This window comes from Chloracidobacterium sp. (genome assembly GCA_025057975.1).
Taxonomy (GTDB): Bacteria; Acidobacteriota; Blastocatellia; order Chloracidobacteriales; family Chloracidobacteriaceae; genus Chloracidobacterium.
Window position 1 is genome coordinate 1 of the sequence record JANWUV010000005.1, and the last position, 57,671, is coordinate 57,671.

Consider the following 57,671-nt stretch of genomic DNA (forward strand, 5'->3'; position numbering starts at 1 on the left):
CATAGTGCCGCGCCGCCGTCTCGTACTCCACATGCGCCGTGTTGATCGTAATCCCACGCGCCTTCTCCTCCGGCGCCGCGTCAATCTGATCGTAGCTCTTCTTCTGCACCCGCGGATTCTTCTTCGCCAACACCGACGTAATCGCCGCCGTCAACGTCGTCTTCCCGTGATCCACATGCCCTATCGTCCCAATGTTGACATGCGGCTTGCTCCGGTCAAACTTCTCCTTCGACATGTCAAAACCTCAATAAATGCCGCGCGTTGCCGCGAAAAATAGTGCATCGCCCACCTTCGAGGGCGATGCGAAATTACAAGAGCCCATAACCGGACTTGAACCGGTGACCTCTTCCTTACCAAGGAAGTGCTCTACCGACTGAGCTATATGGGCGTGAATGGAGCGGGAGACGAGATTCGAACTCGCGACCAACGGCTTGGAAGGCCGTGACTCTACCACTGAGTTACTCCCGCCCAAACCCAAGCTGGTGCAGGGGACAGGATTCGAACCTGTGAACTCACTGAGGAGGGCAGATTTACAGTCTGCTGCCATTGACCGCTCGGCCACCCCTGCACGTTGCCAAATTGTGAAGAGCCGGCGAGGGGACTCGAACCCGTGACCTACTGATTACAAGTCAGTTGCTCTACCAACTGAGCTACGCCGGCGGATAAACCTCCTTGGTGGTGTACACCATGCTTTCCTCGAAAAATCGCTATGTTAGCACAGCGGCCGCCAATTGCAACAGCTTTCTTCCCGTTGTTAGTTGCGCCGACTTGGCCGGTTACGGAACACGTGTAATAATGCGCACACTTTCGCCGAATCCAATCGGCGGTGGATGCGCCGGAGGCGGCGCGCTGCCGCCGTCCCACTTCCGACCCGTCACACGGTCAAACCCATGGGAGGCTATCGGTATGTCCCCTTTACGGATTGGATTGCTTGTTGCCGCCATTTTGCTGGCCATCGTGGGCGCGTGGCTTTACATGAGTCAGACATCCTCGACAGAAACCTACAAGTTTTGGATCGCCATCGTATGTTTTGTGGCCGCTGGCGGTTCGGCTCTTGGCTTTTTCCTCACCAAACCAGAAGAGCGCGCAGAAGACATCAGCATTACGAAGTTTTAGTCGCGTGGCGGACATTGACCGCCGCTTCACCGTCAACTTGTCCAGCGGATGCGGCCGCTCAGGAACGGGTTTACAGCTAACTCACGCGCTACGGTTGTAGACGGCCCATGACCGGGATGGATCTGGTAGTGCTCGCCCAAGGCCACAATGCGCTCTTCGATGGATCTGATAAGCGTCGGGCCGTCGCCGCCCGGCAGGTCCACTCGCCCAACTGATGAGGCGAACAAACAATCACCCACCCAGGCGTCCGTTTCACTGTGGAGCATCACGTGTCCGGGTGAATGTCCGGGCACGTGGCGCACCTTGACTTGTTCCCGCCCAAACGTCAGTACGTCGCCGTCTTTCAGGTACACATCCACCGGCGGCGCTTCCTCTAGCGTGAAGCCAAACCACGCCCCCTGCTCCGGCAACTGCCGGTACAGAAATTCGTCCGCCGGATGCAGATAAATCGGCGCGCCCGTCATTGCCTTGAGCGCCCCAGCGCTCCAAAAATGGTCGAGATGGGCGTGCGAAACAACGATGTGCGTCACTTTCAGCCGCTCCCTACGGATGGCGTCCGCGATGGCGTCAAACTCTTCACCGGGATCAATGACCAAGGTCTGTTGGGTTTGTTCACAAATCAAGAAGTAGGTGTGCGCCTGAAATGCGCCGGTGGTCACTCGAAAGAATCTCACTTGAGTTCCTCCTGTTCAGACTCAATCCGCTCATATGCCGCCAGTAGCCAGCGCGCAAACAGCTCCAAGCCCGGCTGCGTGATCATTTGGAAAGCATACCCGACAGCGTCCCGGTAGGCCGACTGTTCCTCGGCGATCGGGATCAGTGGTGGCAGCCCGGCGCGCAGCGTGTAAAAACTCGCCAGCAGGCGCGTCAGCGTTGCGCTGTGCGCGGCGAAAGGCTGTAAGTCCAGCATTCGCAGATGGAACAACCCAGCCTGCTCAACCGGATGGAGCTCGGCAAACGCATCCGTCGTAAACCAGTCGAGTGTCATGTCCAGCAACATCGGCAGCACCGTCGGTGACGCCGGACGGTGGGTTTCCACCTGGGGACGACCTTCATCGGTGCGCCAGACCGGATGGCTTCCCTCGTTATTGCCGATCAGCGCCCGGCAGGCCGCTTCCAGATCGGCGCGCGTCAGCGCGTCCCGATGGCCGTCGGGTTTGGCCGCCGCCCGCGCCAATAGCCACCGCGCCGCCCGTTCTAGCGCCGCCAGCGGCGGCCCGTCAGGCGGCGGCTCGTAGGCGCGCAAACCCTCGACCCATCCGGGCAACAATCGCGCCTGCGCTCTGGCGACGGCTTCGGCCGGCCGGCTTTTCTGAACGTCTTCGAGGCGTTTGGCCCAGTTCGACGATGGGCGGTAGGAATCACTGTAAATTGGCAGTTGGGCCATCCGGGTTACACCTCCTTACCGGCGTGCGCCGCTCGCTGTTCCATCCATTCGTAGAGGATGGGCAGCAACAGCAGCGTCAGCATAGTCGCCGTCACTAACCCGCCGATGACGACCGTGGCAAGTGGCCGCTGCACTTCCGCACCGGCCGAAGTCGCCGTCGCCATCGGCAGAAACCCTAGGCTGGCGACCAGCGCCGTTGTAAGCACCGGCCGGACGCGCGTCAGCGCGCCCTCCCGAACCGCCGTTTCCAGTGGAAAGCCCTGACGACGCAAGTTTCTGATGGCGGAAATCAAGACGAGCCCGTTGAGGACGGCGACGCCGAACAGCGCGATGAAGCCGACGCCCGCTGAAATCGAAAACGGCATGCCGCGCAGCATCAGCGCCGCCACGCCACCGACGGCTGCGAAGGGCACGCCGGTGAACACCAGCGCCGCCGCACGCGCTTCTCCAAACGACATGTAAAGCAGTGCGTAAATAAGCAGTAGGGCGACTGGGACGACCACCGCCAGCCGCGCCGCTGCGCGTTGCAGGTTTTCAAACTGCCCGCCAAACGTGATGCTGTAGCCGGGCGGCAAGGAAACCTCCCGCTTGAGTCGCGCCTGCGCCTCGGTCACAAAACTTCCGATGTCGCGCCCGCGAACATTGCACTCCACCACCATCCGGCGACGGCCGCGCTCACGCGACACCTGCGCCGGGCCTTCCGTTACGGCTACGTCGGCCACGGCCGCCAGCGGGACGCGCGTCCCGGTCGGCGTCGCAAGCGTCAACGCCTTGAGTGTTTCAACGCTCCGCCCGCTTGCCTCGTCCAAGCGCACCACGAGGGGAAACCGCCGCTCGCCTTCATAGACGACGCCGACCTCGCGCCCGACGACGACCGATTCCACCAGCAGGTTGACCGCCTCGACATTCAGTCCGTAGCGCGCCAGCGCCGCCCGATCCGGCGTCACTTGCACCTGCGGCATGCCCGTGATGGTTTCCAACTTGACATCCGCTGCGCCGGGAATGTGCGCCAGCGTCTGTGCAATTTGTTCAGCCCGGCGGCGCAGAATGTTGAGATCGTCGCCGAACACCTTGACGGCGATATCCGATTTCGCGCCGGAGATGAGTTCAGATACGCGCAACTCAATCGGCTGCGTGAAGCTGAATCGCGCTTCCGGGACGCGCCGCTTCAGCGCGTCGCTCATGGCGGCGATTAGGCCTTCGCGGGTGCGTGCCGTTCGCCATTCGTGCGGTGGTTTCAAGCCAACGTACATATCGCCCAGCTCGATACCCATCGGGTCGGTGGCGATTTCGGCGCTGCCGTTTTTCGTCACCACCTTTGTCACCTCGGGAAACGTCAGCAGGACGCGCTCGACTTCGGTCGCCGTACGGACGGCTTCCGCGACCGACACGCTGGGCAGTCGTTGAATCTGGATGGCGAGCGCGCCTTCTTCGAGCCGGGGGATGAACTCCGCGCCCAGTGAGAGCGCGGCTGCGCCGGCCGTCACGAGCAGCCCAAACGCTACGGCTGCGGCTTGCGCCCGTCGGCGACGAACCACGTCAAACGCCGGGGCATACCACCGTTTCGCCCAACGGATCAGCGGTGCTTCGCGTTCCGCCACCCGACCGCGCAGTACGAAGACAAGCATGGCTGGGACGTAGGTCAGCGACAAAACGCCTGCGCTGCCGAGGGCGCAGAGTACGGTCAACGCCATCGGCGCAAACATCTTGCCTTCAACGCCGCGCAATGCCAGCAGCGGCACGTAAACCAGCGCGATGATGATTTCGCCGAACATCGTCGCGCGCCGCACTTCACTGGAGGCCGCGACGACTACCTGCCGCCGCTCGATGGTCGTCAGCGCGCGTCCAAGGTCATGCCGCCGCTCGGCGACGCGCCGGATGCTGTTTTCGGTCAGAATCACTGCGCCGTCCACAATCAGCCCGAAATCAATGGCGCCAAGGCTCATTAGGTTGCCCGAAATCCCCAGCGCCTGCATGCCGACCGCTGCGCCTAGCATCGAGAGTGGAATGACAGTCGCCACAAGCAACGCAGACGGCCAGTGTCCCAACAACAAAAGCAGTACGCCGATGACGATGAGCGCGCCTTCGGTCAGGTTCCAGATCACAGTGCGGATGGTGCGGCCGACCAGCTCGGCGCGGTCGTAAAACGGCGCAATGTGGACGCCCGGCGGCAAGGTGGCGGCAATCTCTTCAAGGCGCTCGGCGACGGCCTGCGTCACGGTTCGGGCGTTCGCGCCTTTGAGCATGAGCACAATGCCGCACACCGTTTCTCCTGCGCCGTCAGCCGTCACTGCGCCCTGCCGTACCGCCGGCGGCGCGCACACGACTTCGCCCACGTCGCGGACAAACACCGGCACGCCGTCGCGGCCGGTCTTCACGACAATGCGCTTGATATCTTCCACGGACTGCGCCAAGCCGACGCCGCGCAGAAGGTACTGCTCCGGCCCGCGGACGATGGACCCGCCGCTGACGTTGGCGTTGTTGCGCGCTACGGCGTCCATCACGTCGCGGAGCGTCAGCCCGTAGGCGTGCAGCTTGGCCGGCTCGATACGGACTTGATACTGCTTGCTCAGGCCGCCGTAGCTGTTGACTTCGGCGACACCCGGCATTCCAAGCAGCTGGCGGCGGACAATCCAATCCTGGATGACGCGCAGGCTCATGGCGTCGTGACCGGCGTCGGGTGCGGCGCGCAGCTCATACTGGTACACCTCACCCAGCCCGGTGCTAATCGGGCCAAGTGACGGCGAGCCGCCGCCGGGCGGAATCTGGTCGCGGGCGGACGCCAACCGCTCGAACACCAACTGGCGGGCGCGGTAAATGTCTACGTCATCGTCAAAAACTACTGTCACGGCCGAAAGTCCAAACTTCGACAGTGACCGGATTTCCTCGACGCCGGTCAGCCCGGCCAGCGCGGTTTCAATCGGGAACGTGATCTGGCGCTCAACTTCGAGCGGCGTCAGCGCCGGGGCGGACGTGAGCACTTGCACTTGGTTGTTGGTGACATCCGGCACGGCGTCAATCGGCAGCCGCCGGAAGGCGTCCAGTCCGGCGACGACCAGCAGCAAAACGCCCAGCAGGATGAGGCTCGGATGCGTCGCCGAAAAGCGCAGGATGCGGTCAAGCATGGGCGTTACTCCTCTCTGTCCGCCAAACCGATCAGTTGCGTTTTGAGCGCCAAGCCGCCCCGGACGACCACACGCTCGCCGACGGCCAGTCCCCGGCGGATGGGGACAACATCGCCTTGTGCGTCGCCAATCTCCACCTCGCGGACGTGGAACTCATGCGGCGATGCGCCTGCGACAAACACGACCGTCCGCTCACCGAGTCGGTGGACGGCCTCGGTCGGCACGACAAGCTCCGGCGCAGCGGCCGGCGTCAGGAAATCCACGTCGGCGAACATCGCCGCCCGCAGACGTTCGCCCGGATTGGGGACCTCAATCCGCACTCGCACTGTGCGGGTGTCGGCGTTGATTTGGGCTTCAATGAAGGCGACGCGCCCGCGCAGCGCCTGTACGCCCAGTGCCGGCACATGAACTTCAACCGGCTGCCCAAGGCGAATGGCCCCAAGCTGGGCTTCAGGGACAGCCGCGATGACCCACATTGTGCGCAAATCCGCAATCGTCAGCAGCGCCGTCCCGGCTTGGACAAACGCGCCAACGTTGACCATCCGGTCGGTGACGACGCCGGACAGCGGCGCCGTGAGCGTAATTTCCGCCGTCGGGTGGTCGGCGGCAGCAGTCGGCGGCGCGCCCAAAGCCGCAAGTTGATCCTCGATGTGCTTAACCTCGACTTCGGCGACTTCAAGCGCCGCCCGCGCTTCGCGCAAGTCGCGCTCCTGGCCGACGACGCGCTGAAAATCGTACTCTGCCTTGGCTGTGGCGTAGGTCGTTTCGGCGTCCTGTAGTTCCTGCCGCGACAGAATGCCAGCTTCAAACAACTGTTTGAAGCGCTGGAAGGTGGCCTCGGCCTGCGCCAGCCGGGCGCGCGCCTGTGCCAAGGCGATCCGGCTTTCGTCACGCTCAACGCGCCGGAGGTTGCGTGCCGCAATGTCGCGGCGGGTTTCCGCGTCGTGCAGCCGGATGTGGAGGTCGGCAATTTCCGGGCTGTCCAGAACGATCAGCGGTTGACCGGCACGCACACGCGCGCCCTGTGCGACAAGCGCCCGTATAACCCGCCCGGACACCAACGGGGCGACCACCACATTCGCCTGTGGGTTAAGTTCAACCGTTCCCGCGACGCGCAGGCGAGTCGTGAGGCTTTGCATGCGCGCCGGTTCGACAATGACGCCTGCGGACGATTCAAGCTCAATGACCGACTTGCGCGCCGTCTCTCGTACAGCGGCAGGGGACGGCTTTGTTGCTGTTGTCGCCGGACGGCGCAGGTTCAGCCATAGCCCGACACCGGCCGCTAGGACGCCCAGCGCGGCCAGCGTCACCGCCCAAGCGAGCCAGCTCTGCCTGCGCGACGGCGTAGCAGGCGGCGGCACAGCCGTCGCCTCTCCAGCCGGTATGGTTTCCGGCCTGATTTCCGTTGTCATGACGATGCTCCTGACCAACTGCGTTGTTGATGGAAAGCGGCCGCGCATCCGTGTGTACGGGCACGGGCGCACGGCGACGCACAACAGCGATGGTCAGGCGAGTCGCGGCGGATGGAAGATGCTTTTGAGGAAGAGCCGGGCGTACCAGACCAGCCGAACCGTGGGGCGCGCTGCGGACGACAAGACAAAGCACTGCGGTGGCAGCGCGACGGTCGGCGCGTCAAGCAGCGACTGGGTGTTCCAGAAACAGGAATGCACGGGCAGCAATCGCTCCGCCGTCTCAAGCCCGGTAGGGACGGCCGTCCAGCCCGGCGTTGGCGCCGTTGCATCGGATGGCAGGGCGACAACGGCCGGAACGACGCAGCCAAACAGTTCGGCGGCGGCGTACTGCGGGTTCAGCATGTGGACGACGCACAGATCGAGGAACAGCCAAGCGAGGAAGAAGCAGCCGAAGCGCCGGCGCCAAACCAGCTTGCGGTGTTGGAACAGGAAAAAGCGCGCGCGGGTGTTCATGGCGTTCCTCCGGGCGAAAACGTAGTATGCGCTTACGCTAAGGTCAAGCCGGTGTTTTGCTTGACGGCATCTGCGCCTGTCCGGTCTCCGGTGTTTCCGGCCAGCTGACGCGAGGTCGCTGACAAAGCGAGCTGATAGCGTTGTCACCACCGGCGTCGAACCACGCCTTTCATTGTTGGCACACGCCAACCACCAAGCCGTCGGCGCAGCATTTTCGCGGAGAGTTAGAGGGCAGTTTGCCGGAGCATCCGCGCAAGCGCGGCGGCGGTCGGTCGGTCGGCTGGACGCTTAGCTAGCGCCGCGTTGATGGCGTTAACCAGTCCCGACGGGGCGTCCGGCCGCCAATCCCAAATTGGTGCCGGCGTCGCATGCAGGATGGCGTCCAAGACTTCGTAGTACGACTTGCCGTCGAAGGGCAGCCGGCCGGTTGTCATTTCGTACAGCACAATCCCTAGCGAAAACACGTCTCCGGCGAGGGAGGCGTGGGCGTCGTTCGCCGCCTGTTCTGGAGACATGTACGTAACTGTGCCGACTAGAACACCGGGTTCAGTGATGTCGGAGACAGCAGGCAAGTGGTCATCCGAAGCCGACATTGGCGTTCCTTCTGTTCCGACATCCAGCTTGGCGAGGCCAAAATCAATGATGTGGACATTACCCTCGGCGTCAAGTTGCAGATTGGACGGCTTGATGTCGCGGTGAACCACGCCGCCGGCATGGGCCGCCGCCAGCCCTTCGGCGGCCTGCGCCCCAATGCGGCACACGTCAGCGCAGGTAAAGCGCCCCTGTTCACGTAGACACTGCGCGATGGTTTTGCCTCGGATGTATTCCATCACCAGATAGGGTACGCCTTCGACTTCGCCAATCTCGTACAGAGTAGCGATGTTGGGGTGGTTGAGGTTGGACACCATGCGGGCTTCGCGCAGAAAGCGCCGCCGGGTTTCCGATTGGTGGGCGTAGCGGGCTTTGAGCACCTTGATAGCGACCTTGCGGCCGAGTTCGCCGTCGCGCGCCAGAAAAACATCGCCCATGCCGCCGCCGCCTAACCGCTCAATGACCTCGAACCGCCCAAAGCGCGTCGGCGTCGCCGCCCCGTTCAACTGCAGCGACTGGGTGTCATCCTGTGAGGTTGGCTGCAGCAGCGCTGGAATTTCGAGCGTCGGCGGCACGGTGACGTGTTCGCCGACGCTGCGAACCGGACGAAGCACAAGCGGCAGAAAACGCCGTGAAAACCAGCGCGGGCTCCCATCGGCTTCCAAGACGACATACCCAGCGCGCTTGAAATCCTCGAAGACATAAGTGTGTTCCCGCAGAATAGGTTGCCCCGATGCCAGCGCCTGACACACCGCCCGCTCGTCCGCCGAGAAATGCTCCCATAGATAGCGAAAGTGGCCCCGCACCTCGTCGTCAAAGGCTTCCTCCACCGCCGCAAGGTCGAGGCGGCCGCTCTCCTGAAGCTGTTCAAAGTAAATCGAACAGGCGATTTGCAGGTAAAAGGGAAAATTGCCGCTCAACCGCCGGATCTCGTCGGCGTACGGAGCAAGCGGGATGCCCGCCGCTTCGGACGGTTGCACAATCAGTTCGGTAGCTTCATCGTCGGGAAAAGCGCGTAAGTAGATGTTTGTGAAGATGTTGAAAAACGGGGAGTCGGCGATCTGCTCGGCGTGACACAGTTCCTGAAGGTCACGCCCCGACGAAGTTACATACGCTACTTCGTAGTTGTTCGCCAGCGCCCGGAGAAAGGCGAAGAAATCCGCCGAAAAGGCGCGGTTCGAGGTCAGAATGTCAAACTCGTCGAAGACGGCGATCAGCTTGCGGTGGGTCGCCCGCAGCGTATCAAGCGCCGCGTGTATGCCGTCGAAGCCGCATTTGCCGCTGGGAGGCAACGCCGCACTGCGTTCGATTTCCACCAGCCAAGCGTCCAGAAAATCATCCAGCGTAATGCGCCGCCGCTGCTGCAAATCAAAAAACACAAAGACATACTCTTCCGGCCGCGACAAATACCGCTCGCGTACGGACGGTGCGCACAGGTAGTTCAGCAATGACGACTTACCGATACGTCGGTCACCGACGACGGCGATGGACTGCGGTCGTCCGGCTCCCAGCCGCGAGAAAATCCGCGCGACTTCGCGCCGGCGACCGTAAAACTGCGCTGGGTCTCGAATGGCGACGCGGTTGAGGTAGGGATTGATCGTTTTGGTCATATTGCGCCCGCCGCAAACTCCCGCCGCAAACTTAGGAATGAGACTGCTGCGAGTCGGCGACCGACAGTTGATCGGCAGGGAGCGCTTCCGCAATCCGCTCCCGCAGCACGGCCGCCGAATGCCGCAGCGCCGCCAGTTCCGAGTCGTCCAGCGCCGGCAAGATGCTGGTTTCGAGTCCGGTTTGCCCGACGATGCTCGGCAGACTCAAGCAAACCCCCGACACCCCATACGCTCCCTGCAAACGGACGCTGACCGGCAGGACGCTGCGTTGATCGTCGAGAATGGTCCGCGCCAGCCGGGCGATGACCAAACCAATGGCAAGGTTGGTGTAGCCCTTCCGCTCGATGATGTCGTAGGCGCTGCGGCGCGTTCGCTCAAAAATGGCGTCCAGCGCCGGACGGTCATAAGGACGGCCGTTAATGACGTTGCCAATTAGGGGCAAACCGCCGATGTGGGCGTTGCTCCAGACGGGAAATTCCGTATCGCCGTGCTCGCCCAGAATGTAGGCATGCACTGAGCGTGGGTCTACGCCGTAGTGTTCCCCTAGCAAACTGCGAAACCGCGCCGTGTCGAGCATGGTCCCTGTGCCGATGATCAGCCGCGCCGGCCGTCTGGATAGCGCCTGCGCCACATAGGTCAACACGTCCACCGGATTGGTCGCAATCACGAGCAGCGCCTGCGGCGCGTGGCGATCCAGTTCAGCCAGAATGGCGCGAAAGACGGCGACGTTGCGCTCCATCAGGTCCATCCGCGTCTCACCGGGCCGCTGGCCGACTCCGGCGGCGATAATCACCAACTGCGCCTCAGCCAAGTCGGCGTAGTCCCCGACGCGCACGCGCGTCGGGCCGGCAAACGGCTGCCCATGCATCAGGTCAAGCGCTTCGCCTTCCGCACGGCGCTGATCCTTGTCAATCAGAATGAGGTCGCCGGCCGTCCGCTGCATAAACAGCGCATACGCCGCCGCGACGCCGACATTCCCCGTCCCGACAATGCCGATGGTTCGCTTCTGGATGACCATGCCTGCGCTCCTCGTCGGAAAACTTGCTGTGGGTTAAGGATACATCGCCCTTCGGTAGAATCTAAGCCGTTGCTTGGCGGTCGCCTCAGACGTAAAGCGCTGCCTTACCCCCCCCACACACACACAGACGCTGACGGAGTTGCTGCATGAAGTCATCGCCTTCCCGTTGTCTTTTACGGTGGTTTTTGAGGCCTTTGCTCTGGGGAGTGTTGGGCGCGACGGCTGCGCAAGCGCAACAGGCAATCGAACATGCCCTCGGCCGACATCACACCGAAGGGACGCCACTTCATCATGCACGAGACCCAGTGGCGACCGTAGAACCCGGGCCGCTACTGGTACGGAACGAACTTCTACTGCTACGGCATCGGTAAGAACACTGAGTTGGCGTTGACGACGTACAACAGCGGCACGCCGCAAGCGCCAATGAAAACATTGGCGTCAGGTTCAAAGCCGCCGTCCTGTTTTTCCAGAAGAAACACCCCAAGTTGGAAGTCAAGTGGACGTTTGGACAAATGCTGATCTACAACTTGCGCGGCAAGGGGTTGGGCGGCTTTACGTACTCACACGGCAGCTTGGTGCTGCCGAAGACGCACACCCGCCTCACCGCCGGCGTCAGCTTCGGGACGCGGAATCTCTTCAAAAAGACCACGGTTCACCCTATCGCCGCGTTCGAGCAGCCCATCATTAAGCACCGGCTGTATCCTGTTGGGTGAGTGGTTTTACGGCCGGCATGACTTCGGCTTCTTCACGCCGGGCGTCCTGTTTCATCCGGCCAAGATCACATGATCGTCGTCGCCTACAAGATTCCCAATCACCCGTCCAACGGTAAGAGCGGTCTGGTGATTGAGTACGGCTTCTTTTGCGGCGGCAAGGAAAACGGCGGCGGGCATCACGATCACGACGACAATCAGCACTTGCCGCCGACGCCTAAGCTGGCGCCCAAGCCCAACGCCGCCCTGCGTCCGTAGGCAGGTGAAGGCAAGAGCCGGTTTCGCGGATTTCCTTTGACAGCCGACGGTGAGACCGGTACATTCCACGACCTACTGTCGCGTCGTCGGTTTGGCGTCGGGCGGCTTGCAGTCGCGTAGCTCAGGGGTAGAGCACTACCTTGACACGGTAGGGGTCCACGGTTCAAATCCGTGCGCGACTACCACGTTGATCCCGTCCGGATGCCGAACCGACGGCGCGGCTTTGTCTGTAGGCGTGGGTATTGACCACGCAATCTTTTGGGGGCGAGGAATGTTGGGAAGTTCCTCGTGACGTGTATGGAGTCATCCGCCGCGCACTCCGCGGCCGCTGGTTTGACGGCCTTTCGTGTCCTTCAGGCGCGCGACGCCGAGTCCGCCAAACGCGCCATTGCGGCGCGGGTTAACGGCGAACTGTGCGACCTAAGCTACGTCGTGTCGGAAACCGACCTGGTAGAGCCGGTGCTTCCCGAAGACCCGGAAGCGCTGGAGATTTACCGTCACTCGACGGCGCACCTGCTGGCCGCCGCTGTTCTCGATTTGTTCCCGGACACCAAGTTGGGCGCAGGGCCGGCGCTCAAAGATGACCCCAAGGGGGGCTTTTACTACGACTTTCTTCAGGAAAAGCCCTTTACGCCCGATGATCTGGTGCGCATCGAGAAGCGCATGCGGGAAATCGTCAAGCGCAACGTTCCGTTTCAGCGCGTTGAAATGACCCGTGAAGAAGCGCTGCGGAGGTTCAGCGCCGATGAACTCAAATGCTACTTCATTAGGGAGAAGGGCGGCGAAAACCCCAGTTTTTACACCCTCGGCGACCGGTTCATTGACTTTTGTCGCGGTCCGCATGTGCCCAGCGCCGGGCGCATTAAGGCGTTCAAGCTGCTTTCGGTTGCTGGCGCGTACTGGCTAGGCGATGAAAAGAACCCGCAGATGCAGCGCATCTACGGCACATCGTTTTTCACCCAGGAGGAACTCGACGCTTGGCTTCAGCAACGGGAAGAAGCCGCCAAGCGCGACCATCGTAAGCTCGGCAGGGAACTCGACCTGTTTAGCTTTACGGAGGAGGTCGGCAGTGGACTGGCGCTGTTCCATCCGAAGGGGGCGCTGATTTTGCACCTGTTGCAAGAGTTTCTCTATGACGAGTTGCTGGCGCGCGGCTACGACTTGGTGCGCACGCCTCACATTGCGTCCAGTCGGCTGTGGGAAACGTCGGGACATACGGCTAAGTATCGCAGCGATATGTACCCCGCCATGCAGTTTGAGGACGAGCCGGTTGCATACCAACTCAAGCCGATGAACTGCCCGTTTCACATCCAGATTTACAAATCTCAGCCGCGCAGTTATCGAGAGCTTCCGCTGCGCTACGCTGAAATGGGCACGGTGTATCGCTATGAGCGGTCGGGCGTCCAGCACGGTCTGTTGCGCGTGCGCGGGTTTACGCAGGATGATGCGCACCTGTTCTGTACGCCGGAAACGCTCGAAGACGAAATTATCGGCTGCTTGGACTTTGCCCAGACGGTTTACGCCACGTTTGGTTTCGAGTACAAGATTGAGCTTTCCGTCCGTGACGCGCAGGATCACACGAAGTATCTAGGCGGCGACGAAGTGTGGACGTTGGCGGAAACAGCGCTGACGAAGGCGCTTAACAAGCTGGGGTTGTCCTACACGCGCGTCGAGGGCGAGGCCGCCTTTTACGGCCCGAAGATTGACATCAAAGTCATTGACGCCATCCGGCGGACGTGGCAGTTGGCGACGATTCAGGTGGACTTCAATCTGCCGCAGCGGTTTGGGCTGGAATACATCGGCCCCGACAATCGGCCGCATACGCCGATTATGGTTCACCGCGCCATTCTGGGATCGCTGGAACGGTTTTTCGGGTTGCTAATTGAGCACTTCGGCGGCAAGTTCCCGGTGTGGCTGTCGCCGGTACAGGTCGCCGTCCTCCCCATTGCCGACCGGTTGAACGACCATGCGGCGGCGGTCGCGCGGCGGCTACGTGCAGCCGGACTACGGGTTGAAGTGGACGCTCGCAGTGAAAAAATCGGCGCCAAGATTCGTCAGGCGCAGTTGCGCAAGATTCCCTACATGATTGTTTTGGGCGATCGTGAAGCCGAAACCGGCGACGTGGCGGTTCGGACGCGCAGCGAAGGCGACATTGGGACGCTTACTCTGGAAGCGTTTGTGGCCCGCGTCACCGACGAGACGCGGCGACGGCTGATGACGCCCTGAGTCAACGGCCGCGTGCGTTGCGCGGCTCAACGGAAACCGGCATGGTCCTCGTGACATTGCCCTAACAAAGGAGTTGTCATATCGCCATCTCACCGCATCGAAGCGCCCGCGACCGTGGCCCACAAGTGCCTATCAATGAGCGGATTCGCCACCGTGAAGTGCGGGTTATAGACGAGGAAGGTCGTCAACTCGGCATCATGCCGCCCCATGAAGCGTTGGCGATCGCTCAGGAACGAGGGCTGGACTTGGTGGAAGTCGCGCCCCAAGCTAACCCGCCGGTTTGTCGTATTATTGACTACGGCAAGTGGCAGTATGAACAAAAGAAGAAACAGCACGAGGCTAAGAAAAAGCAAACCGTCATTTCGGTCAAGGAAATCAAGCTTCGCCCGGCGATTGGGGATCACGACTATGAGTTCAAGAAGAACAACGCCATTCGCGCTCTTGAAGAAGGCGACAAGGTAAAAGCCTCTGTGCGTTTTATTGGGCGTGAGATCACCCACCGCGAACTGGGCGAGCGCCTCTTGGCTCGTCTTGAAAAAGACCTTGCGCACGTAGCGACGGTAGAAGGTCGCCCTAAGATGGAAGGCATGACGATGTTTGTGATTTTCGCGCCGAAGAGATGAGCTGGCGGATGTTATGCGGCGTCTCCCGCGCCCGCTAGTTTCAGGGCGGCCGGCGTTGATACAGATTTTTCAGAAGGAGTTGCAGCATTAGCTATGCCCAAATTGAAAACGCACAAAGGAGCCGCCAAGCGGTTCCGCTCGACAGCGAGCGGGCGCTTCAAGCGCGGACACTCTCATTGTCGTCACCTCTTGACCAAGAAATCGCCGAAGCGTCGTCGTCGTCTTGACATTGACACTTATGTGGCGCCGGCTGATGAGGCGAGGGTTCGGCGCATGCTGCCCTACGGCAACTAAACGTTTTCTGAGGAGTTCGGAAACGCTATGCCCCGCGTCAAACGTGGAAATAAACGCCTTCAGCGACGTAAGAAGATTCTCAAGCTGGCTAAAGGCTACAAGATGACCAAAAGCAAGCTTTACCGCTCGGCAAAAGAGTCGGTTGAGCGAGCGTTGAAGTTTGCTTACATTGGTCGCCGCATCAAGAAGCGCGACTATCGGTCATTGTGGATTGTCCGCATCAATGCCGCCGCACGGCGGAACGGCCTCAGCTACAGCCGGTTTATGTACGGCCTCAAAAAGGCCGGCGTTACACTCGACCGCAAAATGCTGGCCAACCTAGCAACGCTGGATGAGCAGAGCTTTGCCAGCCTAGTCTCGCAAGTGAAGCAGGCGCTTGCATGAGATAAGACGCCCGTGAGGCGCGTCGCTCCGCGAACACCTTCCTCAATCCCAGATTCTCAAGGACGGGTCTTAGTAAACCCGCCCTTCGATTGAGACTGCATCCGTTAGGTGTCTTTGCGGACACTGGCAGCCATACGGTTGGTGATGGCGACGAATTGCATCCGCAAGGATGAAAGGGTGTCCTGAAGCTGGCGTTCCTCGGCTGGCGCTAAGTTCCCTTTGGTTTTCTCCGCCAACATACCAAGGATGTCTATGTAGTGTCGCCCGCCCTCGATATCGGGCGGCATGCGCCCATACTGCGGATGCTCTATGATGCCGAGCATCACCATGGCGTTGGTGGCCAACTCAAGGACGAAATCACTAAACAATGGATCTTCCTTGGGCGTCGCCAGCTCGCTTGGCGTTTGGTTCACAGGCGGCGCTGGAGCTGCATCGTGTCTTGTCGCCGCAGCCTCTTCTTCTGAGGCGTCGCGTTCAATGTTCACGCGAAGGGTTCCGTCGGGATTGAACAACCGGCGATCACTGACTTTGAACGACGAAGGCGCTTCTTCACTCATGGGAAATGGCTCTCCATTTCAGCGATACCAGTCTCAGACTTGCAGAGCCGCTTGTGGCTTTCAACTCCATGCATGCAGTGGTGAACAGTGAACTCGTACGCCGTAGCCCGACGCGCTGACGTGTGAAGGGGACGCAATAGAGAGATGTTCGCCGCCCGCCTGCACGGATTCGGAGCAGAAGGTCGGCGCGGCCCAAAGGGCTCGCCGACCGCAACCACCACTGCGACAACCTACGATGCGTATTTGACGCTACAACCATACGGCTTGGTTCTCGGCGTAGCCACCGGCTTTCCAGCCATAGCCGCGTCAAGCGCCGCTTCAACGTAGTTGATCTTGGCTTTCTCGTTAACATCGGTGGAAGCCGAATCGTCAATCGCTCCCTGATAAATCAGGTTACCCTGCGGATCAATGACGAACATGTGCGGCGTCGTTTTTGCGCCGTATGCCTTACCGATCTTTCCATCCGTATCAATCAGGTACGCCGTCGGCGCGGCGTTGCGCTCTTTGAGTTTGGCGTTGATTTCAGCTGGCGTGAAGTATCCCTGCTTACCGACGGCGGAAGAGTTAATCGAGAGCCAAATGACGCCCTTGGCGGTGTATTTGCGCTGCAGAGCCTGCATGTTACCGCTCTTGTAGTGGCGCACCACGAAGGGGCAGTCAAAGTTGACCCATTCTAGTACAACAAACTTGCCTTTGAAATCGCTCAGGGAATGTGTTTTGCCGTTGCTGTCCACGGCTGTGAAGGGCGGTGCCGGTGTCCCAGTCGCCAGCTCGACCGCCACCGTCTCGGCTGTCTTGACGGCGGCGCAGGCCGCAACGAACAACGCCGCGACCAGCGCGCACAGCGCCGATGCGCGTTTGAGTGTCATACGCATTTTTCAAGCTCCTCGAAAAATGTTTGACGGTTGGTCGGCGGCTCATCCGAACGCCGTCGTGCGTGGACTGGGCGTAGGGCTCCGCCTCTGCGACGCCGCCCGTGTGACGCCGACGCCTTACCGTGCGGGCATTCTAGTGTGGAACGAGCGTTCTGACGATGCTTTTTGGCGGGCGGACACGTTAGCGCGACTTGAACGCCGGCTGAAACTCCGGCAACCTACTGTTTGTTATTTGCCCGTTATGTCCACCAGTGTTCACGCCAAGGCTTCCCCATCCCACGTCGCTTCCGCGACCGAGCCGGTTCGGTTTGATTTTTTCTACCGCATTGGTCTTACGTTCCACCGCATCTTCCCGGCTGTCGCCGATTTGGCCAGTAATGAGGTGTACGTTTCAGCCTCGGCAATTGCGTTCAATGCGCTGCTGGCGCTGTATCCGTTTCTGCTGCTAGTGCTCCTGATGTGCCGGGAAGTGCTCCACTGGGACGCCGGTGTTGAAACAACCTTCTTCCTGCTCAAGGCGGCGTACCTACCGGTCGCTGAAGATTTTATTGTCCGCAATCTGCGGGTGGTGCTGGAGGAACACGCCAACCGGGGTGTCGCCCTGTTTTCCGTTGCGGCGTTGATTTTTACGAGCGCCGGCATTTTCACGCCGCTAGAACTCGCCCTCAACCGTGCTTGGCGGGTCAAGCGTCCCCGCAGCGGGTGGAAGAGCCAGTTGTTGGCGATGGGGTTGGTGCTTGTATGCGGCGCTTGCTTCCTGGCAATTGTCGCCCTAACGGCCGGATTGCAGTGGCTGGCGACGCACTCCATCGGCCGCTTCGGTGGCCCGCGCATAGCGACGGTGGCTGCGCTGGTTGGGGCCAAAGTCTTGTCGCTCCCGATCACCATCGGGATGCTGTTCGGGCTGTATATGATTTTACCGAGCGAGCGTCCAGCGGCGCGGCGGGTTTTGCCGATGGCGGTGTGGGTTGGACTGCTCTGGGAAGCTGCCCACTACATTTTCGTGGCCTGTCTGCCGCTGCTGGATTTTCGGAAGACGTACGGCCCTTTCTACGTCACCGTGTCGCTGGTGATGTGGGCGTTTGTCTCATCGCTGTTACTGCTACTAGGCGCAAACCTCGCGGCGCTGGACGCTGCCGCGCCCTCACGCCACACGTGACGCGGCTACTACGGGAGGCGAAAAAACCTAGGCTATGTTGCGGTTTGTGACGGCCGGTGAATCCCATGGCCCAGCGCTGGTGACGATTGTGGAGGGCTTGCCCGCTGGGTTGACGATTGACTTGGACGCCGTCAACGCCCAGCTCCGCCGCCGCCAACTTGGTTACGGGCGCGGCGGCCGGATGAAGATCGAACAGGATGCGGCCGAAGTGCTTTCCGGTATCCGCCATGGACGGACGCTTGGCTCGCCCGTGGCGCTACTCATTCGCAACGCCGATTTTGAGAACTGGCGAACGGTCATGGCAAGCCAACCGACGCCTGACTGGGACGCCATCGCCGACGATCCGAAGAAGTCCCGGCGGCTAACGCGCCCGCGTCCGGGCCATGCTGACTTAGCGGGTGGGCTGAAGTACGCCACGTATGATCTGCGAGACATTCTGGAGCGCGCTAGTGCACGGGAAACGGCGGCGCGAGTGGCGGCCGGGGCGCTTGCGCGGCAGTTGCTAGCTGTTTTCGGTGTAGAAATTGCCAGCCATGTTGTACGGCTTGGCGGCGTCCCGGCCAATGATGCGCTACTAAATGCGCCGTGGGAACGCATTGCGGCTGTCCAGGACAGCGCTGTTCTGCGGTGCATAGACCCGGCAATTGAGGCAGAGATGGTTGCGGCTATAGACGCCGCCCGTGAGCGCGGCGATACCTTGGGCGGGACGTTTGAGGTTGTTGTGCGGGGGCTGCCGGTCGGCTTGGGGACGCATACGCAGTGGGACTTGCGGTTGGATGGGCGGCTTGCGCAGGCGATCATGTCCATTCAAGCCGTCAAGGCTGTTGAAATTGGGGACGGCGTGGCGGTGGCCTACCGCTCCGGCGCACAGTTGCACGACGAAATCCGCTATGACGGCGGAAAGTTTACCCGGCCAACAAACCACGCAGGCGGCCTTGAGGGCGGGATGACAAACGGCGAGGAGTTGCGACTGCGCGGCCATCTCAAGCCGATTTCGACGCTGCGCCGGGCGCTGCAGAGCGTGGATGTTGTGACCAAGGAAGCGCAGGCGGCGGCGTTTGAGCGGTCGGACACAACCGCTGTACCAGCGGCGGGCGTGATTGCCGAAGCGATGACGGCGTTGGTGCTGGCGCAGGCATGGTGCGAAAAATTCGGCGGCGATTCGCTGGCGGAAATGCAGCGCAACGTCGCAGGCTATCGGGCGCAGACGGCGATGTACTGACGGGTTGGTAGGCGGCCCACCGAGGCGGTGCGAACACAACGCGGCGGGAGCACGCCCCGCCCTGCGCGTCTGGGCGAACAAGGCTCGCCCAAACCTACGAGCAATGGGCAGGGCGGCTTAGTGTGTTTCAGCAACCTTTCCGAAAAACGGGGCCGTTGACGCGCCGTCGCATAGCGGGTAACCGACGCTCGCCGGCCGCCGCGCTGGGTTGCCAGCGCTGCATCTTCGTGAAAACTGCGCTGGACGCGCTAGGCTGGTTTCACAAAAACCGCCGCTTGGTTAGGGCGGCGGGCGGGGTGACTGTACCGGCGCAAGGCGAATCGCAGGAGGAATGAAGCCGCCAAATCAGTTCTCAATGACGAACGCCCCCATGCGGCAATAGCGGGCGTACCGTTGCTCGATCAGCTCCTCCGGCGACAACGTGCTTAGTTCCTTGAGGTACTTGACTAGGTAGGGACGCAGCGCCTCGGCCGCCGCCTTGTGATCAGTATGCGCGCCTTCGCCCGGTTCAGGGATGATGTCGTCAATAATGCCGGCTGCTTTGAGCGGCTCTGGCGTGATCTTCATCGCAGCGGCGGCTTTGTCCGCTTGGCTCGCATCACGCCACAGAATCGAAGCGCAACCTTCCGGCGAAATGACGGAATAAATCGTGTTTTCCAACATCAACATCCGATCACAAGCCCCGATCGCGAGCGCGCCGCCTGAGCCGCCCTCGCCGATAATGACGCCGATTGTCGGCGAAGGCAGCCGCATCATTTCAATGATGTTGCGCGCAATGGCCTCGCCCTGTCCACGCTCTTCGGCCTCAATACCCGGATACGCCCCCGGCGTATCAATGAACGAAATGATCGGACGCCGAAACTTTGCTGCCATCTGCATCAGCCGGATTGCTTTGCGATAGCCCTCCGGTTTTGGCATGCCGAAGTTGCGGTATTTGCGGTCCTCCATCTTGCGCTGTTTGTAGTTGGCCTTTTGCTGCCCAACGATGAAAACCGGTTCGCCCTCAAACCGCGCAAAGCCGCAAACAATCGCTGGGTCGTCGGCGAAACGTCGGTCGCCATGGAGTTCATGGAAATCCGTAAACAGTGCATAAATGAAGTCCAACGCATATGGACGGTCAGGATGCCGGGCAAGCCTGACGCGATCCATCGGCGTCATTTCCTTGGTGCCGCTTGCGTCACCAAGAATTGCCTCCTGCAACTCTCGCACCCGCGCCTGCAAACGGAGAATCTCCTCATCTTGCGCCGACGTGTGTGGGGCGGTGGCGAGTTGCGCCAGTTGGGCTTCCAAGGCTTTGACCTGTGCAGCTTTTTCCGTTGATGACATGCCGGAACTCATCAGAACGCGAAAAGTTGATGGGACGGGCCAAGATAGTTGACTCTAATCAGCCGCTTGTACCACGACAAGTTTTACGCGACGGTTTTATCGGCGATGGCCGTCTGATGTGGTGCGCCCTTGCAGCGCCGCGCCGACTCGTTTACGTTCGTGGCTGTTTTATGCGCCCTTTTACTGGCAACTTTCAAAAGGAGACGAATTGTATGCCCCAGGGAACCTGTCCTGAGTGCCAGGCGACCGTCCACGTAGATGAAGATGCTGACAAGGGCGAGCTCATCGAGTGTGACGAGTGCGGCGCGGTGCTGCGGTTGGTCGGTCTTGATCCGATTGAACTCGATCTTGAGTCCGACTATGACGACGAAGATGACTATGACGACGAGGATTACGACGATTATGATGATGACGACCAGGACCGGTACTACTAAGTCGCCGTTTGACCGACCACTTTGATTTCAACTGTGAGGCCCATGGGAAGTTTCGCCGTGATCGGCGCTGGAACAATGGGCAGCGGCATTGCCCAAGTTGCTGCTCGCGCCGGTTTTGACGTTGTTCTACGCGATGTCGCGCTCGAATATCTTGAACGCGGCCTGGCCGCCATCAGCGCAGGCCTTGATCGCGACGTGAAGAAAGACCGCCTAACGCCTGCTGAAAAAGAAGCGGTTCTGGCGCGCATTCGCCTAACGACTGATTTGACCGACGTGAAGGACGCCGAAGTTGTCGTCGAAGCCATTACTGAAAACTTCGACGCCAAAGCCGCGTTGTTCCGCGAACTCGATGCGCTGACGCCGCCTGAAACCATCTTGGCGACCAATACGTCCTCCCTCTCCATCACAAAAATCGCCGCCGTTACCAAGCGTCCGGCTCAGGTCATCGGCATGCATTTTATGAATCCCGTGCCGGTAATGCCGCTGGTGGAGGTCATCCGGGGCTGCGCAACAAGCGACGCGACAACAAACTACATTTTGGAGCTGGGCGCAAAACTTGGGAAAACCTGCCTGACGGTCAATGATTTTCCGGGCTTTGTGTCCAATCGCGTCCTCATGCCGATGATTAATGAGGCTATTTTTGCGCTCTACGAAGGCGTGGCGCCGCGTGAGACCATTGACGGCATCATGAAGCTCGGCATGAACCATCCGATGGGGCCGCTCGCGCTAGCTGACTTCATCGGTCTGGATGTCTGTCTGGCGATTCTGGATGTGCTGTATGAAGGGTTCGGCGATCCGAAGTATCGGGCCTGTCCGCTGCTGCGGCAGTACGTCGCCGCCGGATGGCTGGGGCGTAAGACCGGACGCGGGTTTTATGAGTACTAAGCCAGCTCGACTCGGCAATGTCGGCGTACGGCGGCCATCCGTCTGGTTAGCCGTTTTGGTTATCCTGCTCATTCGCCTTGGGAGCGTTGTCGGCGCGCAGCCGGCGGATGAACTGTCGTTGGAAGCCTACCGCGCCCGGCTGAAGGAGGCGCGGGAGTTGGTTCATCAGGCCGATGAGGCGCTCAGGACTGACGACACCGAGGAGAAGCCATGGCGGATGGACGCCGTGCTGTCGCCCGCCGCGCGCGAGACATTGCGCCGCCTGTTACCGGAGCGGTGTACGGTGACGACGCCGACCAGCATCGTCACCGTCAACAACCAGTCCATCCGAAGCGCGCTTGACGAACTGTTCGCCTCCGAAACCCCTTGGGAGATGAGTCGGCGACTTCAGGCGCTGGAAGCGCAGCTCGACATTGTTCAACGGCATGTGTCCGCAACGCCGGAAGGTGAGGCGGCGGACATCCGGGCAATTCTGGCGCGCGAGGCGTTTCAACCGATCAAAAAGACCAAAACCCCGCTGGAGTACCTTCAGGCGTGGCTCGTCGAGCTGATTGACAAAATCTTTGGGAAACTCCCCAAGGACGCGCCGAGCCTAGACGACGCCGCGAAGGACCTCTGGTCGAACCAGTGGGTGCAACTTGGGTTGTGGGTTTTCTTGACCCTGCTGCTTTGCAGAGCCGGCCTGCGGTTTGTGCGCCGATGGCGACAACAGCAGGCTATGGCGGAAGACGGTGCACGCCTCATTCTAGGCGAACCGGTGGCGTTGGAGACAAGCGCCGATGAGTTACTGGCGCAGGCGCGCGCAGCGGCGGAAGCTGGCGACTGGCGGCAAGCCGTCCGCAAGGTGTACATCGCCCTTCTGCACGACCTCGACAAACGCGAGATTGTGCCGCTCAATCGGGCTTGGACAAACCGCGAGTACCTCAACGCCGTTCGCGCTCAAGCTCTTCTCTATCCGGCCATGCGTGAACTGACCGACCGCTTCGATGTCCTGTGGTACGGGCAGCGCCACGGCGACCGGGAGGACTACGAGCAAGCGTTGCTTCGTTACCGTGAAGCGCAGGCCGCGCTGTCCGCCGCCTAGCCGTCGGCTATGAGTCGCCAGACCTTCAAAAACGGCCTCGTCGTCGCCTTGGTCGTGGCGTTGTTGTTGGGCCTCAACCTGCTGTTTTACGTCAAACCGGAACCTGCAGAAGAATCCGATGTATTCGCTGACCGCTCGACGCACTCCGGCCGCGCGTATGGAACACTAGCGGCGTATCTGTTGTTGCAAGAATCAGGCCTGCGAGTCAGTCGGTGGGAGCAGGATTACCGCGCCTTGGCCGACAACCGCGACGTACGCGCGGTCATCTTTGTCGAACCGCGTGAAAAGCCGGGACCGCGCCAACTGCGCGCCCTGCGGCGGTGGATCGTGAACGGCGGCACATTCATTGTGTTCGAGCGAGCTTGGCCGCTGGCGCTGGGCGGCCAAGAACTGTCGCCGAGCGACCGGTTGCCGCTTGAGGCGACAGGTTCGGCCTTCGGCAAAGCGCCATTGCAAAGCGTCGCGCCGTGGCAACCGGGCGGCGTCTTTCATGGCGTTAGCCGACTAGCCTGTTCGGAGACGGCCGTGACAGTCAAGCTCCATCCGCTGTCGAAACCCCATTCGTTTGAGTTGGGGAATTTCGATGAACCCCACCGGCTCAAAGGCGCCGTCCCACTGGCTGGCGTCAAGGATGCGCCCGCTGTTCTGGAAGTCGGCTACGGAGACGGGCGCATCATCTTCGTTGGCGATCCGTTTGTCATCGCCAACAACGGCATCGGCGAAGGCGACAATGCGCGCTTCGTGCTCAACTTGGCGCGCATGGCCGTTGGCGAGGGCGACGGTCGCATCGTTTTTGACGATTACCATCACGGCTATCGGATGACCAACGGCGGGCTGCTCGGCTTTCTGGGCTACTTCCGGGGGACGCCGATTCCATGGCTGGTGTGGCATACGGTCGCGTTCGGTCTACTGGTCGCTTATACGCTGGGGCGCCGCTTTGGGCGACCGTTACGATTGCCCGTCAAACCACGGACGAATGCGCTAGAGTTCGTCACCGCGATGGCCCAGATCCAGAAAGCGGCGGCGAGCCGCGACTTGGCGCTGGAGAATCTTTACCGGCGGTTTCATCGGCGGTTGTGCCGTTATACGGGGTTGCCGACCACGACGCCGCTTCGGGATTTGTGTGTGGCGGCGGGGGAGCGTTCGGGGCGACCAGGAAGCGAATGGCGGTCAGTGACGGAGCGTTGCCAAGCGATTATTGACGGCGCGCCGACGACGGACGCCGAGTTGCTCCGGCTTGCCCGGCGTTTACGCGAGTTAGAAAGCCTGCTCCCAGCGTAGTCTTGTTACCTGCATAAAATCCGCCGCGTCCCGCTTATTAGGGAAGGACATTTTCGTCCGACAGCATTGCCGGTATGTCTAGGTTGGTGGCGTGACCTAGTAGCTGATTTACGTTTCCAGACAAACCCCTGAATTGGTCATCTGTGATCAGACCTCTTCAGTTGCTAAGTAACTCTCCGAGGAAGTTATAGCGCCACACACCGCTTGGCGAGCGGGTCAAGCCCACACTGGCAGAAGCCCACACTGGCAGGCGACAGCCGACCGCTAGTGGCAGCCCTGTGAGCGAGCAACGCTGGCTTAGCGCCTTATCCACTTTGAAGCCTGCAACGTGGACGACACACCAGCCTGCCTAACGAACAGGTGGAGATCAAAACAACTCCAGCTTTTGTCTCCGTTCCCGCCGCTAGGAAGCGTGCTAGCCCGCTTTAGTGGGCTGTCTCGTCGCCGCCATTGGGTGGGGAGGAACTTATGTCGCCCGTTTGCAGAGCTGTCTTGCCCGGTGTCCATGAGCACTCCCACCACCACTGATTGGTGGATGATCACTACATTTTCTCGAAAACCGCTTCTAGTAAAACCTTTATCCAGCGTTTGGGGCATAGGCGTAGGTGGTTATGGGCACATCCGCAAAAAAAGCCCATCGGCTTTACTAAAGCCGATGGGCTAAGCTGTTGCGTGTTTCACTGGCGACGAAACATCGCGCCGCAACTAGAACCGCAACTAGAAAATGTAACGGGCAGTGAAGATCATTGACCGTCCGCCGACGTTGGTCTGACCAAGGTTGAGGAACAGCGCCGGGTTCGTGTTGGCGCTAACCGTATTAGCCGGAATCACAGTAAAGTTGCGCCGGTTGAAGACATTAAAGACTTCCCAGCGGATTTGGAGCGTCTGCTGCCGGTCGCCGCTGCCGAATGTCCGAATGTTCTTCACAAACGCAAGGTCGGTTGAAGCGATCCCACCCGTCCGCAGGATGTTCCGGCCGGCGTTCCCATTGATGCCGGAGTTCGCCGGATTGAGGACATAGAACGGGTTGGTCACGCCAGGGAAGCCGGTCGCTGTTCCGGGAACGCCGTTTGGATTGATACTGACACGCTGCGAGAGTTCAACCGTCGAGATCTGGCCAGGAAGGATGCCCAGCGCGTTGACGGCGCTGAGTACGCTGAAAGGCGTCCCTGAAGCAAACGTCGAAATGCCGCTCATAGACCAACCATTGAGTAGGCGGTCAAAAAACCAGTTGTTGATCGTGATGCGCGGCATCTCAAAGGTATAGTTCGCTACGAGGCGATGCGGTTGGTCCAGCCCCGACCGCGCTCGATCCTGCCTGAAGTTGAGAGGGTTAGCTGGCAAGGTTGCATTGACCTGACCACCCAGAATGTCGTCGCTGTCATTGATAAAGGCGCTCCACGTATAGTTCAGTTCATACTGAATGCCGTGCCGGAAGCGCTTGGCATGCGTAATCTGGAGCGAGTGATACCACGAGCTGGCCAGACCATCGCCCACCAGAATCGAGCCGCGCGATGGGTCGCGGCGGAACGCCGGTTGGCCGCCAATGGTCACCGGACGCAAGGTTGGGAGAATATTGGCGTAAAACGCCGGGTTGTTGTTGATGGCCGCTTGGAAGAAACCGATGTTTGATTCAACTTCACGCACGAGTTTCAGCCCGCGCGACCCGATGTAAAACACCTTAAGCACGTAGTCACTAAACAACTGCCGCTCAAAGCCAAGGTTGAACGACTGTTGGTAGGGCAGCGCTACGCGCTTGTTGGGGGAATAGAGTCGCACCGGCAGCAAGTTAGGATCGCCGGTGAACTGCTGGGGCGTCGGCGGTGCCGGACGGTTGGCCGGAATATAGAGCCGCTGCCCAGTGATGTTGCCCAAGGCAATGTTGACGCCGCGCGGGAAGTTGCGCGAGGTGTTGAGCAGAATGTTGAGGAAAATTTGGTCGTACGAGATGCCGTAGCCCCCGCGGATAACCGTCTTATCCCCGCCCAACATCGTCGCGATGAAGCCGTCGCCGCTTACGCGCGGATTCCACGCGAAACCAACGCGCGGCGCAAAGTTGTTGATGTCCGCCTCAGCGTTGGAGAAATAGCCAAACGGCGCCGATACATACTCATAGCGTAGCCCAAGATTGAGCGTGAGTTCTGGTGTGATGCGGAAGTCGTCCTGCACGAAGACGCCGAGTTCATTGACGCGCGCCGGAACGAGACCCGTTCCTGCATACTGCGAAAACAGCGCGTTCCGGTCGAAGAGAAACTCTTGCATTGAAGGATACTGCACCGTACCACGGAAGTTCGGTGCAAAGAATGAATCAAGATGGACTCGGTTGTACGAACCGCCAAACTTCAACGTGTGCCGCCCCACCGTAAAGGTGAAGTTGTCAGTAAATTCAATGACCTTACTGTTGCGGAACTGTGGGAAGTTAGCGTTACCCACACTGTTGAAGCCACTGATGACAAAAGCCGGCGGCAGATTCTCAGGGAAGTTGAGCGCCCGGTCCACATAGCTGAACCGGAACTCATTAACAGCGCGGGGGCTAAAGGTACGGATGTAGTTCACCGCGCCGTTGTAGTTATCTATATTTGTGCCAATTTCGTTGCCCGGAATAGCCGCCGGAGCGCCCGGATCACGCGACCGGTCCTGCAAGTAGCGGAGCGTAAAACGGTCGTTGTTGGTCAACTGAATGTCGCCACGGGCGAGAATGCGCCAGAAGGTTGTGCCGAAAGGCAACGGCGCGCCTTGCAGCGCCCGGTTGAACTGTTGCACCGGCAACGTGAGGATGATCGCGTTGTCGGATGGACGCCGAATCGTCAGCGTCCCACGTGGCGTTGGATCGTTCGCCACTGGGAAGGTGTTGAGCAAGAATTGCAGCGCGCCCGGTGCAAAGGCATCCGGCCCGGACGTGACGGTATTGGCGTAGTTTTGCAACGCCGTCACCGCCGCTGGCGCTAGCGCCAGCGTATTCGTCCCCGAGACGGTTGTGCGTTCGGTCGTGCGATCAAAACTGGTAAAGAAAAAGATTTTGTCTTTCTTGATAGGGCCGCCGAAAGTGCCGCCCCAAGTGTTGTTGACTGTTACGCTCCGCGCCCGGCGTAGGGATTCACGCTCGCTGAAGCCGGCGGCGCGGGCGGCGGCGAACGTCCGTTGCTGGGCGGTTGTCAATGCATTTAGCCCATTGCCGAACCAAGTGTAGTGGGCAATGCCACTAAACTCGTTTGTTCCCGACCGAGTGATCTGCTGCACAATCGCGCCGCCGTTGCGGCCGTATTCCGCCGAGAAGTTGTTGGTGATGATTTGGAATTCGGCCAGCGCCTCTGGCGGCAGGTTCTGCGTCGGGATGGACAGGGAGGGGTCGTTGTTCTGGGTGCCGTCAATCAGGAAGTTGTTGGAACGGGTACGTGCGCCGTTGACAGCAAAGCCCGAACCAGGACGACCGTTCTGGTTGTTGACAACGCCCGCCTGGAGCAGCGCCAAACCGTTGAGTGAGTTACGTCCCGGCAGTTCTAGAATGCGTCGGGCATCAACTTGTTTGCTAATTTGGCTGCGGGTGGTTTCGATGAGCGCTGCGTCGCCTTCAATCGTCACAACCTCTTGGGTGCTGCCCGGCTTGAGTTCAACGTCCACTGTGGCGTCGCGGGCGACTGTAACGGCGATTGGCTCACGGACAAGCGTTTCAAACGTGTCGGCTGAGATTTTGACCGAGTACCGGCCGCCGGGAAGCGCACGGAAGAGGTAAACGCCGTCGCTGCCAGTGGTTGTTTCACGGGTTTCCCCGGTGTCCATGTTACGAGCTTCAACGCGCGCGCCAGCAATGGCCGCGCCTGTCTGATCGGTGACTCGCCCGGAGAGGTTGCCGTAAATGGTCTGGGCAGCGATTGACCAGCTCAGCAGTCCCAGCGCCCCAAACAGCGTTACCATACGGACAAGCCAAGGCGTCAACTGCCTGTTGTGTGGATTCATACGTTTGAATCCCTCCTTCGTCCTAAGGTTACGTTCTAAAGCAGGCAAACTCTGTTCCAGAATTTGGCGACGTTCTGGGATCTCACCGAGCCGAACAAGGTGTGTCTCGCGCAGGTGGGTTCTTAGAACGTCATTCAAAAGGCTTTCCACCTTGGGAAGGCGAAGGGCAACGGTACGCCTTCGGTGCGAGGTCATAAAACACAACCGCCTGCTTTTGGCATATAGGATACAAAAAAACAGACATTTCCAGAAAATTGGAGTCCGTCAGATTGGCGTATCGGCGCGACACCGTGGTTGGTGAAAACACAGGCGTCAGCGCTTTTTCTTCAGCTACGCCGCCTGAGGGTAATCCACCAGCCGGATGGTCAGTTTCGGCGCACGCCACGCCGCTGGTGCAAACAAGCTCCGCAGAACCTGTCTCTTGAGCGAGACATAATCCACGTCGCCCGCCAATGCCTGGCGCATGATTGTCACGACGCCCCCATGAATCGTCGAAAGTTGCAACACCCGGTCAATAACCGACGCTCCCAACATCCCGCCACGGTAAAACTTCGGCAAACGTCGTGAGGCTTCGGTCAAATCCGCCTCAAACGACGCCCGCCACGCGCGGTCGTACGCCCGGATGTCGCCTGCCTGCAACGCCTGCGCCAGTAACTGCGCCGAATGCAGGGCGTAAAAAATGCCCTCGCCAGTGATGGGATCGACAAAGCCGGCGGCGTCGCCGATCAGCGCCCAGCCGTCGCCGACGACGCGGTTTGTCTTCCACGACGCGCGTCGCAGCATCGGTACGCGCGCCGCGTACTTCACCCGGTCGCGCGGCAGTTCGCCTTGCCGGTGCCACCGTACAAAGGCGTCCAACTCTGCCCAGAGCTTCGCCGGCGGATACTCGCCACACTGATTGATAATGCCGTAGGAAATATGATCCGGGCGTGGGAACGCCCAGACATATCCCGTAAAACGCTTTGGGAACGCCACCACGGCGCGCGTCGCGCCCGCCGCCGGGACGTAGTACCCGCAGCACAGCGCCTGATCGGCGTCCGGCAGGCGGTGTCCGATTGTCCGCCGGACGAAACTTGTACAGCCGTCCGCGCCCACCACCACGTCCGCCGGCCAGCGGTCGCGGTCGGCAGCGACAGACCACCGATTTGCCGCGCGCGTCAGACCTGTCACGCGCCGGGGGATAAAATCCGCGCCGGCTTCCGTGGCGCGTTCCAGTAGTAGGCCGTTCAAGTTGCGGCGCGAAAAAATCTGAAACGGCGCGCCGCCCAGCGGAAACACAACGCTGCGTCCCCCGGATGAAACGAGTTCAATTTCGTGGATGTCCTGACGTGGAAAACGCTGGGTTTTATCGAGGAGGAAATCAAATTGGCGGAGGGCTTTTGCGGTGACGCCGCCTCCGCACGGTTTTTCCCATGCGCCGCCCTGCAAATCGTATAACCGCACTCGCGCGCCCGCCGCAGCGAGCGCCGCTGCCAACGCCGACCCCGCCGGACCTGCCCCAACAATGGCGACATTGAAGCTCATAGCAAGAACAAGGGAAAGTGTAAGGAATAGAGAGTCAAGACGAAGAAGGAAGAATCATTCGGGTAGAGTTTGCCTTCGTGGACGATTTGCGACAGTAACGAGCGGACAAGGAAGTTCCTTGCTTTCAACTTAGATGGATTTGGATGACCAGGGTAGTCGGGTGGTAGTCGGGTGGCGGGACTCCAAGCCGGCAGTAGAGCGTTTCATTCGCCTCTTTTAGCACACATTCAAGTCAGTCTTGCTCTCGACCGACTTCGCTTTCCAGACTAGAGCAGGTTCCGAAGTGATTTAGGACCGTAACCTTGGCGCGGCGGTCAGTTATTGGCAGCCTACCGGCCTCCGGTCCGCACAAGCGGGCGACCCATCCCCAATCCCCGCTGGACAGGGCAGGGAGATAGGATAGCTTTCTGTTGTACGGGCCGCTTACCGTAAGCTGCTGCGCGTTACGCCGTTAAAACGCGCTTCCACACAATGTCCTTTTGAACCGCGTGCCGGAGCGGCTGCGGGGCGACAAGCGCCGACTGCACTCGCTCCTATTTGGTTCAGATGGAAACTGAATCCTCTTTAGGCCGCGCCGCATGCCTTGGTGACGCTTGCTACTACGGCGCTGACGAGCGCTGCTTCTTGAGAAGGGAAAACCGTACGGGGGTCAAGCAGAATACGCCCGTCGGCGGTGCGCGTAATCACTGGCGGCGACGCCTGCCGCAGTTGGGTGGTTAAGTCGTCGGTGGAGCTGTGCTTTGGTACCAATGCAACCAGCGTCGTCGGAAGCTCGATGTTCGGCGCGCAGCCGCCGCCGATAGCCGACGCGCCCGGCGCAAGTTCAATCCGGCAGACTTCCGGCGAAATGCGTCGGCGCAGTCGCCGCGCCAATTGCTGCGCCCGCCGTTTGAGCGTCAGAGGCGACGTACGCAACATGGCCAAAATCGGTATGGCTGCCCAATTGCCCGCCCGATATAGGCGCAAGACGGCCTCTAGGGCGGCGTAGGTCAACTTGTCGGCCCGGAGTACGCGCATCAGGGGTCGCCGCCGAATCTGTTCGATGAGGTCGCGCCGCCCAGCGATGACGCCCGCTTGCGGCCCGCCGAGAAGCTTGTCGGCGCTAAACGTCACCACGTCTGCGCCATCGGCGAGCGACCGCGCTGGCATGGGCTCGTCGTGCAACCCGTCCGCCGTCAGGTCAGCCAGTAGTCCACTGCCGATATCATCAAACAAAATGAGGCCATGTTGCTTAGCCAGTTCGGCTAGTTCGGCAACGGTTGGACGCGCCGTAAAGCCGGTCATGCGAAAGTTTGACTGATGGACGCGGACAATGAGGCGCGTGTCCGGCGTCAGCGCCGCTTCGTAGTCGGCTAGGCGGGTTCGGTTGGTTGTCCCGACTTCCCGCAGCGCGACGCCGCTGTACGCCATAATGTCGGGGATGCGAAACCCGCCGCCGATTTCAACCAACTCGCCGCGTGAGATGAGCGCTGCGCCGCCGCGTCCTAGCGCCTCAAGGACGAGCCAAACCGCCGCCGCGCAGTTGTTGACGACAACCGCCGCCTCGCAGCCAAGTAGTTCCCGCCAGAGCGCCTCGCCGTGGGCGTCGCGTCGTCCACGCCGGCCGGTTGTCAGGTCATATTCCAGATTGGCATAGCCGCCCGCGATTTCAGCGATGGCTTCCAGCGCCGCCTGCGGCAACGGCGCGCGTCCCAAGTTGGTGTGCAGAATGACGCCCGTCGCATTGATGACCGGGCGCAGCGACCGCGCTTCATACAGCCGGAGCCGTGCGGCTACGCAGAGTTGTTCAAACACTTGCTCGCTGATGAGGCCGCCCAACGCGACGGCGTTTTGAATAAGCTCGGCGCGGCGCTGGGCAATCACAGCGCGAGCCGCCGCACGGCGTTCAGCCGGTGTGTAAGCCTGCAAAGTCGGGTCGGCGTCCAATGTCTGCGCCAGACGCTCCACCGACGGCAGGACGCGCAGCCCTTCAGGCGTCATCTCTCCATCCCGATCCGTCAATCTTGTGGCGCGACAACGACATTGCGGAGCGTTCCGATGCGCTCAATTGTAATCGCCACTTCGTCACCGGGCTGGAGAAAAACCGGCGGCTGACGAAAGACGCCGACACCGCCCGGTGTGCCGGTGGAGATCACATCGCCCGGCTCAAGCGTCATCGCCTGCGACAAAAACCAGATGAGGTAGGGGATGTCGAAGATCATCTCGCGCGTGTTCGACGCCTGTATGACGCGCCCGTTGAGCGTGAGGCGGATATCCAGCGCGTGGGGGTCGGGAATGTCCTCGGCCGTCACAAGCCACGGCCCCATTGGGGCGAAGGTGTCGCAAGACTTCGCTCGCGTGAACTGCTTGTCTTGGCGCTGCATGTCGCGGGCGCTCACGTCGTTGAGCACGGTGTAGCCCCCAACGTAGGCGTATGCGTCTTCGCGGACAATGCGGCGGGCCGTTTTGCCGATGACGAGGGCAAGTTCGGCTTCGTAGTCCACTTCGCGGCTGTTGGGTGGGAGAACGATCGGCCTGCCATGGCCGGTCACGGCGCTAGCGTACTTGGCGAAAACGACCGGCTCAGTCGGCGGCGCTTTACCCTGTTCGGCGGCGTGGTCACGGTAGTTCAACCCAACGGCGATGATCTTGCCCGGTCGTGGGACAGGCGGCAGGAACTCGACCTCATCCAGCGGCGTCACGCCGTCGCCGCGCTGCGCCGCTTCCGTGACGTACGTGGACAACGCCGCGCGCGCCGCCACGTCGAGCGTGAAGAAATCCTTCGGCTCGGCGAGGATGTGACCGACCGCGACGGCGACCTGATCCACAATGGCGGCGGTGAAGGTCTTGGATTGGCGGCGCAAAAGGGCAAGACGCATGAGCGTTCAAACGCTTTTTCAACATTTGGGGAACGGTGTCCGTACCGTCCGAAAAGTACGAACGGGCGGTAAAGAACCGCCCGCCAAAACTTCCCGATTGGTAGTGGGTCGTGTAGGGCTCGAACCTACGGCCCGCTGATTAAGAGTCAGCTGCTCTACCAACTGAGCTAACGACCCGGAAACAGGATATAAGTCGTCTGGCAACTCTCTGTCAAGCTGGTGACTTCAGTCTAGCGCGTACGCTGTGGTTACAGGCGACGGCTGCCTCCGCCAAGCTTCCTCCAGCAACTGCCCAAGCCAGCTCAGACCAACCTTCGTTGCATGCCACGGATCGGGCATCGCCATCAAATACACCAAGCGGCGCGTCAGATAGCCGGCTAAGCCATTAAACGCCACGCCTAGGATGTTGGCGGCGGCTGTGCCGCGTCCGAGCGTCATCATCTCACCTAACGGCTCATACCGGTACTCCTGCAACAGCTCACCGCGTAAGGCGGCGTCAATGTTATGGGCGACCACCGCCGCCTGTCGGACAGCGACCTGCGCCGTCGCAGGCGCAGCAGCGCTCGCCGCAATATCGCCCAGGGCATAGACTCCCGGAAAGCCGGGAACTTCCAGCGTCCGCCCAACGGGAATGCGTCCCCGCCGGTCACGCACAAACGGGAAGGCCGCCAATACCGGCGTCGGACGGCTGCCGGCCGTCCATACTATCGTGTCGGCGGCGATATGCGCGCCGGTTTCCAGCTCAACACCGGCGGCGGAACAGCTCGCTACCCCAACGCCTAAATGCAACTCGACGCCGCGCCGCGCCAACTCACGGCGCGCGAAACGCCGTAGGGACGAAGCGTACTGCGGCAAAATCTCCGGCAGCCGATCAATCAGATGCAGCCGCGCGCGCGTTGGCGGCAGGCCGACTCGCTGTAACTCGGTGCGCAGCCGATCGGCTAGGACGGCTGACAACTCAACGCCGCTCGGTCCTGCGCCAATGACGGCAAACGAAATGGTTTCGTGGGGCGCTGCCGCCGCCCGCCGTACGGCATCCATCACGGAAGCTTTCAGCGCATGGGCGTCGGCTAGTGAGCGAAACGGTCGAGCGTACGTCTTGACGCCCGGCAAGCCAAAATCATCCGGCACGCCGCCGAGCGCCAGCACAACGGTGTCAGCTTCGAGCGTCGCCTCGCTGTCCGTTTGGCGGATGCGCACGCGACGACAATTCGCCTGAAACTCACCACCTACGACTTCGCCGCACACAAAACGGCAGCCGGATGGTAGAACCTCGGTAAAGGACGGCGCAATCTGCCAATCGGCGACCTCGCCGGTCACAATCTCGTAGAGGAGTGGGAGGAACAGAAACGTCGGCGTGCGGTTGACGAGTGTCACCTCCGCTTGGCGCGTCACGCCAAGCAAACTCAACGCGCGTGCGGTGTACAGCCCGCCGAAACCGCCGCCCAAAATCAAGACCCGGTGCTTTGCCATGGCCGACCCAACCAGATAAGCGATGGATGCCGTCGCGCAGGCGCGGCGATATGGCGCGGCAACCGGCTACGCCACAAACCAACCACCGGCGGGCAAGCCGACCGCAGCGGGTAGGGCCGGCGGGAGTCTAACGGGAATCCTTCTCGCTGCGCACGAAACGCGCCACTTCACCAAGGCTGGTCATGCTTTCATTGTTGAGGTAGTTGCTGATGTCCTCCGGGTCGTTTTCCTTACCGACTGCGCGCGCCGACAGACCAATCTTCCGATTGGCTTCATCAAGTTTAAGAATTTTGAACGGCATGACCTGTCCGACCGACACCACTGATTCAGGACGGTCTACCCGTTGATCAGACAGCTCTGAAATGTGACACAACCCTTCGATGCCTTCCTCTAGCTCCACAAAGACGCCAAAGCTGGCGGTGCGGACGACCTTGCCCATCAACACGTCACCCGGCCGGTGCTTCTGGAAGAAGCGCTCCCAAGCGTTTGGTTCAAGGTCCTTGATGGAAAGGCTCAGGCGTCGGTTCGTCGTGTCAATGTTGGTGATAATCGCTTCAACCGTCTGACCCTTCTTCAGGACCTCCGAAGGGTGCTTGATGCGCTTCGTCCACGAAAGATCGGACACATGAATCAAGCCGTCAATCCCATCTTCGATTTCGACAAAGGCCCCGAAGTCCGTTAGGTTGCGCACTTTACCAGAGACGCGCGAACCCACCGAGTAGCGCTGCGTAATGGTGTCCCAAGGGTTCGGCTGAACCTGCTTCATCCCAAGGCTGATGCGACGGTTGGCTTGATCCACTTCCAGAATCATCGCCTCAACTTCATCACCGACCGACACGATCTTGGACGGGTGCTTGGTTCGCTTCGACCACGTCATCTCCGAGACATGGACCAGTCCTTCGACCCCCTCCTCCAGTTCAACAAACGCCCCGTAGTCGGTGATGGACACCACCCGTCCCTTGACAATGTCGTTGCGTTTGAATCGCTCCGTCACTGTATCCCATGGGTCCGGCAGCAGTTGCTTGTAGCCCAAACTGACCCGTTCTTTCTCACGGTCGAACTTGAGCACTTTGACCTGCACCGTGTCGCCGATGTTGAACAAATCGGACGGCTTGGGCAGGCGTCCCCAAGACATATCTGTGACGTGCAGCAGCCCGTCAATCCCACCCAGATCGATAAAAGCCCCGTAGTCGGTGAGATTCTTAACCCGCCCAGAAACAATGACATTTTCATCGAGGATGCGCAGCGTCTCGGCCTTACGCGCCGCTAACTCCTCTTCCAACAGAACTTTCCGCGACAGGACGATGTTGTTGCGCTTCTTGTTGAGCTTTAAAATGCGGAACGTTAGTTCTTGTCCAATCAGCGCATCTAAGTTGCGAACTGGGCGCAAGTCCACTTGGCTGCCCGGCAGAAAGGCCTTCACACCGCCTAGATCAACGTGCAGCCCGCCTTTAGTGCGTTCAATGATCCTACCTGAAATGGTTTGGTTCTCAACGAACGCTTTCTCAATGACTTTCCAGAGATGGTGCCGCCGGGCGTCGGTGTAGGACAGTTCCACATAGCCGTCGCCGCCCTCAAGCTGCTTGACCATGACCTCGACTGAAGCGCCGCAAGCAACGGTCAACTCTCCGTCCGGCCCAAGGAATTCCTCTTTTGGTACCAGTCCTTCCGACTTAAACCCAATGTCAACGACGACGCCACGCTCCGTGATGGAAACAACCCGTCCGGCGACAATATCTCCCGGAGCAATCGAAGCGGAGGTCTGCTCATAGTCGTCGAGCATGGCGGCGAAATCCGCCTCCTCGCTAGGCTCCGCTCCGGGCGCAACGGCGGACGCCGTATCCGACGCGGCGACTTCTGGGGCTGGTGGAGAGGTCACGACCGGCGTACGCAGCGGCGTGATGGTCACGCCCTCAGGGCCGGCCGGCTGCACATTGTCTGCCATGGATTTTTGGAAAGCGTCTCTGTTCGAAGTCGTATTTGTGGAAGCTTGTGACTATACAATCTTCTTCAAACGGATGTCAAGCCATCCCAAGCCCCACAAATAAAAATGACGACGAACCTTGCGTATTCGTCGTCTTTTGTCGTTTCGTAGTGGAGCGGGAGACGAGATTCGAACTCGCGACTTCAACCTTGGCAAGGTTGCACTCTACCACTGAGTTACTCCCGCAAACACCCCCATTTCACTGTACAAGTTACAACGAGGTTAGTGGATGCTAGGCGGCTTGTCAAGTTTCTTGCGCGCCGCCGCCTAACGGCGCGCAAGAAGCCGCCACGGCGGGGTGAAATTTGTGCTTTCTGAAGAAGTGGGTTGTGTCGTTTCCAAAAGTGTACGAAAATGTACTTAACCGTCGAGCATCCACAGGCTCTGACGAGTCTCGTCCCCGGCGGCTTCGGTCCGCTGACGACCGGCGGAGACGCAGCCGCCACGGGAGTTTCGCCATGTCGGCGCCAATCGCCAAAACGTTCGATAGTATTGTTCACCACCTCAACGCGCGGACTGAGCAGAACGGAGGCGGGCTGCCGGTGACGGAAACCGACACGTTCCGCACTCTGAACTTTTCACTCATGCTCAGTATCTCGCACTACATTGAAGACCGCTTCATCGAGAAGGGGCTTTCAGGCCTCTTTATCGCCTCGTTTCAGAAGTTATCGCTGTTTTTGCCGCAGCAGGAGCGGTACGCCACCATCGCCAAGACCTCGCAGGCGGTCTGGATTATCGGCGAACCGGACATTACACCGCCTGCTGTAGCAGAGCGCATTCGGTTTTTCCGTCCCGCCGACTGTGAGTGCCAAGACTACTGGATTGTTCTCAGCGATGATCCTCGTTTCCGCATCGCCCTATTTGCCCGTGAACGACGGGATACCGCCCGCCCGGCGGCGTCCGGCAAGAACGGTTATGCTAGGGGCAAGCGAAGCTTCGAGGGGTTCTGGACCTACCGGGATGAGTACATAGACGCCATCCGCAACAGCGTTCAGACGCACTACGCCCGCCCAGAATACTTGGTCTTACCGCAAACGGACACCTTAGTGGTTTCCTAAAACTATCGCCGACGGACTCGTCCTAACCACCGCGCGTGTTGAGGAAGATCCCAATCGTGTCCCCGGAAACGACGCCGACCTGAGCCAGCGTTTGGTGGGGACGTAACTGCACATTGCGGAAGACAAGCGTTGTGCCCGGTACGTTTGGAATAATGCCGGCCTCCACGAGGTTTCGCACAATGGCGTCCGCCGTCATATCGTCGGAAACGGTAACTTCAACTTCCTTCCCGTTGTTTTCGTTGCGAAATGTAACGTCAACATCCGCCATGGAAACAACCTCGACTTAGGCTTTCAACCTCTTGGCTTACAGGGTGTAATGGCGACAACGGGTACAGTACCCTGTTTGCGCCTCAAAACGGTCACCCTGGTGGCAAACTTCGCACCGCGCTGGGCGTTCAGCGCGTCTGACCCGAAAGGTCTGCGCCGAACCATCAAACCGGGCAAGGCCGTAGGTGCGCTGATGCAGGTCCGCGTAGTAGCGACGCGGCAGCAGCAGGGAATCGCTCGATTGGCGGCCGTCTTCAAGCGCGCGGCGTCCGTCGTAATAAAGCTCATAGACCTCAAAGCCGCAGGACACGACGAAGATCAGAAGGAAGAGCAATGTCCCGAGAACCGCTACGCCTTCCATCGGTTTGCGTCCTTTCTAGGCCATGGGGTGCCTTGCCCTCCTAAGAGCTGTTGAACAGCTTTGGAGTCCTCTAACTAGCGCTAGTTTTTTCTCGACCGCTGCCCGCCTCAGCACGTCCCCAATCGCCGAGCGTTGTCGCCAGATCACCCGTCAACTCACATGACCAGTAACGTCCCTGTCGATCTTCGACCGTTAGAATATGCAACGGGGGGATGCCAAGTTGCCGTAATGTACGCTCCGCCGTGTCATCCGTCAGCGGTTGGTCACCGAAGCGATGACGTGAAAAACGAGTAACGACCTCAATATAGCTTTCTCTTTCATAGCTTTCTTTGGCGGGCGTGCGTAACGACTCACTTATAGCAGAAGCGTTAGCGGTTTGACAGGGCGCACAGATCAACTCGTCGTCATAGAGCTGGTGCGCCGCTCGTTCAATCACGAGCGAACACCCACAACGACGGCAGGCAATGCGCCGGATGTAGCGCCGGTCGAGATGCACCTGCACGCCGTCACCCAGCGTCTCCTCCAAAACATCAAGCGTCTGTTCCAGCGTGGCGTCTGCGCCAAGCGGCAGCTCAATGACGGTCTCAAGGCGACCGTGGGCAAGGCAGTACGGATCGTACGGCAGCGTGATGGCGTGAAACCCATGCGTCCAACCGTTGTAGACATAGCGCACGCCAAAGGCGACCGGCTCACCGTGAATGACTTTCAGCGCCTCCTGAACTTGCAGCGCCGAGGTTAACGCCGAGGTTACTTGGATGGTGGGAAGACGCTCCTCCGCAAGGTAACGCCGCCGTACCTGCTCGCAGGAGTCGTAGCGTGAGCGTGCATCGGCAATCTGGTCGGGCGTCGCTGCGCAGGCAAAGCAGGGCCCTTCATCCGGCGCAAAGACCGTGATGCTTCCGGTCAATTCGTGCATCCCGGCATTGATCCAAGGAACGCCGACGGCGCGGGCGGCCCGGTTAATGCTCAATCGCGCTTCGTCGTTATCGACGCAGCCCAAGATCAGGTCAACCCGCCGAAAAACCCCCAAACCGACATCCCATACCAAGTCGGCATCCAGCGCGCGCACACCGCTGGTGGCCTCACGGCACAGAGCCTGCACCCGCTCAGCAGCGACCAGCGCCTTCCGCCGCCCAATGTCGGAAGGATGGAAGAACACTGTCCGGCTAAGGTTGGAAGGCGCAATGTCGTCGTTGTCCACAATCAACAACCACCGTGCGCCTAGCAGCGCTAAGTTCTTGAGGGTTTCATTGCCTAGCGCCCCGGCTCCGGCCACAAGGATACGCACCGACCGGAGCGTCTCCTGTCGCCACCAACCCAATCGTTCTTGCCGGTCAAAGAGAGACTCCACAGGTGACGCTTCCGCCGAACCTTTCATCTTGTCGGCGAAGAAATAGGGGAAAAAACTTGACCGTAGCTTTCGGCTACGGTCAACTGCAAATCAGATTGGAGCAAAAAAGTATCCAAACTTCTAACTGCCGCCCGACAGTTCAGCCGCCGCTTGGCGATTCAACTCCTGAAACTTCTCAGTCGCTTCTTGGGCAGACTTCTCAAGCTTGCTCACCAACTGAGCGTCAGCCGTCGCCTTGATTTGCTCTTTGAGCAGAAGCGACTTGTAGCTGTAGGCGTTAGCGTACTTTGGATCGGCCGCAATGGCTTGTTCGATGTACTTGAGTCCAGTCTGAACAGCTTGCTGGAGCGCGTCAATGTCTTCTTTTTTCCACTTATCTGGTTTAGCGACCTCCGGTAGTTTACCCGGCACCTGTGTTTCATACTTCTTTGAGATTTTCGTGGCTTCGTTCCAGTAGGTTACGCCAATCGAGTAGAAGCACTCCGCCTTCGTTGTCGGCTTTTGGTTGGGCAGGTCAGCACGCTTCTGAAGCCATTCCTTGTAGCTTTTCTGGTCATCCAAGGTTTTGTAGAGATCAGCGATGAAGGCATAGACCTGGTCGCGGTCGCGCTCTTTGAGACGGGATTCATTTTCCGGCTTGAGCAGTTCCTTGTAGGCGTCAATCGCCATTTTCGCGGTTTTGATCTGCTCTTCCCCATCTTCGCTGGCGACGCGCGACCGAATCGCTGTTGCATAAAAGAGCTTAGCCTGAACAAAATCAGGGTCCTTTTCCATGGCCTGTTTGAAGAGCTTTTCAGCCTTCTCATAACGGCCCTTGTTGTACTCACGCGCACCCTGATTCAATAGATCTTTAGCAATCAGTTTGTTGCATCCGGCGACGCCTACAGCAAGCACCATCGCACCGCACGCCGGGACGGCCTTGCGCAGGATGGAGCGCATCCACTGAAAAACACTGCGCGGGGCTTGTTTTACCATAAGAACGAAGTTGCTCAATCGAGATTATCAATCTGCAATCCAATCGGAGTTGCGCCAGCCCCCTTAGCAATGTCAATCAGCTTGAGGACCCGCTCATACTGAACATCGCGGGGCGCTTTGATGAAGGCGGCGCGCAGATCGGATGGTCGTTTTTCCAAGAACTCTTTCAGCTCACGCTTGAGCTGTTCTTCAGTTTTTTCCTGCGTATTCCACCGAATGACGCCTTGCCGGTCAATAGTGAGTACAGGAAAAATTGTTTCGCTTTGCGTTCGCTGTTGTTCTTTTGGCTTTTCTGGAATTTTACTCTCAAAGCGGTGGGGATCCTTGTGCTTGATGACCATAAAAATAATGATCATCACCAGCAAAACATCAATGAGCGGCGTAATATTGACATCAGGACGTGGGCCGCTGACATCACTGCCGCTGGGGCCGCCACCGGTCGCTATGCCCATGGTTTGTTCCTCCTTGAGTTATGGGTCGTTGCCTACCTGCCGACGAAGGCGCGCGAGGAATGAACGTACATAGCTTCCTTACTGCTTCTTTTTGCGCTTTTCAGTTACAAGGCCGATCCGATCAATGCCGGCGTTCCGGATGGCATCCACCGTCATGACGACCTCACCGTATGGTACGTTCTTATCGGCCCGGATATAGACCACCTGATCTTCTTTTTTGGATTTTTCACGCATCAAGCGTTTGATGCGCTCAACTAACTCCCCGCGCGCCACCAAGTCGCGCCCGACAAAATACTGCCCTGGCCCAGGAATGGAAACCACCACCGACGTGTCCTTTGTGATGTTCGGATCCTCGTCTGGGTTATCATTTTCAGGCAGGTTGACGTTGACGCCTTGCGAGAGCAAAGGAGTCACGACAATGAAAATAATCAAAAGCACCAACATAACGTCAACCATGGGCGTTACGTTGATGTCACTATTGTAGCTGCTACTGCCGCCGCCAGTAGAGATGGCCATCGCTAGCGCGCTCCCCGCCGCTTCAAGAAATAATCAATCAACTCAGATGAGGAGTTTTCCATTTCAACATTATAGGCTTCCACTTTGCTGGTGAAGTAGTTGAACATCCACACAGCAGGCACTGCCACCAGCAACCCGAAAGCCGTTTCGACCAGCGCCTCCGAGATGCCGCCCGCTACGGCCCCAATCCCAGCGCCTTCAGCTTCCTTCATGCCTTGGAAGGCATTGATGATACCGACCACTGTGCCGAACAAACCTACAAACGGGGCCGTTGAGCCAATGGTCGCTAGACCAGAAAGGCCGCGCTTGAACTCGGCCATCTTGACCGCCACGGCTCGCTGCAAGGCCCGCTTAGAAGCTTCAATGACGTCGCCCGACAAGTTGGGGTCGTTCTGGTGCGCCCGGAACTCCTGCAAGCCAGCGTTGACCACCACTGCCAGATGACTCTTCCGGTGTTGGTCAGCGATGTTGATAGCCTCCTCGATGCGGTCGTTCTTGAGCGCCTGCGCCACTTTCGGGGCAAATTCACGGGATTGGGTCTTCGCCTGCGTGTAGGTTAAGAACCGCTCAACCATGATGGCGATGGAGTAAACAGACATCAGAAACAAGATGATCGCCACCACCAAAGCGGTTGGACCCATCTTTCGGATCATGCCAAGTAGGGTGAAGTCTTCAGTTTCGGCCTTGCCGCCTTCCTGGGCAAACATAATCATCGCCTGCATGGCCAACAGGCCGAACTTCGTGAACAGCAACGTCATGAGATGTTGTCCTCCAAGTTAGAGAGAAACTTTTGAAGATGCCGCCGGCGCGAAACAACACTTTAATTTCGGAATAAGCTCTTGACGTTCGACGCCATAGCGACCCTGACTAGCTTTTTTCAATCAGCAAAGTTTGCTCTTATACGTGCAAACCCATGCGCAAAAGCCGCCGTAGGAGGTCCACGGCGGCCCGCCCACTAGTTCAGTTGAGTACAAATCTAAACGTAATCGCGCCTGTAACTTTGACTGGTTGACCGTTGAGAATCGTCGGCTTGAACAACCAGCGCCGCGCCGCGCTTACTGCCGCCTGTTGCAGAAGCGCCGGGCCGCTAACGGCGCGCGCACTTACCACCTGACCTTGCTCATTGATTAGAATTTCAACCACGACATCACCCTGAATGCGAGCCGATTTGGCAACCGCCGGGTAATCCGGCTGAACACGGTTGATGGCGCTCCCGCGCAACACACCTTCACTACGGCGGACAGGCCCCGACTGCACTTGTGTATCCTTTGGCGGGTCCGGCGGCGGCGGCGGCGCAGCGTCGCCGGTGCTTCCTGGCACGCCGCCCGGCACACCGCCCGGGACACCGCCCGGCACGCCGCCCGGCACACCGCCTACGATACCAGCCGTAGCACCAGCCCCAGCGTCTCCAACACGTGAACGAAGCTGCGCTTGCTTCGGAATTTCTTTAATCTCCTTTGGCACTTCCTTCGGCGCCGTAAATGTGTCGTCAATGATCGGCGCTTTGGTTTGCGGCGCAGCCGTCGCTGCCGCTGGCGGGGGCGGCGGTGGAGGCGGCGGTGGAGGCGGCGGTGCCAATAGGGTGACATCGTTGGCCGACTGACTCAGTTCGGCCGCAGCCGTCCAAACTTGCCAGATGACCAAACCAGTAAAGCCAATCACCCAAATGACAAAGGTACCAGCCATAAAGGCCGAACGCCGTTTCGCGTCTTTGATGTGTGAAGTGGACTCAACCATAGTGTCAAACATACGCTTACCTCACCTTCCACGAGCAACCAAAAGACAGACCCAACCCACACTTGGGCGGATTCTTCCCGGATAACGGAGTCGGCCGTAAAGCATGGTAGAGCTTGTAATGCCTTGAAGATCGCGCGTGTAAAACAGCCTCGTCACCTTGCCTCAGCGTCGGCATTGAGTCAGGCAACCTTGAAAATCCACTCAACCGATAGCCAACCTGCGGCGGTATGGTTACGTTGCTCTGGCGTATTTTGAGTGCGCCAAACGTTACTTCCGAGTAAAAGCTTAAGTCAAGGCTTTTTCCGTTTTTGAGCCGATACACGGCTGTTGCTTGTCCGACCGAAACCACACGGAGCGACCATCAACGTTTTGATGATCGCCCCACCCTCCCTACCTACCGGCGTTTGACACATACGTCGTGGGGTAGGTTCCCACGACTTGCCGTTTCTATGCTACCGCCTCTGTCGTTTGGCGCAGGTGCAGGGAAAGCATCTAAAAGCCGACTTTCGGTAGGCGCGGCTTGATTTGGCTTGCTTGTTCCGCGTTGATATTAACCCAGCAGCGCCGCCCGGCGGGCGGCGAGTTGCGCCTCAATGCCGCTGCACACCAATTCACACAGGGCAAAAATTGTCTCGTCGGCAATGCGGTAGCGAACGCTCGTCCCCTCGCGCCGCCGCGCAACCATCCCGGCGTCGAGCAGTACCAGCAGGTGCTTCGAGACGTTGGCCTGACCGTAGCCGGTTTCCGTCACCAACTCGCCGACGCTCATCTCCCCGCGCTCACGCAGCAGGTTCAGCAGCTTGAGGCGGGTCGGCTCGGACAGCACCCGGAAGCGAGCGGCGATCATTTCCAACGCTTCGTCGCTCAGACGATGTGATGCAAGGGGCATAGAACAGGCAACCGTCACGTTCCTACCACAGATTCCGCCGGGACAGGCTCTACTGCGTCGCCAGTTTCCACAGACGGCGTCACTGGCGTCGCCAGCCGCGGCCGATGGACCATGTAATACAACGTTGGGACAGCTAAACGCGAGAGCAACAAACTTGCTGCCTCGCCCGAAATCAACGCCAATGCCAATCCCTGAAAAATCGGGTCGAGCAGGATGATCCCTGCGCCGACCATCACGGCCGCCGCCGTCAACACCATCGGTCGGAAGCGTACCGCGCCTGCGTCCACCACCGCCTTCTCTAGCGGCATGCCCTCTGCCAAGCGCAGTTCAATGAAGTCCACCAGAATAATCGAGTTGCGCACGACGATGCCTGCCCCAGCGATGAACCCAATCATCGAGGTCGCCGTGAAAAACACCCCGAACGCCGCATGCGCCGGCAGGATGCCGACCAGCGAAAACGGAATCGCTGCCATGATGACCAACGGCGTCACAAACGACTCGAACCAACCAACAGTCAGTACGTAAATAAGCAACAAAACAACGACGAACGCCAAACCCAAATCACGGAAGACCTCATAGGTAATATGCCATTCGCCGTCCCACTTCATGGCGTACCGCGCATCGCTTTCGGGCAACTGCGCCACGTAACGGGTCAGAGCTGTTCCGTCCGGCAACTTGAGCGCATCCAGCGCGGCGTTGAGCTTCAAAATCGCATAGACCGGGCTTTCCGTCCGTCCGCCGGTATCGCCCGTGACATACACCACCGGCATGAGGTTCTTGTGGTAGAGCGGACGCTCGGCAACGCCGCTTTCACGGCGCACCAGTTCACCAATGGCGACCGCGCCCCCCTTGGCGGCGCTCACCCGCAGGCTTGCTAGCGCCTCCGGGTCGGCGCGAAAGGCGCGCGGCGCCTCAAGGACAATCGCCGTCGGCTCGCGCTCGGTCGGCAGGTGCGCCAACCCGACGACGCGCTTGTTGAGCGCCCAATCCAGCGTATTGAGCACCGCCGCCTCCGCCACGCCGTGTCCAGCTAATCGTTCGCGGTCAAGTCGGAAGGTCGTCTGCGGTTGCGGCTCAACGCCGTACCAATCCACATCCACCACGCCTTCCGTCTTTTCAAAGATCGTCCGCACCTCACGGGCGATACGCTCGCGCTCGGCGTCGTCGGGGCCGTAGATTTCCGCCACCAGCGTTGACAGCACCGGCGGTCCCGGCGGCACTTCCGCTACTTTGATCCGCGCGCCGTAGCGTTCGGCGATTGCCATCAATCCCGGTCGTACCGCCTTGGCGATGTCATGCGACTTGGCGGAACGCGCATGCCGGTCAGTCAGATTGACCTGCAAATCGGCAACTAACGGCCCTCGCCGCAGAAAGTAGTGCCGTACCAAGCCGTTGAAGTTGTAGGGGGCTGCCGTCCCGACGTAGGACTGGACATTTTCCACGTTAGGTTGCATCAGCAGGTAGTCGGCCAGCTCGCGCGCGAGTGCGCCGGTTCGCTCCAGAGTCGCGCCCTCAGGCATGTCCACGATGACCTGAAATTCCGATTTGTCGTCAAAGGGCAGCATCTTGACGATAACGGCTTTGAGCGGTACGAGCAGCAACGCACCCAACAGCAACGCAATCATCCCGCCCAGAAACAGCCGCCGCCACTTGGTTTCACCGATGACGTGATGCATGACGCGCCGGTACAGGCGCGTGAGGAAGTCCTCCGGTTCGCCTTCGCCATGACCGCCGCTGCGACCGCCCTGCGACAGAATGCGGTACGCCGCCCACGGGGTCACGACGAATGCAACGACCATGGAAAACGCCATCGCAGCCGATGCGCCAATCGGGATTGGCCGCATGTAGGGTCCCATCAGCCCACCGACAAACGCCATCGGAAGAATCGCCGCCATCACGGCCAACGTCGCTAGAATGAGCGGCGAACGCACTTCGTTGACGGCCTCAATCGTGATCTCCAGCGCCGAACGTCCCTGATTGCGCGCCATGCGGACATGGCGGACGATGTTTTCAACGTCCACAATCGGGTCGTCCACAAGGATGCCGATGGAGAAGATGAGCGCAAACAACGTGATACGGTTGAGCGTAAAGCCGAGCCAGTAAAACGTCGCCAAGGTCAGCGCCAGCGTGACCGGAATCGCCACGCCGACAATGAGCGACTCGCGCCAACCCAGCATCAATCCAATCAGCGCCATCACCGAAACGACGGCGATGAACATGTGAAACAGCAGCTCGTTGGATTTCTCCGCCGCCGTCACACCGTAGTTGCGCGTCACGGTCATCTCGACATCCGACGGAATGACGCTCCCCTTCAGCGCATTAACGCGCGTTAGGATTTCATCCGCCAGTCGGGTGGCGTTGACGCCTTTCCGTTTAGAAACCGCAAGCGTGACGGCCGGGTGCTCGCCGGTTGGCTGTCCGGTCTTTTCGTCGCGTGCGGCGTGCCGGACAAAGCGCGTCAACTCTTCCGCGCCGTCGCGGATGTCGGCCACGTCGCGGAGGCGGATTAACTGGTCGCCGCGCCCGCCTACTACGATGTCACCCAACGCTTCGGCGCTTTCCACCGCGCCGGTGGCAACGATGACCGTCGCGCTGTCTGCGCGGGCCGCCTCCGCCGGACTAAGCGCCTGATTCGCCGCTGCGAGTCGCGCGGCGAGCGCGTCCGCTGTGACACCGTAGGCTTCCATCCGCGCCGGATCGAGGACAACACGGAACTGACGGCGCGCACCACCGATGATTTCCGTCTCGGAAACGTCCGGCGTCCGTTTGACGACCGTTTCCACTTCGGCTGCAATGCGCCGCAGCGCCAGATCGTCTTGGACGGCGCTCCAGAACGTCAGCGTCAGGATGGGTACGTCGTCAATCGAACGCGCAATCACTTGCGGCGGCGTCGCTTCCGGGGGAAGGTCGCCGACGTGGGCGTCCAGTTGCTTGCGCAAACGCACCAGCGCGTCTTCTTCATCTACGCCGACGAAAAACCGAACGACAACCAGCGTTTCGCCGGGCGTCGTCGTTGAGTAGACGTACTCCACACCGGGAATCGCCCACGCCAGCCGTTCCAGCGGCGTTGTCAACCGCCGTTCGGTTTCCTTAGCCGACGCGCCCGGCAGCCGACTCATCACGTCCACCATCGGGACGACAATTTGCGGCTCCTCTTCGCGCGGCAGCATCACCACGGCGCCCAGTCCGACGAGTACCGCCGCAACCACCGCCAGCGGCGTCAGCTTTGACTGAATGAAGAAGCGCACGATGCGCGACATCAAATTCTCGGATTCGGCGCCCATGGCTTTCCTTCACCAACGCAGTCGTTCACCGTTCACAGGCAATTTCGGCGGCCCGCTTGACGCCCAGCCGACGCAAAATCGCCATCATCGGACACCAATCCGCGACGCCGCCCAAAATCAGGTTCAACCCGACGAAAGCCGTTAGCAGCAGGGCGTAAGGCGTCCACCACACGCCCGCCGCCAAACTGGCTAACACGACAACACCGGCGATCACGAACAAAATGCGCTCCATCGGCATAATGACAGTTTCCTTCCAGATTTCGATGATTTAGGGCTTTGCAGCCCCGTTCGCTAACCGCACGCCATCGCGCAGTGCGGAGGAACCAAACACAACCGTCTCACCTTCGCGTAAGCCGGTCAGTACTTCAACGCGGTCGCCGAAGCGTTCGCCGAGCGTCACGATGCGCCGCCGTACAACGCCGTCTGCGCCAAGCGTGAACACGCTTTGCAGCCCGCCCTGCTCCATCACGGCGGCCTGCGGAACCGTGACCACCTCCACCGTATCACGCGGGATGGCGACGCGGACGAACATCCCGCTGCGGACATTCACCGTGGGCGGCAGTTCGACCTTGACGGTGACGGTGCGCGTCGTCAGGTTCGCCGCCGGGCTTTGCTCCACGAGCGTCCCCGTCACAAACTGATGGTCAGGCATTTCCACGCGCAGGGGCTGTCCAACGGACAGGCGCGCGGCGCGTTCGGCTTCGACTTCAGCCACGGCGCGCAGTGAGCCGTCGGACTCAACCACCAGCAATGGGACGCTCGGCGCGGCCAGTGCGCCGGGATCAGCTAGCCGCTCGGCGACGCGCCCGGCGAACGGCGCGACAAGCCGCGTTTGACCGACGCGCGTTTCAGCTTCGCGCCGCGCGCGTTCGGCTACGTCAATCCGGGCGACAGTTTGCGCCAAGTCGGCTCGTTCGGCCTCGAGGCGGCGTTCTGCCGCTATCCGCGCCGCGTCGGCTGCTTTGAGTCGTCCTTCGGCGACATCCACGCTCTGACGCGGCACGTCGCCCGTCTGAAAGAGCTTTTCTTGGCGGTTGTAAAGCGTTTGCGCCAACTCGTATTCCGCTTGCGCGCCCCGCAGCGCGGCTTCAGCGACTTCAACGCGCCACCGGGCTGCGTCGGCCGCCTGCTTGACAGCGGCGACTTCCGCCTGCGCGGTTGCCATGGCGGCCGTCGGTACGGCGGCGTCAAGCGTGATGAGAGTCTGACCGGCGCGGACGGCGTCGCCGACTTTGACGGCGACCGACAGGACGCGCGCCGTCGTTTCCGCCGACAACACAGCCGTCTCGCGCGGGCGGACGGTCGCCGCAACCAACCATTCACGCGGGTAGGGTTGGCGGGCGACCACCTCCCGCCGAACGGCGTCCGTCACCGGCGGTGACGCTTCGGCCTGCGCCGTTTCGGGATGCGTCCGCCAAAACCACGCCGCCCCACCCAACAGGCCAATCACGAAAACACCACCCACAATTCCTACGGCGCGTTTGCTCCACTGCGGCATAACCCACCACCTCGTGTCTGACTGTGGCTAACTATATAACTATAAAAACATAAAGTCAAACATGTTTTTCTGCTGCCGCGCCTTGCACCTTGTCATCGGATGCAGTAGTTAGGAAAGTTCTTGGAATTGAGTTTTCAGTTAACTGGATTTTTCGTGGAGCATCTGCTTATGGGTGTGTCTGCTTTGTCGGCGTGCCGCCGACGTTTGGCGTTGCTCGTAACGGCGCTGGCGATGTTTTTTATTCCGGCGACGGCTCAATCGGCCGGCTCACTGCGTGGGCGCGTCATGTTGGAGCGTGACGCCAACCCCGTTTCGGAAGCTGTCGTCACCATCATTGAACTGCGCCGTTCCGTCATAACCGACCAAAACGGTGAGTATCGCTTCGACGACGTACCGCCGGGTGACTACCAAGTGTTCGCCCACCTTGACCGCATCCCGGATGTCGTGCAGCGGGTGACGGTCAGCGGCGCGACGACGCTCGATTTCGTCCTGAAGCTGCGCCCGGAGACCGAACAAGTGACCGTAACGGCGACGCTGCGCGAGGAAACCACGCGCGACACCATTCAATCGAGCGTCGTCGTCAACAGCTTTGACCTGGCCGAGCGCGCCCCGGTGTCGCTTGGCGACGCGCTGGAACGTGAAGTCGGCGTGGCGAAGCGGTCGTTCGGTCCTGGTACGGGGCGGCCGGTCATTCGCGGTTTTGACGGCGACCGCGTACTGGTCACGCAGGACGGCCTCACGACCGGCTCGATTGGGTTCCAGTCGGGCGACCATGCCGAAATCGTTGACCTGCAGGGCGTTGAGCGGGTGGAAATCGTCAAGGGGCCGGCGACGCTGCTCTACGGCAGTACGGCGGTGGGCGGCGTCGTCAACGCCGTGACCGGCAACGAGGAATCGCACCCCGGCTTACAGGGCTACGCCACGGCTTTCGGCGGGACGGGCAACGCGCTGGGCGGCGGGAGCGGCGGCGTCAAGTACGGGCGCGGGCCGTGGATGGTCTTCGCCAACGGCGGCGGACAGCGCGCGGACGACTACCGGACGCCGCTGAGCGTCATCAAGAACAGCTTTGCGCGCAGCGGCAATGCGACCGGCGGCGTCGGCTACTACGGCGCGAAGGGCTTTTTCAACTTCGCCTACGGCTACACCGGGCAAAACTATGGCGTGCCGCCGCTGCCGGAAGACGACGATGAGGAGCGGGTTGAAGGACGGCGGCGAACGAGCGTTGTTTTCCGGCCGAAGGGCGGCGAACCCGGCGAACTGGTGCGCCTCAATCCGCGTCGGCATGGATTTCGCTTCACGGCCGGCGCGCGCAATCTCGATGCGTTGTTCACCGACGTACAGGCGCAGTTTCAGTACAACCGCTACCGGCATGACGAAATTAAGGTTGAGGAAAACGAGGTGGAAACGGCGTTCCGCAACGGCACCTTTGCCTACCGCATCTTCGCCGACCACCGGCGCGTCGGACGCTTGCAGGGGACGCTCGGCTTTTCGGGTTTTTACCGTGACTATTCGACGCGCGGGGATGAGACGTTGACGCCGGCGACGACCCAGACCAACTTCGCATTTTTCGGCCTTGAAAAGGTCGGCTTTGAGCGCGTCACGCTTCAGTTCGGCGGGCGCGTCGAGCGCAACGCCTATTCGCCGACCAACGCCCGTGCGCGGAGCTTCACCGGCTTTTCAGGCGGCGTTGGGTTGCGCGTTGGACTCAACAGCGACACGGCGCTGACGGTGAACTACACGCAGGCCTACCGCGCGCCGGCGCTGGAAGAGCTGTACAACTTCGGCCCGCATCCGGGGACGTTTTTGTTCGAGATTGGCGACGACGATCTCACGCGCGAACTAACCAACGGTATTGAAGTCGGCGTACGGCATCAGTCGCGGCGCGCGCGGGCAAGTGCGAGCTTTTACTACTATGACATTTGCTCGTTCGTCTTTCCGGCGCTGACCGGCGAGTTTGAGGACGGCTTGCCGGTCGGTGTTTTTACGCAGGGCGACGCGCGATTTTTGGGCACGGAGGCGCAGCTTGACATCAACCTGCATCCGAACCTGTGGTTTTACAGCCAACTGGATTACACGAACGCCGAGTTGAAAACGGGGCTGCCGTTGCCGCGCATTCCGCCGCTGCGGGCGCGGGTGGCGCTGGAAGGAACGTTCAAAGGGCTGCGTCTGATGCCGGAGTTGCTGACAGCCGGGCGGCAAGAGCGGGTTTTTACGCTTGAGGAGCCGACGGCGGGCTACGCGGTGGTCAACCTTGTCGGCTCGTACACGATCACGACCCCGCATACGGCGCATGTCTTTTCCGTGACAGGCTTCAACTTGGGCGACCGGCTCTATCGCAACCACCTGTCGTTCATCAAAGCCTTCGCGCCGGAAATTGGGCGGGGTGTGAGGTTCAGCTACACAATGCGCTTCTTTTAGAAGAAGCGGAGCGCTCTCCGGCGTAAGCTACGTATCAGTTTGGCATGCAGTGCGCTTCGCCGCCTACCGAATAGCAGGCAAAGCAGCTTTCGTAAGTGCTTCTGGCGGTTGCCTTTTGGCGGCTCGCTTGAACTAAGGAGGCAGGGCTGCTACGGACTCTTGGCGCACTTTCACCCGAAAAGTCCTTGTGTTAGCGTTGGTGAACAAGGTTTCCGGCGGAGTCCCCGCGCCGGTTCTTTTTCTTTTTGGACGGCTTCAAGCCGGGTTGTGGAGTCTTTGGGTTCATGAGTACGGTTGAGATTATTGGACGCGGTAGAAGCCATTACGGGTTAGAGCACCACGGATTGACCAACCAAAAAACGGTCTACTGGAACTCCGCCACCGAGGTGCTCTACGAAGAAGCCATAAAACGCGGCGAAGGGTTGCTGGCGCATGACGGCGCATTGGTGGTACGTACCGGACGCCACACTGGGCGCTCGGCGAAAGACAAATACATTGTGCGCAACGCTGAGTCTGAAGCGCGCGTCTGGTGGGAAAACAACGCCGCCATTCCGCAGTCGGTCTTTGACGCGCTGTATCTGCGCGTGTCAGCCTACCTACAAAACAGGGATGTGTTTGTACAGGATTGCTACGCCGGGGCTGATCCGCGTTATCGCGTACCGATTCGGGTGGTGACAGAAACGGCGTGGCACGCGCTTTTTGCCCGCACGCTGTTTTTACGTGAGTACGACGCCGCCAAACTTGCCCAGCACGTACCAGAGTTTACAGTGATTCACGTCCCAAACTTTCTGGCGATTCCCGAAATTGACGGAACGAAATCGCCGACGTTTGTTGTGCTGGATTTCGCCCGCAAGCTTGTTCTCATTGGCGGCACGCACTACGCCGGAGAGATCAAGAAATCCGTCTTCACGCTGATGAACTACGTGTTGCCTCAGCGCGGCGTTCTTTCAATGCATTGCTCGGCGAACTACGGCAAGAAAGGCAAAGAGGACACCGCCATCTTCTTCGGTCTGTCAGGCACAGGAAAGACGACGCTTTCAGCCGACTCCACCCGCACGCTCATTGGTGACGACGAACACGGCTGGAGCGAAGACGGTATTTTCAACATCGAAGGCGGCTGTTACGCCAAGATGATTCGCCTCTCGCCGGTTGGCGAGCCGGAAATCTTCGCCGCCACTCGGCATTTTGGGACGGTGCTAGAAAACGTCGTCCTTGACGAACATTCCCGCATCCTTGACCTTGACGACGCCAGCATCACCGAGAACACCCGTGGGGCCTACCCCGTTACACAAATCGCTAACATGGCGCGCGACGGCTTGGGCGGTATTCCGCGCCATATCGTCATGCTGACCTGTGATGCGTTTGGCATTCTCCCGCCGGTCGCCCGGCTGACGCCGGAACAGGCGATGTATCACTACATTTCCGGCTACACGGCCAAGGTCGCTGGAACGGAAATGGGCGTTATTGAACCGGTGGTAACCTTCAGTGCTTGCTTCGGCGCACCATTTCTGCCGCTGCATCCTAGCGTGTACGCCAAGATGCTTGGCGAAAAGATCGCCAAATACAAAGTCAACATCTGGTTGATGAACACCGGCTGGACAGGCGGTCCTTATGGCGTCGGGCAGCGGATGAGCTTGCCTTATACGCGCGCCATTTTGCACGCGGCGCTGGACGGGCATTTGGACAACGTCGAGTATGTAAAAAACCCCATCTTCGGCTTTGAGGTGCCGACCAGTTGCCCCAACGTGCCCAACGAGATTCTCAACCCACGAAACACTTGGAAAGACAAGGCGGCTTTTGACGCGCAAGAAAAACGGCTGGCTGAAATGTTCGTCAACAACTTCAAGAAGTTTGAAAGCATGGTTGAGCCGAGTGTGCGCGCTGCCGCGCCGCGGCCTTAGCCGTCGGCAGGGACGGTCGCCGAGCCGTCCCCCTCTGGGGTTGGTCTGTTGGGCGGCAGGTAAACGTCAAACTGCAGGCCTTTACCCACTTCCGACTTGACGCCGAGCAGTCCGCCCATTTGCCCCACAACTGAAGCGGCCGTGACAAGACCCAAGCCGGTGCTTTGTCCACGGGTTTGGTTGTGAAAAACGGCGTGAAAAGCTTGTTCAGTGTTTCGGCGTCCATCCCCGTTCCGGCGTCAATAACCGACAACTTGCTGAACCGCACAGGCGCGCTGGCGGAAAAGATCGCCCCCGTATCCCCGACCAGTCGGTACCTCGCCGCCGTCAAGCGCGCCATAGCTTCGCCGTCCAGTTCAACTTGGCTGGTCGCCAGCGTCACAACACCGCCCTGCGGCATGGCGTCGCTGGCGTTGAGTAGCAGGCTCAGCAACACCTGCGACAGCAACGATGGGTCGGCGTATGCTTGCGGCGCTGGATTGGACACCGCAAAACGAAGACTAATGAGCGGGTTGAGCGTTTTCTCCAGAAGCTGGGCTTCTTGATCGAGAAAAGTGTTGAGATTGATGACTCGTGGGTTGGGAGCGAGAAAGTGGCCGTAAGCCAGGAGCCGCTCCACCAACACGCGACCGCGCAGCGCCGCCTGACGAATGTCCGCCGCTCGCCGCCGTTGACGCGAATCCTGTTCCGGCAACGTCCGCAGCATCATTTCGCTGTAGCCCTGCACGATGGTCAACAGGTTGTTGAAGTTGTGGGCGATACCGCCGGCGATGTGCTTGAGTAACTCGGCTTGTCGCGACCGGTACAGCCGTTCTTCACGGTGACGCTGTTCGGTCACATCTTGGGCGACGACCAAATAGCGAGTCAGCGGCTCGAATTCTTGTTGAACTGGAATCACTTGGATGCGCCACCAGCGCGGCGTACCGCCGGCGCGCGCCAACCACGCCTGCAGCGTTGCACTTTGCCCGCTGTCAGCTTGCTCCAACAACGAGGCAAGGGCAGCCGCAGCGGATGAATGCCAGAGTTGCAGCCATGGCCGCCCCAGTATGGCGTCCGACGACGGTTCGCCCAGCGCCTCCAGTCCGGCTCGATTAATGAACTGTACTCGTCGTTCCCCATCAAGTAACTCGATGGTGTCCGGGATGCAACTCAGAATCAGGCGACCCAGTTGATCTGTTTGCGCCAATGACCGTTTGAGCCGGTGGCGTTCACGCGCGTAGCGCACCGCCCGCCGCAGCGCGGCGACGCCCAGCTCGTTTTTGGCGAGATATTCCTCCGCGCCGGACTGAAGAACCTGCATGTCCACCTCGCCGGTTGTTTCGGCTGTTAGCACCACCAGCGGCAGGTGCGGCACAGCAGCGACCATGGCTGTAACCGTCGCTGTACCATGGGAATCCGGCAAATTGAGATCGAGGAGGCAGACATCAAACGATTCCGTCGTCGCTAGAGAACGCGCTTCGGCCAAAGATGTGACATGCCGGACGGTAACCTCTGGAAATAGACGCTTCAAATAGCTTTGCGCCACCGCCGCATAGTCGCCATCGTCTTCAACAAAGAGAATACGCATCGAGGACACGCATCTTGGCGCTTTCAAAGGACGCTGTCCGGTTGCGGTCGCCGTTGGACGGCTCAGTAAGTTTCCAGTAGGCTTCGCAAAACCGCAAGCTGCCGTTACAGCTTTTCTCCGTACTCAAAAAGCAGTCGGCGCGGGTGTTGTTTCGAGCTTGGTCATGACCACTGGCGGAGCAGATGTTCTGATTGTTGAGGACAAAGACGCGCTGCGTCAGATGTGGCGACTGACGCTGGAACGTGCGGGCTACGGTGTTCTGGAAGCCGCTGATCTCAAACAGGCACGGCAAGCCTTGCGTCGGCAGCCGCCGACCGTGGTGCTGACCGACCTTCGACTGCCGGATGGTACGGGGCTAGACGTGTTACGTGCCGCCAAGGCGCTCGACCCTGACATGCCGGTGGTTGTCCTGACCGCCTACGGCTCAATTGAAGAGGCCGTCGCTGCCATGAAAGAGGGCGCGGAGGACTTTCTCCAGAAGCCGGTTGATCCCGATCACCTGCTGCTGGTTTTGGCGCGACTGGTCGAGACGCGCCGCTTGCGCCGTGAGTGCGTCCTGATGCGTGAGGAATACGCCCGCCGCTATGGGTTCCCGCGCATCATCGGCGACTCGCCCGCCATGCAGGAGGTGGGACGACAGCTTCAGCGCGTCGCGCCAACCGATACAACCGTCCTACTACTGGGTGAATCGGGTGTTGGGAAGGAATTGTTTGCGCGCGCTATTCATCATCTGAGCCAACGGCGGCAGGAAGCGTTTGTCGCTGTCAACTGCGCAGCGATTCCTGAAACGCTCATTGAAAACGAACTGTTTGGCCACGAAAAAGGCGCGTTTACCGGAGCCGACGCCCGGCAGGTCGGCAAGTTCGAGTTGGCGCGCGGCGGGACGCTCTTTCTTGACGAAATTGGCGAACTGCCGTTGTCCGTGCAGTCAAAGTTCTTACGCGCTTTGGAGGAGCGAGTTATCACGCGCATCGGCGGCGCGCAGGAAATCGGCGTCAATGTCCGCATTGTCGCCGCGACGAACCGTGATCTAGCAGCGGCGGTCGCCGCCAAAACGTTCCGGGAGGATTTGTTCTACCGACTGGCTGTGTTCACGATTGAGATTCCCCCGCTGCGCGAGCGGCGCGAGGACATCCCGGCGTTGGCGGCGCACTTTGCCGAGAAATATGGCCGGGAGATTCGTCGCCGGAAGCTCACCCTGTCGCCGGCGGCGCTTCAGGCGCTGCAAGCCTACGACTTTCCGGGCAACATCCGCGAGCTTGAAAACTGCATCGAACGTGCTTGCATTCTCTGCGACGGGACGACGCTCGAACCCGAAGACCTGCGGCTGCCGACCGCTACGCCCCCGGCGGGGCGTCGTCGTCGAAGTTGAAGCCATTTGTCCCGACCTTGTGAACCGGGCTGTCGTCGGGGCAGTCGGCCAGCAGCGCCGCGAAGGTCCGCGCTAGGCGCGGGTGTCGCTCGTCGGGAATCAGGTCGCAAAGCGGCGTCAGGACAAACCGCCGCAGATGCAGACGCGGATGGGGCAGCGTCAGCGTCAAGTCGTCGGCGACGAGAAACGCCCCCTCCGCTGTCCGACACAGCAGGACATCCACATCGAGGGGACGCGCGCCTTTCGGCGTCGTCCGTACGCGCCCAAATTCGGCTTCAAGCGCCAGCCCGTGCGCCAGCATCGCCGTCGGCGTCAGACGGACGGTGATTTCAAGGACAGTGTTGAGAAACCACGGCTGCGCTGTGTAGTCCACCGGCGCGGTGGCGTACCAATCGGCGCAGCGCCACTGCGTCGCCTCAGCCGTCAGTCGCTCAACGGCGCGCGCCAGCGTCGCTGCGCGGTCGCCAAGGTTGCTTCCCAAGCCAAGGTAAAATGTGTGCAGCGCCGCCGTCATACACCAAAACGACTTGCCTTACGCCGCTGCGGCGTGCGATTGAGAGAAAGCAGTTTCCATCTTGTCCAGTCCGTACGGATGTCCACGCCGACCATGTTTGCCACGCCCCCGGCGGAACTCTTCGAGCCTTACGAACGCCTCATCCCGATTGAGGTCTTGGGGCGGGTTGTCCACGTCCCGGAAAACAACGTCGTCCTACGCGGCTTTCAGTTCCTCGACCTAGAAAGCATCTCGTACGGGGATTTTTGCTGGAACGGCGACTGTACGAACTGCCAGATTCGCTACTATCGCCCCGGCGAGGACCGCGAGCGGCCGGCGCTGTCGTGCCGCATCCAGGCCCGCGAAGGAATGCGCATCGTGGGCTTGAGCAAACACATTCGGCTGCGCTGCCTGAGCGACGCCGCGCCGCCCACTGCTTTCACCGCCGCGCCGTCACCAACTTGAACGTCAGCCGCTGTGCGCCGCGCAGGACAATCACCTCGACTTCCTGCTCTGGTTCAAGCTCCTGCAACACGTAGGTGTAGTCGTAAACACTCTTGATGTCGCGTCCGGCTAACCCGACGATGACATCCCCGGCTTGCAGTCCCACCTTGGCCGCCGGGCTGCCTTCGCGGACGCCGGCCAGTTTGACGCCGGCGATTTCCGCCGCGTAGTCGGGAATCGTGCCCAATGAAACGCGGAAGCTGCCGCGCGCCCGCTCGGCTGGCTCGCTCGCCTTAGGCGCGATGAAATCAGGCGGCGTCGGCAGGTTCGCCGCCGTACGGATGACGTCGCCAATTAGACCCAACACCCGTCGCTCACCTGCGTAGTTGATTTTGTCCGCCGTGTCGGACGGGCGGTGGTAGTCGGGGTGACTGCCGGTGAAGAAAAACAGCACTGGGATGTTTCGTTTGTAGAACGACGCATGATCGCTCGGCCCGAAGCCGCTTTCGCCCAGCGACAGGTCAAAGCCATGCCGCTGGTTGGCTTCCGTCAGGAGCGGTCGCCAAACCGACGAGGTGCCGACCCCTTGAACAGTGAGTCGGTTGTCGCGCAGGCGGCCGATCATATCCATATTGACCATGGCGACGATGCGCTTGCCGCGCGTCGTCGGATGGTCAACAAAGTAGGCCGAGCCGATCAACCCCTTTTCTTCGGCGGAAAACGCAATAAAGAGCAGGCTGCGCTTAGGCCGCGCCATTCGCCGACCGAACGCTTGGGCAAGTTCGATAAGGCCGGCCGTACCGGAAGCATTGTCGTCCGCGCCGGGGTGTACATCGCCTTCACGCGGCGCAAGGGAGTTTGGGCCGCCGAGTCCTAGGTGGTCGTAGTGTGCGCCGACGACGATGACTTCCTCGCGCAGGGTCGGATCGCCGCCCTCCAGAAAGCCGATGATGTTGAAACCTGTTTGCCGTTCCTTGACGAGTTCCGTTTGCAGCGCCAGTCGGACGTTAGGCAGCGTCCGCGACGCCGGCTGCCCACTCGCGGCGATGGCTTTTTCGAGATCAGCGACCGGCGTCCCCAGCAGCTTGGCGGCGAAGGCGCGGCTGACGACAGCGCAGGGAAAGCCAGCGTCACCAAAGGCGTCGTCGTAGCGCAGGCGCGCGACTTGTGCGCGACTGAAGTCGTCATCTTCCGCGATGACG

51 protein-coding genes and 7 tRNA genes (1 of these 58 running past the window's edge) are annotated in these 57,671 nt (G+C 60.2%); 19 read left to right on the plus strand and 39 right to left on the minus strand.

The window, feature by feature from the left end:
- From NZ585_05350 to NZ585_05370, 5 genes are all read right to left on the minus strand, one after another.
- Positions 1–235, minus strand: a 235-nt coding sequence (locus NZ585_05350; protein ID MCS7079466.1) for a GTP-binding protein, incomplete at its 3' end; no start/stop codon positions are given.
- Positions 236–315: 80 nt separating this feature from the next.
- Positions 316–388 (minus strand) — tRNA-Thr (locus tag NZ585_05355).
- A gap of 5 nt (positions 389–393) precedes the next feature.
- Positions 394–468, minus strand: a tRNA-Gly gene (locus NZ585_05360).
- Positions 469–480: 12 nt separating this feature from the next.
- Positions 481–568 (minus strand) — tRNA-Tyr (locus tag NZ585_05365).
- 19 nt (positions 569–587) lie between these two features.
- Positions 588–660, minus strand: a tRNA-Thr gene (locus tag NZ585_05370).
- Between the two features lie 246 nt (positions 661–906).
- Here NZ585_05370 and NZ585_05375 point away from each other — a divergent pair.
- Complete coding sequence (locus tag NZ585_05375; protein MCS7079467.1) at positions 907–1,116, plus strand: hypothetical protein; 210 nt, start codon at positions 907–909, stop codon at positions 1,114–1,116.
- 32 nt (positions 1,117–1,148) lie between these two features.
- Here the strand turns inward: NZ585_05375 and NZ585_05380 are convergent, their stop codons facing one another.
- From NZ585_05380 to NZ585_05415, 8 genes are all read right to left on the minus strand, one after another.
- Entirely contained in the window at positions 1,149–1,790 is a 642-nt protein-coding gene (locus NZ585_05380; GenBank protein MCS7079468.1) for an MBL fold metallo-hydrolase, read from the minus strand.
- Positions 1,787–2,503: a Fic family protein gene (locus NZ585_05385; GenBank protein MCS7079469.1), complete on the minus strand. Its 717-nt coding sequence runs from the start codon at positions 2,501–2,503 to the stop codon at positions 1,787–1,789. The genes NZ585_05380 and NZ585_05385 overlap by 4 nt, the downstream gene beginning before the upstream one ends.
- A 5-nt stretch (positions 2,504–2,508) precedes the next feature.
- Positions 2,509–5,628, minus strand: coding sequence for a CusA/CzcA family heavy metal efflux RND transporter (locus NZ585_05390; GenBank protein ID MCS7079470.1), 3,120 nt, complete (start codon positions 5,626–5,628; stop codon positions 2,509–2,511).
- Between the two features lie 5 nt (positions 5,629–5,633).
- The gene (locus NZ585_05395; protein MCS7079471.1) at positions 5,634–7,040 is read right to left on the minus strand and encodes an efflux RND transporter periplasmic adaptor subunit; all 1,407 of its coding nucleotides are present in this window, start codon (positions 7,038–7,040) and stop codon (positions 5,634–5,636) included.
- A gap of 93 nt (positions 7,041–7,133) precedes the next feature.
- Positions 7,134–7,553 carry a hypothetical protein gene (locus NZ585_05400; GenBank protein MCS7079472.1) on the minus strand — a complete coding sequence of 140 codons (420 nt, stop codon included), beginning with the start codon at positions 7,551–7,553 and terminating at the stop codon, positions 7,134–7,136.
- A gap of 224 nt (positions 7,554–7,777) precedes the next feature.
- Positions 7,778–9,754 carry a protein kinase gene (locus tag NZ585_05405; protein MCS7079473.1) on the minus strand — a complete coding sequence of 659 codons (1,977 nt, stop codon included), beginning with the start codon at positions 9,752–9,754 and terminating at the stop codon, positions 7,778–7,780.
- A gap of 31 nt (positions 9,755–9,785) precedes the next feature.
- A complete protein-coding gene (locus NZ585_05410; protein ID MCS7079474.1) occupies positions 9,786–10,772 on the minus strand; it encodes an L-lactate dehydrogenase in 987 nt (328 codons plus the stop codon).
- A gap of 356 nt (positions 10,773–11,128) precedes the next feature.
- Positions 11,129–11,284, minus strand: a complete 156-nt coding sequence (locus tag NZ585_05415) for a hypothetical protein (GenBank protein MCS7079475.1) — start codon at positions 11,282–11,284, stop codon at positions 11,129–11,131.
- Between NZ585_05415 and NZ585_05420 the strand changes: the two genes are divergently transcribed.
- From NZ585_05420 to rplT, 7 genes are all read left to right on the plus strand, one after another.
- A complete protein-coding gene (locus NZ585_05420; GenBank protein ID MCS7079476.1) occupies positions 11,285–11,485 on the plus strand; it encodes a hypothetical protein in 201 nt (66 codons plus the stop codon).
- 69 nt (positions 11,486–11,554) lie between these two features.
- Entirely contained in the window at positions 11,555–11,740 is a 186-nt protein-coding gene (locus NZ585_05425; GenBank protein ID MCS7079477.1) for a hypothetical protein, read from the plus strand.
- A gap of 110 nt (positions 11,741–11,850) precedes the next feature.
- Positions 11,851–11,925 (plus strand) — tRNA-Val (locus NZ585_05430).
- 112 nt (positions 11,926–12,037) lie between these two features.
- Positions 12,038–13,966, plus strand: coding sequence for a threonine--tRNA ligase (gene thrS / locus NZ585_05435; protein ID MCS7079478.1), 1,929 nt, complete (start codon positions 12,038–12,040; stop codon positions 13,964–13,966).
- Positions 13,967–14,091: 125 nt separating this feature from the next.
- The gene (gene infC, locus NZ585_05440) at positions 14,092–14,589 is read left to right on the plus strand and encodes a translation initiation factor IF-3 (GenBank protein MCS7079479.1); all 498 of its coding nucleotides are present in this window, start codon (positions 14,092–14,094) and stop codon (positions 14,587–14,589) included.
- A gap of 93 nt (positions 14,590–14,682) precedes the next feature.
- Positions 14,683–14,883 (plus strand): 50S ribosomal protein L35, encoded by a 201-nt coding sequence (gene rpmI / locus NZ585_05445; GenBank protein ID MCS7079480.1) that lies wholly within the window; start codon positions 14,683–14,685, stop codon positions 14,881–14,883.
- 27 nt (positions 14,884–14,910) lie between these two features.
- Positions 14,911–15,267 (plus strand): 50S ribosomal protein L20, encoded by a 357-nt coding sequence (gene rplT / locus NZ585_05450; protein MCS7079481.1) that lies wholly within the window; start codon positions 14,911–14,913, stop codon positions 15,265–15,267.
- Between the two features lie 104 nt (positions 15,268–15,371).
- Here rplT and NZ585_05455 read toward each other — a convergent pair whose 3' ends face one another.
- Together NZ585_05455 and NZ585_05460 are read right to left on the minus strand one after the other, a co-directional pair.
- Positions 15,372–15,824 carry a DUF1844 domain-containing protein gene (locus NZ585_05455; protein ID MCS7079482.1) on the minus strand — a complete coding sequence of 151 codons (453 nt, stop codon included), beginning with the start codon at positions 15,822–15,824 and terminating at the stop codon, positions 15,372–15,374.
- 230 nt (positions 15,825–16,054) lie between these two features.
- Complete coding sequence (locus NZ585_05460; GenBank protein ID MCS7079483.1) at positions 16,055–16,699, minus strand: thioredoxin family protein; 645 nt, start codon at positions 16,697–16,699, stop codon at positions 16,055–16,057.
- A 19-nt stretch (positions 16,700–16,718) separates the two neighbouring features.
- Between NZ585_05460 and NZ585_05465 the strand changes: the two genes are divergently transcribed.
- Together NZ585_05465 and aroC are read left to right on the plus strand one after the other, a co-directional pair.
- Entirely contained in the window at positions 16,719–17,858 is a 1,140-nt protein-coding gene (locus NZ585_05465) for a YihY/virulence factor BrkB family protein (protein MCS7079484.1), read from the plus strand.
- Between the two features lie 34 nt (positions 17,859–17,892).
- Positions 17,893–19,080, plus strand: a complete 1,188-nt coding sequence (gene aroC, locus NZ585_05470) for a chorismate synthase (GenBank protein MCS7079485.1) — start codon at positions 17,893–17,895, stop codon at positions 19,078–19,080.
- 345 nt (positions 19,081–19,425) lie between these two features.
- Here aroC and NZ585_05475 read toward each other — a convergent pair whose 3' ends face one another.
- Complete coding sequence (locus NZ585_05475) at positions 19,426–20,406, minus strand: acetyl-CoA carboxylase carboxyltransferase subunit alpha (protein MCS7079486.1); 981 nt, start codon at positions 20,404–20,406, stop codon at positions 19,426–19,428.
- Positions 20,407–20,618: 212 nt separating this feature from the next.
- Between NZ585_05475 and NZ585_05480 the strand changes: the two genes are divergently transcribed.
- From NZ585_05480 to NZ585_05495, 4 genes are read left to right on the plus strand one after another with little or no spacing between them, the layout of a single operon-like run.
- On the plus strand, positions 20,619–20,840 hold the full coding sequence (locus NZ585_05480) for a hypothetical protein (GenBank protein ID MCS7079487.1): 222 nt from the start codon (positions 20,619–20,621) through the stop codon (positions 20,838–20,840).
- A gap of 42 nt (positions 20,841–20,882) precedes the next feature.
- Positions 20,883–21,725 carry a 3-hydroxybutyryl-CoA dehydrogenase gene (locus NZ585_05485; protein ID MCS7079488.1) on the plus strand — a complete coding sequence of 281 codons (843 nt, stop codon included), beginning with the start codon at positions 20,883–20,885 and terminating at the stop codon, positions 21,723–21,725.
- Positions 21,715–22,809: a DUF4129 domain-containing protein gene (locus tag NZ585_05490; GenBank protein ID MCS7079489.1), complete on the plus strand. Its 1,095-nt coding sequence runs from the start codon at positions 21,715–21,717 to the stop codon at positions 22,807–22,809. The genes NZ585_05485 and NZ585_05490 overlap by 11 nt, the downstream gene beginning before the upstream one ends.
- Positions 22,810–22,818: 9 nt before the next feature.
- Positions 22,819–24,090, plus strand: coding sequence for a DUF4350 domain-containing protein (locus NZ585_05495; protein ID MCS7079490.1), 1,272 nt, complete (start codon positions 22,819–22,821; stop codon positions 24,088–24,090).
- Between the two features lie 717 nt (positions 24,091–24,807).
- Here the strand turns inward: NZ585_05495 and NZ585_05500 are convergent.
- From NZ585_05500 to NZ585_05535, 8 genes are all read right to left on the minus strand, one after another.
- Positions 24,808–28,047, minus strand: coding sequence for a TonB-dependent receptor (locus NZ585_05500; protein MCS7079491.1), 3,240 nt, complete (start codon positions 28,045–28,047; stop codon positions 24,808–24,810).
- 330 nt (positions 28,048–28,377) lie between these two features.
- Entirely contained in the window at positions 28,378–29,571 is a 1,194-nt protein-coding gene (locus NZ585_05505; GenBank protein MCS7079492.1) for an NAD(P)/FAD-dependent oxidoreductase, read from the minus strand.
- Positions 29,572–30,135: 564 nt separating this feature from the next.
- A complete protein-coding gene (gene selA, locus NZ585_05510; protein ID MCS7079493.1) occupies positions 30,136–31,551 on the minus strand; it encodes an L-seryl-tRNA(Sec) selenium transferase in 1,416 nt (471 codons plus the stop codon).
- 17 nt (positions 31,552–31,568) lie between these two features.
- Positions 31,569–32,429: a fumarylacetoacetate hydrolase family protein gene (locus NZ585_05515; protein MCS7079494.1), complete on the minus strand. Its 861-nt coding sequence runs from the start codon at positions 32,427–32,429 to the stop codon at positions 31,569–31,571.
- A gap of 104 nt (positions 32,430–32,533) precedes the next feature.
- Positions 32,534–32,606, minus strand: a tRNA-Lys gene (locus tag NZ585_05520).
- A 48-nt stretch (positions 32,607–32,654) separates the two neighbouring features.
- Positions 32,655–33,902 (minus strand): FAD-dependent oxidoreductase, encoded by a 1,248-nt coding sequence (locus tag NZ585_05525; protein ID MCS7079495.1) that lies wholly within the window; start codon positions 33,900–33,902, stop codon positions 32,655–32,657.
- A 127-nt stretch (positions 33,903–34,029) separates the two neighbouring features.
- A complete protein-coding gene (locus NZ585_05530; GenBank protein MCS7079496.1) occupies positions 34,030–35,847 on the minus strand; it encodes a 30S ribosomal protein S1 in 1,818 nt (605 codons plus the stop codon).
- A 150-nt stretch (positions 35,848–35,997) separates the two neighbouring features.
- A tRNA-Gly gene (locus tag NZ585_05535) sits at positions 35,998–36,072 on the minus strand.
- A 272-nt stretch (positions 36,073–36,344) separates the two neighbouring features.
- Between NZ585_05535 and NZ585_05540 the strand changes: the two genes are divergently transcribed.
- On the plus strand, positions 36,345–36,944 hold the full coding sequence (locus NZ585_05540) for a hypothetical protein (GenBank protein ID MCS7079497.1): 600 nt from the start codon (positions 36,345–36,347) through the stop codon (positions 36,942–36,944).
- Positions 36,945–36,966: 22 nt separating this feature from the next.
- Here NZ585_05540 and NZ585_05545 read toward each other — a convergent pair whose 3' ends face one another.
- From NZ585_05545 to NZ585_05600, 12 genes are all read right to left on the minus strand, one after another.
- Positions 36,967–37,212, minus strand: coding sequence for an EsaB/YukD family protein (locus tag NZ585_05545; GenBank protein ID MCS7079498.1), 246 nt, complete (start codon positions 37,210–37,212; stop codon positions 36,967–36,969).
- Between the two features lie 36 nt (positions 37,213–37,248).
- Positions 37,249–37,572 (minus strand): hypothetical protein, encoded by a 324-nt coding sequence (locus tag NZ585_05550; GenBank protein MCS7079499.1) that lies wholly within the window; start codon positions 37,570–37,572, stop codon positions 37,249–37,251.
- A 70-nt stretch (positions 37,573–37,642) separates the two neighbouring features.
- Positions 37,643–38,950 (minus strand): ThiF family adenylyltransferase, encoded by a 1,308-nt coding sequence (locus NZ585_05555; GenBank protein MCS7079500.1) that lies wholly within the window; start codon positions 38,948–38,950, stop codon positions 37,643–37,645.
- A 93-nt stretch (positions 38,951–39,043) separates the two neighbouring features.
- A complete protein-coding gene (locus NZ585_05560) occupies positions 39,044–39,898 on the minus strand; it encodes a hypothetical protein (protein MCS7079501.1) in 855 nt (284 codons plus the stop codon).
- Between the two features lie 14 nt (positions 39,899–39,912).
- A complete protein-coding gene (locus NZ585_05565) occupies positions 39,913–40,350 on the minus strand; it encodes a biopolymer transporter ExbD (protein MCS7079502.1) in 438 nt (145 codons plus the stop codon).
- Positions 40,351–40,428: 78 nt separating this feature from the next.
- Positions 40,429–40,866, minus strand: coding sequence for a biopolymer transporter ExbD (locus NZ585_05570; protein MCS7079503.1), 438 nt, complete (start codon positions 40,864–40,866; stop codon positions 40,429–40,431).
- A gap of 2 nt (positions 40,867–40,868) precedes the next feature.
- Entirely contained in the window at positions 40,869–41,624 is a 756-nt protein-coding gene (locus NZ585_05575; GenBank protein ID MCS7079504.1) for a MotA/TolQ/ExbB proton channel family protein, read from the minus strand.
- 202 nt (positions 41,625–41,826) lie between these two features.
- On the minus strand, positions 41,827–42,615 hold the full coding sequence (locus tag NZ585_05580) for an energy transducer TonB (GenBank protein MCS7079505.1): 789 nt from the start codon (positions 42,613–42,615) through the stop codon (positions 41,827–41,829).
- Between the two features lie 538 nt (positions 42,616–43,153).
- Complete coding sequence (locus NZ585_05585) at positions 43,154–43,492, minus strand: metalloregulator ArsR/SmtB family transcription factor (protein MCS7079506.1); 339 nt, start codon at positions 43,490–43,492, stop codon at positions 43,154–43,156.
- Between the two features lie 14 nt (positions 43,493–43,506).
- Positions 43,507–46,776, minus strand: coding sequence for an efflux RND transporter permease subunit (locus tag NZ585_05590; GenBank protein MCS7079507.1), 3,270 nt, complete (start codon positions 46,774–46,776; stop codon positions 43,507–43,509).
- Positions 46,777–46,801: 25 nt separating this feature from the next.
- Positions 46,802–47,014: a DUF2892 domain-containing protein gene (locus NZ585_05595; GenBank protein MCS7079508.1), complete on the minus strand. Its 213-nt coding sequence runs from the start codon at positions 47,012–47,014 to the stop codon at positions 46,802–46,804.
- A gap of 30 nt (positions 47,015–47,044) precedes the next feature.
- On the minus strand, positions 47,045–48,274 hold the full coding sequence (locus NZ585_05600; GenBank protein MCS7079509.1) for an efflux RND transporter periplasmic adaptor subunit: 1,230 nt from the start codon (positions 48,272–48,274) through the stop codon (positions 47,045–47,047).
- A gap of 168 nt (positions 48,275–48,442) precedes the next feature.
- Here NZ585_05600 and NZ585_05605 point away from each other — a divergent pair, with 168 nt between their 5' ends.
- Together NZ585_05605 and NZ585_05610 are read left to right on the plus strand one after the other, a co-directional pair.
- Positions 48,443–50,692 carry a TonB-dependent receptor gene (locus tag NZ585_05605; GenBank protein MCS7079510.1) on the plus strand — a complete coding sequence of 750 codons (2,250 nt, stop codon included), beginning with the start codon at positions 48,443–48,445 and terminating at the stop codon, positions 50,690–50,692.
- 284 nt (positions 50,693–50,976) lie between these two features.
- The gene (locus NZ585_05610; GenBank protein ID MCS7079511.1) at positions 50,977–52,593 is read left to right on the plus strand and encodes a phosphoenolpyruvate carboxykinase; all 1,617 of its coding nucleotides are present in this window, start codon (positions 50,977–50,979) and stop codon (positions 52,591–52,593) included.
- On the opposite strand, the gene NZ585_05615 is transcribed toward NZ585_05610, so the two are convergent.
- A complete protein-coding gene (locus tag NZ585_05615) occupies positions 52,535–54,160 on the minus strand; it encodes a response regulator (protein ID MCS7079512.1) in 1,626 nt (541 codons plus the stop codon). The two genes, NZ585_05610 and NZ585_05615, sit on opposite strands and share 59 nt — an antisense overlap.
- Before the next feature lie 163 nt (positions 54,161–54,323).
- Between NZ585_05615 and NZ585_05620 the strand changes: the two genes are divergently transcribed.
- Positions 54,324–55,532 (plus strand): sigma-54 dependent transcriptional regulator, encoded by a 1,209-nt coding sequence (locus NZ585_05620; GenBank protein ID MCS7079513.1) that lies wholly within the window; start codon positions 54,324–54,326, stop codon positions 55,530–55,532.
- On the opposite strand, the gene folK is transcribed toward NZ585_05620, so the two are convergent.
- Entirely contained in the window at positions 55,498–56,046 is a 549-nt protein-coding gene (gene folK / locus NZ585_05625) for a 2-amino-4-hydroxy-6-hydroxymethyldihydropteridine diphosphokinase (protein MCS7079514.1), read from the minus strand. The two genes, NZ585_05620 and folK, sit on opposite strands and share 35 nt — an antisense overlap.
- Positions 56,047–56,124: 78 nt before the next feature.
- Here folK and NZ585_05630 point away from each other — a divergent pair, with 78 nt between their 5' ends.
- Positions 56,125–56,490, plus strand: a complete 366-nt coding sequence (locus NZ585_05630) for a hypothetical protein (GenBank protein MCS7079515.1) — start codon at positions 56,125–56,127, stop codon at positions 56,488–56,490.
- Here NZ585_05630 and NZ585_05635 read toward each other — a convergent pair.
- Positions 56,465–57,671 carry the 3' portion of a M20/M25/M40 family metallo-hydrolase gene (locus NZ585_05635; protein ID MCS7079516.1) on the minus strand. 611 nt of this gene lie beyond the right edge of the window, so only the last 1,207 of its 1,818 coding nucleotides appear in the window; its start codon lies off the right edge, out of view; it ends in the stop codon at positions 56,465–56,467. The genes NZ585_05630 and NZ585_05635 overlap by 26 nt on opposite strands.

Coding starts and splice junctions, on each gene's coding strand:
- NZ585_05610 (MCS7079511.1), top strand. CDS start 50,977: ATGAGTACGGTTGAGATTATTGGACGCGGTAGAAGCCATTACGGGTTA.
- NZ585_05375 (MCS7079467.1), top strand. CDS start 907: ATGTCCCCTTTACGGATTGGATTGCTTGTTGCCGCCATTTTGCTGGCC.
- NZ585_05465 (MCS7079484.1), top strand. CDS start 16,719: ATGTTTGACGGTTGGTCGGCGGCTCATCCGAACGCCGTCGTGCGTGGA.
- NZ585_05490 (MCS7079489.1), top strand. CDS start 21,715: ATGAGTACTAAGCCAGCTCGACTCGGCAATGTCGGCGTACGGCGGCCA.
- NZ585_05455 (MCS7079482.1), bottom strand. CDS start 15,824: ATGAGTGAAGAAGCGCCTTCGTCGTTCAAAGTCAGTGATCGCCGGTTG.
- NZ585_05410 (MCS7079474.1), bottom strand. CDS start 10,772: ATGGTCATCCAGAAGCGAACCATCGGCATTGTCGGGACGGGGAATGTC.
- NZ585_05630 (MCS7079515.1), top strand. CDS start 56,125: ATGTCCACGCCGACCATGTTTGCCACGCCCCCGGCGGAACTCTTCGAG.
- NZ585_05565 (MCS7079502.1), bottom strand. CDS start 40,350: ATGGGCATAGCGACCGGTGGCGGCCCCAGCGGCAGTGATGTCAGCGGC.
- NZ585_05575 (MCS7079504.1), bottom strand. CDS start 41,624: ATGACGTTGCTGTTCACGAAGTTCGGCCTGTTGGCCATGCAGGCGATG.
- NZ585_05545 (MCS7079498.1), bottom strand. CDS start 37,212: ATGGCGGATGTTGACGTTACATTTCGCAACGAAAACAACGGGAAGGAA.
- NZ585_05585 (MCS7079506.1), bottom strand. CDS start 43,492: ATGCCCCTTGCATCACATCGTCTGAGCGACGAAGCGTTGGAAATGATC.
- NZ585_05540 (MCS7079497.1), top strand. CDS start 36,345: ATGTCGGCGCCAATCGCCAAAACGTTCGATAGTATTGTTCACCACCTC.
- NZ585_05615 (MCS7079512.1), bottom strand. CDS start 54,160: ATGCGTATTCTCTTTGTTGAAGACGATGGCGACTATGCGGCGGTGGCG.
- selA (MCS7079493.1), bottom strand. CDS start 31,551: ATGACGCCTGAAGGGCTGCGCGTCCTGCCGTCGGTGGAGCGTCTGGCG.
- NZ585_05500 (MCS7079491.1), bottom strand. CDS start 28,047: ATGAATCCACACAACAGGCAGTTGACGCCTTGGCTTGTCCGTATGGTA.
- NZ585_05420 (MCS7079476.1), top strand. CDS start 11,285: ATGCTGATCTACAACTTGCGCGGCAAGGGGTTGGGCGGCTTTACGTAC.
- thrS (MCS7079478.1), top strand. CDS start 12,038: ATGGAGTCATCCGCCGCGCACTCCGCGGCCGCTGGTTTGACGGCCTTT.
- NZ585_05425 (MCS7079477.1), top strand. CDS start 11,555: ATGATCGTCGTCGCCTACAAGATTCCCAATCACCCGTCCAACGGTAAG.
- NZ585_05495 (MCS7079490.1), top strand. CDS start 22,819: ATGAGTCGCCAGACCTTCAAAAACGGCCTCGTCGTCGCCTTGGTCGTG.
- NZ585_05515 (MCS7079494.1), bottom strand. CDS start 32,429: ATGCGTCTTGCCCTTTTGCGCCGCCAATCCAAGACCTTCACCGCCGCC.
- NZ585_05580 (MCS7079505.1), bottom strand. CDS start 42,615: ATGTTTGACACTATGGTTGAGTCCACTTCACACATCAAAGACGCGAAA.
- NZ585_05480 (MCS7079487.1), top strand. CDS start 20,619: ATGCCCCAGGGAACCTGTCCTGAGTGCCAGGCGACCGTCCACGTAGAT.
- rpmI (MCS7079480.1), top strand. CDS start 14,683: ATGCCCAAATTGAAAACGCACAAAGGAGCCGCCAAGCGGTTCCGCTCG.
- NZ585_05395 (MCS7079471.1), bottom strand. CDS start 7,040: ATGACAACGGAAATCAGGCCGGAAACCATACCGGCTGGAGAGGCGACG.
- NZ585_05460 (MCS7079483.1), bottom strand. CDS start 16,699: ATGCGTATGACACTCAAACGCGCATCGGCGCTGTGCGCGCTGGTCGCG.
- aroC (MCS7079485.1), top strand. CDS start 17,893: ATGTTGCGGTTTGTGACGGCCGGTGAATCCCATGGCCCAGCGCTGGTG.
- NZ585_05560 (MCS7079501.1), bottom strand. CDS start 39,898: ATGGTAAAACAAGCCCCGCGCAGTGTTTTTCAGTGGATGCGCTCCATC.
- NZ585_05385 (MCS7079469.1), bottom strand. CDS start 2,503: ATGGCCCAACTGCCAATTTACAGTGATTCCTACCGCCCATCGTCGAAC.
- NZ585_05405 (MCS7079473.1), bottom strand. CDS start 9,754: ATGACCAAAACGATCAATCCCTACCTCAACCGCGTCGCCATTCGAGAC.
- NZ585_05605 (MCS7079510.1), top strand. CDS start 48,443: ATGGGTGTGTCTGCTTTGTCGGCGTGCCGCCGACGTTTGGCGTTGCTC.
- NZ585_05550 (MCS7079499.1), bottom strand. CDS start 37,572: ATGGAAGGCGTAGCGGTTCTCGGGACATTGCTCTTCCTTCTGATCTTC.
- NZ585_05390 (MCS7079470.1), bottom strand. CDS start 5,628: ATGCTTGACCGCATCCTGCGCTTTTCGGCGACGCATCCGAGCCTCATC.
- NZ585_05530 (MCS7079496.1), bottom strand. CDS start 35,847: ATGGCAGACAATGTGCAGCCGGCCGGCCCTGAGGGCGTGACCATCACG.
- NZ585_05590 (MCS7079507.1), bottom strand. CDS start 46,776: ATGGGCGCCGAATCCGAGAATTTGATGTCGCGCATCGTGCGCTTCTTC.
- NZ585_05525 (MCS7079495.1), bottom strand. CDS start 33,902: ATGGCAAAGCACCGGGTCTTGATTTTGGGCGGCGGTTTCGGCGGGCTG.
- NZ585_05595 (MCS7079508.1), bottom strand. CDS start 47,014: ATGCCGATGGAGCGCATTTTGTTCGTGATCGCCGGTGTTGTCGTGTTA.
- NZ585_05570 (MCS7079503.1), bottom strand. CDS start 40,866: ATGGCCATCTCTACTGGCGGCGGCAGTAGCAGCTACAATAGTGACATC.
- NZ585_05485 (MCS7079488.1), top strand. CDS start 20,883: ATGGGAAGTTTCGCCGTGATCGGCGCTGGAACAATGGGCAGCGGCATT.
- NZ585_05475 (MCS7079486.1), bottom strand. CDS start 20,406: ATGTCATCAACGGAAAAAGCTGCACAGGTCAAAGCCTTGGAAGCCCAA.
- NZ585_05505 (MCS7079492.1), bottom strand. CDS start 29,571: ATGAGCTTCAATGTCGCCATTGTTGGGGCAGGTCCGGCGGGGTCGGCG.
- folK (MCS7079514.1), bottom strand. CDS start 56,046: ATGACGGCGGCGCTGCACACATTTTACCTTGGCTTGGGAAGCAACCTT.
- NZ585_05400 (MCS7079472.1), bottom strand. CDS start 7,553: ATGAACACCCGCGCGCGCTTTTTCCTGTTCCAACACCGCAAGCTGGTT.
- NZ585_05620 (MCS7079513.1), top strand. CDS start 54,324: ATGACCACTGGCGGAGCAGATGTTCTGATTGTTGAGGACAAAGACGCG.
- rplT (MCS7079481.1), top strand. CDS start 14,911: ATGCCCCGCGTCAAACGTGGAAATAAACGCCTTCAGCGACGTAAGAAG.
- NZ585_05600 (MCS7079509.1), bottom strand. CDS start 48,274: ATGCCGCAGTGGAGCAAACGCGCCGTAGGAATTGTGGGTGGTGTTTTC.
- NZ585_05555 (MCS7079500.1), bottom strand. CDS start 38,950: ATGAAAGGTTCGGCGGAAGCGTCACCTGTGGAGTCTCTCTTTGACCGG.